Here is a 57,671-nt window from a genome sequence, read left to right on the forward strand (position 1 = left end):
CCTGCCCACCGGCCAAGGCGCCGGCACCGCCGAGGACGCTCTCGACACCGCCTGCGGCCTCTACCTCGCAGACCCGACCGCGTGGGGCTGAACCCCCGACGAACTAACGCCGACGACCACTAGTCCTCGAGGTCGTCGAACAGTGACGGCTGGATGGGCTCCTGGACGGGCCGTGGCGGTTCGGCGATCGGTGTGTCCGAGGCTTGCACAGCCGGAGTGACCGCCGGTGCCGGTGCCGGTGCGGCGCCTTCGGCGGTGTCGGGTGCGGGCGGGAAGTGCAGGTATCCGCCGAAGTGGGAGGCGAATTCTTCGTCGACGCCGCCGAGGAATTCGCCGAGGTGTTCGACGAGGTCGGCGAGGTGTTGCGGCACGAAGGGGTCGGCGAGCAGGTCGATCATGACGCGCAGGCGGTCTTCGTACAGGGCGAATCGCAGGTGCGGCCAGCGCCGGTTGAGGTCGCCGATCAGTTCGGAAGCACGGGTGCGTCCGGCGATGTCGCGGACCAGGGGTGCCCACAGTTGGATCTCGGGGGCGGCCTCGTTCGCGATGACGAGGGCGAGTGCGGACCCGAATCGCAGCACGATGTCGCCGTCGGCGTCGCGTTCGGGTTCCTGCCCGTACATGTCGGTGAGGGTGTGTGCGATCACCTGCCGCAGGTGGTCGGTGTCGCGGGGGCGGATCGCGACGTACCGGTCCAGCGGTGTGGGTGTCGGGGTGCTCGCGGCGGCATCGGGGTCGGTCGCCCCGTCTTCCCCGAGGTGCTGGGACGACAGGAAACTCGGGTGCGGCACCGCCCACGTCTCCCGGAACACCGACAGGATCATCGAGGCGAGTTGGTCCGCCCAGCGCGGCGACTTCTCCACGACGAAGGAGAACTCGGCGGCGGTGTCGTCGTCGGCCGGCTGCGTCCAGCCCTGCGCGTGCAGGCGGGCGCAGTCGGTGTCGGACAGGCGCCGCCACGGCGGCAGATGCAGGTCGGTGGGGATGCCGCAGCGCACGAGCGGCCCGTCGGGGCCGTCGATGATGTGGCACTGCACGAACGGCATGCGGCCGTCGGCGTCGTCCGTCTCGCACACCGTTTCGACGATCACCTGGTCGTCGACGGTTGCGGATGCGATCCGGTCGGCGAGACGGACCCGACACGTTCCCCACGCGTCACCGATCGTGCGATCGAAATCGCCACCGGCGAATCTGTTCGAGAACTCGGACACGGCGTCTACGGTATCGTGCCAGGTTTCGCCACCTCACGGTCGGGCGGCGGCCCTCACCCGGTCACGGCCTGCACGGACAACTGGTCGATGCTGTCGCCGGTCGCCGAACAGCCTGTCGTCGCATACGGCACGAACACCGGATCGGTGTCGTTCGGCGGGTAGACGCGTAGTCCCGCGACGGGTGTCGACGCGCACGCCTCCGCCGGGTAGTTCGCGACGTTCACGGCCCGCACCTGCGCGGTCGCGGCCGCGTCCGGGGCCAGGGTCACCGTCCCGTGGGAGGGGCCTTCGCGGGTCGCGGCGGCCCCGACCTGGGTGCCGTCGGGTCCGCCCTGGACGTAGGAGACGCCGGGGAATCCGTCGAGCACGCACGTGCGGGTGCCGGTGTTGGTGAACACGAGCGGCAGGAGCGACGAGCCGGCCGCACCCTGCGCCTGGCCGAGCGTCACCTGCAACTCGCCCGTGGCGCAGCCGTCCGTGCCGACGGTGGCCGCGAGTGCTCCGGCCGCTGCCTGCACCGTGGTGGTCTCGGGGGCCGGGTGTGCCGCGGTGGAGTCCTGGTCGGCACTGCATCCGGTGGCGGTCAGGGCCGCAGCGATCCCCAGAGTTCCCAGCACGAGTGTTCTCCGGCCGCGCACGCCGCGTCCGTGTGGCCACCGGTCGCGACCGGTGTTCGTCTTCTCGGGCATGGTCCGAGCCTCCTCACCTGAATCGGCGGCAGCTTCCCCGGTGAATATCCCACGTGTGACGCGCCACCGCTGGTCATCGGGCACTCGACGGCGAACGTTCGGGGCGAACCCGGCGGGCGTACAGTTGCACCGTGCAACACGAACCGGTGGTCGATCCGACGTCCGCAGTGCACGCGGAGCTGGTGCAGTTGGCGCGGGCGCTCGTCGCCGGAGGACGCGACACCGCGGGCGGTCCGTCGTTCGCGCAGCACTCGCTGCTCGCGTACATCGCCCGGCATCCGGGATGCCGGGCCACCGACATCTCCGAGGCGTTCGGGCTCAACCGCTCGACGGTGTCCCGGCAGTTGCGCGGATGCGTCGACTCCGGGTGGGCGCTCGCCGAGCCCGGATCGTTGCGCACCGGCTACCCGCTGCGGCTGACCACGCACGGTGTCGAGGTGCTCGCGGTCGCCGACACCCGGCGGCTCGACGAGGTCCGCGCCCGGTTGCGCGGCTGGTCCCCGGACGAGATCGCCCAGTTCGCGAACATTCTGCGGCGTTTCCGGAACGCGGAGGACCCCGTCGACCTGCCCGCCACCCCCCGACTTGGAGATGACGCCCATGCGTGAATACGGCACCGCCGCCGACTTCGCTGTCGCCCAGGACGACGCGCTCGTCCATACCGTGTTCGAGCACGCTCGCCGCCGAGCCGACCTGGTGGTGTTCTCCCGCCCCGACGGCGTCGATTGGGTGGACGTCACCGCCGCCGAGTTCGCGGCGCAGGTCACTGCGGTCGCCAAGGGGCTCGTCGCCGCCGGTGTCGGTGCGGGGGACCGGGTCGCGCTGCTGTCGCCCACCCGGTACGAGTGGTCGCTGTTCGACTTCGCGATCTGGGCGGCCGGCGCGGTGTCGGTGCCGATCTATGATTCGTCGTCGCCCGACCAGATCGACTGGATCGTTCGAGATTCCGGCGCGGTTCTCGCGATCGTCGAAACCGATGCGCATGCAGCAGGATTCGACGACACCGGGATCGGGCGGGTGCTGCGGATCGAGGCCGGCGCCGTCGACACGCTGATCGCCGAGGGTGCCGGCGTCGACGACGCGGTGATCGCCGACCGGCTGGCCGGGATCCGTGCCGACGACCTGGCGTCGCTGGTGTACACATCCGGCACCACGGGCCGCCCCAAGGGCTGCATCCTCACCCACCGCAACCTGCTGTCGGAGGTGCGCGGCATCCTCAATGCGTCGATCGGTGAGGTGGCGCGCCCCGGCAATCGGATGCTCACGTTCCTACCGCTCGCGCACGTCCTGGCCCGTGCGGTGTCCCTCGCGATGTTCGAAGCCGGTGGGATGCAGGCACACTGGTCGAACTTCGGGACCGTCGCCGGGCAGTTCGAACGCTTCCGCCCGCACGTGATCCTCGGGGTGCCGCGGGTGTTCGAGAAGGTGCGTGACGCGGCCGCCGCGTCCGCGGACCGGGGCGGCCGCATCCCGCGGGAGATCTTCCGGTTCGCCGAGGACACCGCCGTCGCCTACAGCGAGGCCCTCGACGCGGGCGGCCCGTCCCGTCGGCTGAAGGCCCTCCACGCCGTCGCGGACCGACTCGTCTACCGCAAGCTGCGGGCCGCGATCGGCGACGAATGCTGGTGGGCGATCTCCGGTGGTGGCGCGCTGATGCCGCGGCTCGGGCACTTCTTCCGCGGCGCCGGCATCCCCGTCTACGAGGGTTACGGCCTCACCGAATCGACGGCGGCGCACTGCGTCAACGTGCCCCGGCAGCAGAAGATCGGCACTGTCGGCCGGCCCCTGTCGGGCAACACCGTCCGCATCGCTGCCGACGGCGAGATCGAACTGCGCGGCGGGGTCGTGTTCGACGGCTACTGGCGTAACGAGCAGGCCACCGCCGACGCGCTGCACGACGGCTGGCTGCGCACCGGTGATCTCGGTGAACTCGATGCCGACGGCTATCTCGTGCTCACCGGGCGCAAGAAGGATCTTCTGGTCACCGCGGGCGGCAAGAACGTCTCACCCGGCCCGCTCGAGGACCGACTGCGCTCGCACGTGCTGATCTCGCAGGCCGTCGTCGTCGGTGACGGGCGCCCGTTCGTCGGCGCCCTGCTCACCGTCGACGCGGAACCGTTCGAGCACTGGAAGACGTCGAACGCCAAACCGGCGACGGCGACCGTCGCGGACCTGATCGACGACGCCGACCTGCGCGCCGCCCTGCAGGCGGTGATCGACGACGCCAACACCACCGTCTCGCACGCCGAGGCGATCAAACGGTTCGAGATCCTGCCCCGCGACCTCACCGAGGAAGCCGGGGAACTCACCGCCACTCTCAAGATCAAGCGGAACGTGGTCTCCGACCGCTTCGCCGGGCACATCGAGGCGATCTACGAGCGCTGAGCGGCGTCCACGACGCGTGGATGTGATGATTGACCGGTTGACTTGACGGGTTGACCGGGTCACGATGGTGGCATGAGCATGCCGTTGAAGCAGGTCGTGGACGATCAGCTCGAAGCCAGCGGAATGGCCGCCGAGCAACTCGACGATGCCGACGCCCAGTACGTCAAGGCCGGCGTTGCGAAGGTGCTGTCGAACCTCCGTGCGCGTCGTGTCTGGGAAGCGCACATCGGGCCGATCCTGACCCCGCGGCAGATGCTCGACATCACCGGTTGGTCGAAGCAGGCGCTCAGCCAGGCCGTGCAGGCGCACCGTGTTCTGCGCCTCGAAGCCGAGGACGGCACGTTCGGGTACTGGTCCGGCGGCGTCACCGAGACGACACCGCACCGCCCGCACCGAGGAGTGAAAGAGACCCTGACGGCATGGGCGACGGCCGAGATGGACAGCTGGACGATTGCGTCGTGGCTGTCGACGACACAGCCGGAACTCGGTGACAGAACCCCACATCAGGCGCTGGTGGACGGTGACTGGGACGCTGTGGTGACTCTCGCTCAGCAGGCTGCGGGACGACTCGCATCGTGACTGCACCGCGAGCGAGTCAGCATCTGGCCGTCCCGCCGTCGCCGAGTGCACCCCGCGGTAAGTTCCCCCATCTGGTGGTTCCCGCAGGAACAGTTGTGTACCGGACGCACGCGGCGAAACTGAATCCCTGGTGGTTCGGTAGTTCACTCGACAACCGTTTCGACCTACCCGACCCGTCCGGTACCTGCTATCTCGCGGAGTCGGAGATCGTCGGACTGCTCGAAGCATGGGCCGGCGTCCGGATGATCTCGCATACGACTGTCGCCACACGCGCGATCTCCACGCTCGACATCGGCCGGGACCTGGTTCTGGCAGATGTCACAGCGAATGCTGCGATCAAGTTCGGTGTCACCGCCGAAATCTCCACGACGATCGACTATCCGCTCACGCAAGCGTGGGCGCAGGCGCTGCACGCGGCCGGATTCGACGGGATCCGGTACTGGGCGCGCCACGACCTCACGCACACGCACGCGTGCATCGCAGTGTTCGATTCGGCTGGTGACCAGACGAACTCGCACACGCTCACCAGTGAGTACGTGGTGCAGTCCTCGGACCGCCTTCTCGATCGGGGCGACCTGCTCGCAGAGATGGAGCAGAGCGCGGGCATTACGGTCCTGATGCCGCCGTCGTCACTCGGTCCGGTCTGACCGGCCCCGCTGAGCGGCGTCCACGAGCGCGGGTAGTCCGACGGCGGCGGTCGTCCGCCACGAATACTGGACGTGGTCGCTGAGATCGGTTGCCTGCGGGTTGATTTCGACGACGGTGGCGCCGGAGTCGAGGGCGCGCAGCGGCAGTGCGGCGGCCGGGTACACCACCGCGGACGTGCCGACGACGAGCAGTAGGTCGCAGGCGGCGGCGGCCTTCTCGGCGCGGTCCCAGGCGTCGGAGGGCAGGTTCTCCCCGAACCACACCGCGCCCGGGCGGATGTCACCACCGCACGCCGGGCAGGACGGCGGCGGCACCGGCCCGGTGGGTTCGACGTCGAGTCCGCCGTCCGACGGGAACGGGGCTGCGCAGCGGCTGCAGCGCGGGGCGAACAGGCTGCCGTGCAGGTGCGCGGCCACGGCGCTGCCGGCGCGTTCGTGCAGGTCGTCGACGTTCTGGGTGACGATCGTCAGGTCGGTGCCGCGGGCCCAGTCGGCCAGCGCCCGGTGCCCGGCGTTCGGGTGCACCCGGCGCACCAGTCCGGTCCGCCACTGGTACCACGCCCACACCAGTCCGGGGTCACGGTCCCAGCCGTCGGGGCTCGCCAACTGTTCGGGGGCGAACCGTTCCCACAGCCCGGTCTGCGCGTCCCGGAACGTCGGGACGCCGGATTCGGCGGACATGCCGGCACCGGTGAACACCACCACGTTCCGGGCGCAGCGGACGGTGTCGGCGAGGGCGGGATCGGGGGCGTCGGTGTGCATGGCGTCGATTGTGCCGAGTCCGGGCGGACCGCGGCGATCCGATCGGGTTGAATCGAGGCATGTTCAGGCGTGTGCTCCGATGACCGGCCCGTTGCTGCCCCACCCCGGCACCGGCGCGGTGTTCCCGTCTCCGGTGCCGCCGGGCACCGGGTGGCCGGAGGATCCCGCCGCCGCGGACACCCCCGTCGCCCGGTCGGCCGCCGACGTCGCCGACCTGGCGGCCGGTGCGGGCAGCCTCGCCGAGATCGACGCCCGGGTCAGCGTGTGCCGGGCCTGCCCGCGACTCGTGCAGTGGCGGGAGGACGTCGCCGAGACCAAACGCCGGTCGTTCGCCGGCCAGCCGTACTGGGGGCGCCCGGTCACCGGCTACGGCGACACGTTCCCGAAGCTGCTGATCATGGGGTTGGCGCCGGCCGCGAACGGCGGTAACCGGACCGGCCGGATGTTCACCGGCGACCGGTCGGGGGACTGGCTGTTCCGGTCGCTGCACCGGGTCGGTATCGCCAACAAGCCGACCGCCGAGTTCACCGGGGACGGGCAGAAACTGTTCGGGGCCCGGATGATCTCGACGGTCCGCTGTGCGCCGCCGGACAACAAGCCGACGGTCACCGAACGGGACTGCTGCGCAGGCTGGTTGGACGCCGAACTCGCCGACATCCTGCCGTTCGTGCGGGCCGTCGTCGCGCTCGGCACGTACGGCTGGGATGCGACGCTGCGCGCGATCCGGCACTCCGGCGGCAGCGTCCCACGCCCGAAACCGAAGTTCGGGCACGGCGCCACCACCGTCGTCCACACCGCGAACGGTAAGGCGCTCACCGTGATCGGCTGCTACCACCCGAGCCAGCAGAACACGTTCACCGGACGGCTCACCGAACAGATGCTCGACGACGTCCTCTCCCGTGCCCGCGATCTGGCCGGACTCGGTTGGGGCTGCGGCGGTTCCGGACGCTGAACCGGGTGTCCTCTCAGCGGGACGAACCCTGGAGGCGGGCCGCCGCCCTGTGCCTACCATCACACCCGGGCCGACGGTTGTCGGCGACGCACGCGGAAAGGGTGGACGATGGTCGACTGGAACGAAGAATGTGACGTGCTGGTGGTGGGCTCGGGTGCGGGCGGTGTCACCGGCGCCTACACCGCGGCTCGTGAGGGACTCGACGTGATCCTGGTCGAGGCGACCGACAAGTTCGGCGGCACCACCGCCTACTCCGGTGGCGGCGGATTCTGGTTCCCGGCCAACCCGGTCCTGAAGCGGGCCGGCACCGACGACACGATCGAGGACGCGCTCGAGTACTACCACGCCGTCGTCGGCGACCGGACCCCGCGCGAGTTGCAGGACACCTACGTCCGCGGCGGCGCGCCGCTCGTCGAGTACCTCGAGCAGGACGAGAACCTGAAGTTCGAGATGCTGCCGTGGCCCGACTACTACGGCAAGGCACCCAAGGCGCGCAACGACGGCCAGCGGCACACCATGCCGACCCCGATGCCGGTGTCCGAGATCGGGGACCTGCACGAACTGATCCGTGGCCCGCTCGACTTCGACCGGATCGGCACGCCGCTGCCGGACATGCTCGTCGGTGGCCGGGCCCTGGTCGGTCGGTTCCTCAAGTCGATCCGTACCTACCCCAACGCGGCACTCCATTTGAACAGTCCGCTGGTCGAACTCGTCACCGAGGACGGGGCCGTCGTCGGCGGCATCGTCGAACGTGACGGCGGACGGGTCGCGATCCGCGCCCGCAAGGGCGTCGTCATGGCCGCCGGCGGTTTCGAGGGCAACGACGAACTGCGCCAGAAGTACGGTGTCCCCGGTGTCGCCCGCGACACGATGGGCCCGTGGGGCAACCTCGGTCAGGCGCACCAGGCGGGCATCGCCGTCGGCGCCGACACCGACCTGATGGATCAGGCGTGGTGGTCGCCGGGCCTGACACATCCGGACGGGCGCTCGGCGTTCGCGCTGTGCTTCACCGGCGGCATCTTCGTGTCCCAGGACGGCAAGCGGTTCGTCAACGAGTCCGCGCCGTACGACCGGCTCGGCCGCGACGTCATCGCAGCGATGGAGGCCGGTTCGGTCACGTTGCCGTACTGGATGATCTACGACGACAAGCAGGGGCCGCGTCCGCCGATCGCGGCGACCAACCTGTCGATGGTCGAAACCGAGAAGTACGTCGACGCCGGCCTGTGGCACTCGGCGGACACCCTCGACGAGCTCGCCGCGAAGATCGGGGTCCCGGCCGACGCGCTGGCCGCCACGGTCGCCCGGTTCAACGAACTGGCCGCCACCGGCGTCGACAGGGACTTCGGTCGCGGCGACGAAGCCTACGATCGGGCGTTCACCGGTGGGGCGTCGCCGCTGGTGCCCATCGAGCAGGGCCCGTTCCACGCGGCCGCGTTCGGCATCTCCGACCTCGGCACCAAGGGCGGCCTGCGCACCGACACCGCCGCACGCGTCCTCGACACGTCCGGCACCCCCATCCCCGGCCTGTACGCGGCCGGCAACACGATGGCCGCACCCAGCGGCTACGTCTACCCCGGCGGCGGCAACCCGATCGGCACGTCGATGCTGTTCAGCCACCTCGCGGTGATGGACATGGTGTAGGCGCTCCGCACCCGTGCGCCTTTTTGGTAGCCCCGACTACCAAAAAGGCGCACAGCGGTCAGGGGGTGACGGTGAATCCCTGGCCGATCGGATTCGGCTGGGCGGCGATGCTCGCGAGGACGGCGGCGAAGTCGATGAACTCGAACGGGCCGCGGACCATGCCGACCAGTCGGCCGCCGTCGATGTAGGCGGGTCCTCCGCTGTCGCCGCCGTTCGCGGCGACAGCGGAGGCGATCCGGGTGGCGGCCTGCGCGAGGATCGGACCGCACGTGACGCCGGTGCGGGCGCCGGCCTTGCACAGGGTGCCGTCGAGGGTGGGTGTCCCGATGCCGTCGAGTCGCACGTCCGGGCCGGTTGCGGACAGGACAGCGTTCGGGTTCAGGGTGATGACGACGTAGTCGACGTGCGGGTCCCGGTAGGCGATCGTGCCGATCGGATCTTCGGTCCCGGACGCCCCGAACCGGTAGACGGTGGCCCCGTCGGGGTATTCGGTGGCGCCGCCGGCCACCGCCGACACGCAGTGCCCGGCGGAGATGGCGATCTTGTTGCCGAGCGTGTCGGTGCCGACGGCGCCGAGCGTGCAGTAGTCCGGCATCGACAGCGGATTCGCCGGTCCCGCGTCGGGGTGCGCGGTCCAGGCGATCCCGTTCGACACGATCCCGGTGCCGGCGGGTGCCGCCGATGCGACCTGGGTGACGGTGAGTGCCGGTGCGAGCGTGGCGGCCGCGGCGACCGTCGCCGCCAGGACGGACGTCGTCACGGTGCTCACCAGGTGACCGCCACACCGTTGTTGCGCAGCCAGGCCTGCGGATCGACCTGGGCGCCGCTGGGATCCCAGACCTCGAAGTGCAGGTGCGGGCCGGTGGACTGGCCGCGGTTGCCGACCGTTGCGATCTGCTGACCGGCCGCGACACGCTGTCCGACGCCGACGATGTAGGTGTCGACGTGGCCGTACACCGTGATGGTGCCGTCGGTGTGCCGCACCCGCACCCACTGTCCGAATCCGTCGGCGGGGCCGGCGTTGATCACGGTGCCGGCGGCGGCCGAGTAGATCGGGGTGCCGAGTCCGGCACCGATGTCGACTCCGTTGTGGTGGGTTCCCCAGCGCGGGCCGTAGCTCGAGGTGAGGACGCCGGACACCGGTTGCACGGCGCCGCCGACCGACCCGAACATGTGGACCGATCCGGTGGACGGAGCCGCGGTGGCGACGGTTGCGGTGCCGAGGAGGGTGCCGGCGGCCAGGATCGTGCCGACGATGACGGAGAGAGCGCGGTGCTGACGCATGAGAGTTTTCCTTGCTTTCAACTTCTGATCGGCGCCCGGGGCGAATTCGCCTCTCCGGAAGTGCCGTAACAAAAGCGTAACGAGGAAGTCTCGATCCGTCGAGTGTTTATCGAATATTTATTTCATCGACTTTTCTACCGACTGGTTTCTATTTGTCGGGAATTTAATCGGATTTTTTCCGGTGGGATACCGACCGGAATTATCGGGGGCGGGCCGATTCCTGTTCGGTCAGGGCGCGACGCGATTCGTCGTGCAGCACCGCGATCAGCTCGCGTTCGATCGCCGCGAACTCCGGGGCAGTGACGAGCGGCAACGCGCGTGGCCTCGGCAGATCCACGACCATCTCGCACCGTACCGTGGCCGGCCGCGCCGACAACACGACCACCCGGTCGGACAGGAACACTGCCTCACGCACGTCGTGCGTGATCATCAGAACCGTCCACCGGTATTGCTGCCACACGTCCTGCAGCCACGTCTGCATTTCGGTGCGGGTGAGCGAATCGAGCGCACCGAACGGTTCGTCGAGCAGCAGCACCGGCCGATCCTGCACGACGGTCCGCAGCAGCGCCGCACGCTGCCGCATTCCGCCGGACAACTCGTGCGGCCGGGCATGTTCGAAACCGGTGAGACCGAATCGGGGGAACAGTTCCGCGGCGCGGTCCCGGGCCGCGGCGCGCGGCACCCGCTGCACCTCGAGGCCGAGGGTGGTGTTGTCGAGGATCGACCGCCACGGCAGCAGTAGATCCTTCTGCGGCATGTGCGCGCACGTCGGGGCGACCGCGGTGCCGGTGTCCGGTGCCGCGAGTCCGGCCACGATCGAGAAGAGTGTGCTCTTGCCGCAGCCGCTCGGCCCGATCACCGACACGAACTCGCCGGGTCGGACGGTCAGGTCGACGCCGTCGAGGACGCGGCGGGAACCGAACGATTTGGTGACGGACGACAGTGCGACGATCGGCTCAGTCATGGCGACTCTCCTCGTGCGTCTGCCTGATCCACGGGGCGACGGCCCGTTCGATCGCGAACGTGCACAGGTACAGTGCGACGCTGATCGTCGCGGTCACGAGCACCGCGGCCAGCACCAGATCGGTGCGGAACGAGTTCTTCTGCACACTCATGTAGATGCCGAGCCCCGCACTGGCCCCGACGTATTCGGCGAACACCGCGCCGACGACCGCGTAGGTGACACCGATCCGCAGGGCCGTGAAGAACCGGGGGAGCGCCGACGGCAGCCGCACGTACCGGAACTGCTGCCACCGCGACGCCCCCATCCCGCGCAGCAGGGCTCCGGCGTCCCGGTCGGCCGACGCGAACCCCTCGATCAGCCCGATCGCCATCGGGAAGAACGTGGCCAGCGCGATCACCAGGATCTTCGGCAGCAGCCCGAACCCGAACCAGATGATCATCAACGGGGCGATCGCGATGATCGGCAGCGTCTGCGACACCACGAACAGCGGAACCAGCGCCCGCCGCAGCCACGGCGAGAAGTCGACGAGCACCGCGAGCGCCCACGCCACCACGAGGGACACGGCGAACCCGAGCAGCGTCACCTGCAGCGTCGCCCACGCGTGGACGGCGATGTCGTCGCGGTGCGACCAGCCCTGGCCGGCGACCCGGGCCGGTGACGGCAGCACCTGCGGGCGGATGCCGCTGACACTCACGTAGATCTGCCACGCGGCGACCAGCAGGGCCGCGACGACGACCGCCGGCAGCAACCGGCGCACGGCGCTACGCGCTGTACTCATCGGTGAAGTACGTCGACCAGTCCGGTTCGACGGTCAGCGGCGCCCCGTCCGGTCCGGCGAGCAGACCGTGCCGGAACAGGAACCCGGAGTAGCCGGCCCACTGTTCGAGCGTCTGCGTGCCGACCCGTCCGTCCACGTCTTTCATGTAGTCGGCCGCGAGCATCCGCTGACTCTCGTGGACGAGTGCCTCGTCGGTGAAGACGCCCGGGTTGGCGTCGATCAGCGCCTGCGCGCCGCGATCGGGGTCGTCGGCGGCCACCTGGTAGCCGCGCTGCAGCGCCTGCACGAACCTGCGGGCCTGCTCGGGATGCTCGGCGAGCCAGCCCTGGTTGCCGCTCACGACGATCGCGTACGCGTCCGGGAACCCGAAGTCGGTGTAGTGGAAGTAGCGCATCGGGGTGCCGCGGCGGGCGGCCTCGATGCCCTCCCACGCGAAGTACGACGCGGTGAAGTCGGCCTGGCCGCCGTACACTGCCTCGTACGCCGACGTGCCGAGTACGACGGTGTCGAATGTGCCTGTGCCGCCGTCGTTCCGGATGACCTGGCGCAGCGTCTCCCTCTCACCGGGATCGCCGAACCCGGCATAGACCTTGCCGTCGAGAGCCTTCGGGCTCGCGAGGTCGGTGCGGTCGGCCTGGACGCCGATCCCCGTCGCCCAGTGCTGCAGCGGTGCCAGCACCGACACCGTCTGCGCGCCCGCGGCCCGCGCGAACGTCGCCGCATCCTGGAAGCTGACCCCGAATTCGGCGTTGCCGGCGTCGACGAGCGTGTCCGGGGAGGTGTTGTTGTAGGGCAGCACTTCGACGTCGAGTCCGGCGTCCGCGAACCACCCCTCCTGCAACGCCACGAACAGGCCGGTGTGGTTGGTGTTCGGGGTCCAGTCGAGGGCGAAGCGGATCGTGTCTCCGGAATCGCCGGAGCTGCATGCGGTGACCGTGCCCAGCGCCGTCGCCACGATCGCCGACACGGTCAGCAGGCGGCGCGGCCGCGACACCCGGGTCACGACGCGGGCCACGGCTGCGGGTGCAGCGTGGTGTCCCAGAACAGGAACTCGTAGCGGGTCGCGACGACGAACGCGCGGACCATCGCGTCCCGCTGCGCGGGCGTCGCGGCGTCGGCGGCCGCGTCGACGAGTCGTCGTGCGGTGGAGACGGATTCGTGGAACGCCGGGTCGTCGTAGGTGGTGACCCACTGCGCGTACGGGTGCGACGGGTCGGCGGCCAGCACGTCGTGTGCGCTCGCGGCCAGACGACGCCCCACCTCGGCGTAGATCCAGAAACAGGGCAGCACCGCGGCCGCGGCCACCGGGTACGGTTCGGTGGCCGCGGTTGCCGTCAGATACGACACGTACCCGAGGCAGGCCGGTGAATGTTCCGGTGCCCCGGCGCTTTCCGGGAGCAGACCGTTCGACAGCAGGTCCTCGTGCAGCCCGGATTCGACGACCGCGGCGGTCGCCGCCGACGTCGCCCAGAACGCGGCGGTCTGCGGATCGGGTGACGTGGCGGCCACCAGGGCGAGGGCCTTGGCGTACTCGGTGAGGTACAGCGAGTCCTGCTCGATGTAGGTGCGGAACACGTCCAGCGGCAGGGTGCCGTCACCGAGACGGCGCAGGAACTCCATGTCGTCGATCGCGGCCCGCAGGTCCGCGGTGTGCTCCCACAACAGATCCGTGAAGCGGGCGCCGGCCGGAGCGGTGGAGCCGGATCCGGACGGATCGTGGACAGACGTCGTCATGTGTGGACATCCCTTCGTCAGCATTACCTGATGCAGGTTCTCCGGGTGTGATCTCAGCCCCGCTCTGTGCGGAGCACCCCGTGTCGGTGAACGACCATAACACCGCCGGATTGGTACGTTGGCATGCGGCGGCACACGGCGCATACAGCGCACGGAGGGCAGGAGGTCGATCCGTGGAACCTGTGGACGTACTGGACGCCGGACTGTCCGAGCAGCCGGAGACGATCGTCACCGCCACGGTGGCCGGCCCGGTCCGCGGGCACGCCGACGGCACCGTCTTCGCCTGGAAGGGCATTCCGTACGCGGCATCCCCGACCGGTGACCTGCGGTTTCGTAGCCCGATGCCGCCGGAGTCGTGGAGCGACGTCCTCGACTGCGCGGCGTTCGGGGCGATGGCCCCGCAGGGCCACGACACGTCGGTGCCGCTCGACCCGTCGATGCGGATCGACGAGGACTGCCTGACGGTCAACGTGTGGGCGCCGCGCCCCGACGGGGTGGCGCGTCCGGTGATGGTGTGGATCCACGGCGGCGCCTACTGTCTGGGCTCGTCCGCGCAGCCCGTCTACGACGGCCGGTTGCTCGTCGAACGCGGTGACGTCGTGCTCGTCACGTTCAACTACCGGCTGGGTGCGCTCGGTTTCCTGGACCTGTCGTCGCTGTCGACGGCGGACCGGATGTTCGAGTCGAATCTGGGTCTGCGGGACCAGATCGCGGCCCTGGAGTGGGTGCGCGACAACATCGCGGCGTTCGGCGGCGACCCCGGCGAGGTGACCCTGTTCGGGGAGTCGTCGGGTGGCGGGTCGATCACCACGTTGATGACGGTGCCGCGAGCCGAGGGCCTGTTCCATCGGGCCATCGCGCAGAGTCCGCCCGCGACGTCGGTGTACGGCGCGCAGCGGGCCGCGACCGTCGCCCGCCGCTATCTCGAGATCCTGGATCTGCCGGCCGGGCGGGTCGGGGACCTGCTGGATCTGCCGGTCGAACAGCTGGTGAAGGCCGGTGACCTGCTCGTCGACGAGATCCCCACCCGGGTGCCGGGGACACTGGCGATGGCGCCGGTCGTCGACCGGGATCTGGTGCCGCACTACCCGGTGGCGGCGTTCCAGAAGGGGTACTCGCACCGGATCCCGCTCATCATCGGATCCAACAAGGACGAGGCGTCGATCTTCAAGTTCATGCGCTCACCGCTGCTGCCGGTCAGTTCCGAGGCCGTGCAGCAGATGTTCGCCGGCCTGGCCGACGACAACCCGGACATGCCGCCGACCCGGCTCGCCGAGATCGCCGCCGCCTACCCGGACGCCGCGAAACCCCGTGGGGTGCTGGCACTGTCGCGGGATGCGGCGTTCCGGATGCCGGCGCTGTGGGTGGCCGACGCGCACAGCCGGCACTCGCCGACGTGGATGTACCGGTTCGACCACGCCACCCCGATGCTCAAGGCGGCCCGGGTCGGGGCGGGGCACGCCACCGAACTGCCGTACGTGTTCGGCAATTTCGGCACCCTCAGCCCCGACCCGTCGTTCTGGCTCGGGGGCCGCCGGAGCGCCCTCGAGGTGTCGGGACGGGTGCAGCGCCGCTGGCTCGCGTTCGCGCGGCACGCCGTCCCGGCCGCCCTCGACGGATCCAAACACTGGGCCCCCTACACCGAGGCGACGCGGTCGACACTGCTCATCGACAACCACGACAGCCTCGTCGTCGACCCCGAACACGACATGCGCATCGCGTGGGGCGACCGGGTGATGGGGTTCAGCTGAACCGGAACCGGCTCAGTGCTCGGTCGGCTCGATCCCCAGACGCTCGTACGCGGCCTGACACAGGGCGACGACCTCGACGCGGATCGACGGCCGGTCGGTGACCTGCCCGATCCACGGCACCCGCACGGTCTTCTCGGCGCCGTCGACGGTGATCGTCCACTCGCCGGCCTCGCTGTCGAGACCCGTCATGCGGGCGGCGGTGGCGGTCGGTTCCGCGAACGCGCGGACGATGTGCAGGTTGTCGCCGGTGTGATCGTCGTTCATGTGGCGGGCCACGGCGGCGACGACGGCGGGATCGAAGGAAGTCATGACGGCGAGCCTAACCGTCTACTCGCGGGTGCCGATCGCGGCGACCGGATCGGCGCGCATCGCGGTCCGGGTGGGGATCGCGATCGCGATCAGGCCCAGCAGCACGGTGCCGGCGACGAGCAGCCCGTAGACGGTGGGGGACACCGTGGGGATCGGGCGCCCGGACACCGCGACCGCGATCCCCGCGAGCGGGGGTGCCGCGATCACCGTGCCCAGGATCGCGGCGACCGTCACGACGATCACCGATTCGGTGCGCATCATCGCCCGCACCTGCCGGGTACTCGCCCCGACGAGGCGGAGCAGCGCGAATTCGCGGCCGCGTTCGGCGGTGGCCAGCACGAGCGTGTTGACGACGGCCACCGCGAGGTAGCCGAGCAGCACGACGAGCGCCACCAGATTCACGCCGGACTGCATGCGCCGCTGGTCCTGGCCGGCGGCCGCGAACTCGCCCCGGTCGGCGACGGCGACACCACCGAGCGCGGTGATCGCGGCGTGCGCCTCGTCGATGCGTCCGGGGTGCGCGGACACCAGCAGGGTGTCGCCCAGGCCGGATGTGGTGTGCGCGAGCACCTGCGACACGGGCAGGGTCACGTCACCGAAGCCGAGACCGCGCCCGTACGTCGCGACCACCTCGGGGGTGACGAGGGTGCCGTCGCCGAGTCGCAGCGTGACGGTGCCGCCGACGCGGGTGCTCATCGCGAACGCCGCGTCGGTGGACAGCGCGACGGCGCCGTCCCGCAGCCGTCCCAGGTCGCCGTCGCGGACGTCGAGGTCGAGGGTGGATGCGGTCGTGGCCGGGTCGATGCCCTGGACCGGGTACGTCTCGGTGGTCGGCGTTTCTCCACCGGTGGTGAACAGGGCGGTGGTCCGGGCAATCGGATTCGCCTCGCGGACAGCGCCGTTCGCGGAGATGTCGTCGATCAGTGCCGGGGACAACCCGGCCGGTGCGGTGACGACGAGGTCCGCGGTGATGCCGTTGCGGGACTGGTCGTCGGCGGCCGCGGACACGGTGTCCTGCGTGAACAGTTGGACGGCGCCGATCGCGATCGCCAACGCCAGCGGGGTGATCGCGGACGCCAGACGCCGCGACCGGGCGCCCGCGTTCGCGGCGGCGAGGACGAACGCCGGGGACGCACTGCGGCGCAGCGGGCCACCGAACCAGCGGACCGCACCGCCGACGAGGACCGGGCCCAGCAGTGCCACCGCGATCACCAGCAGCATTGCCGACGCACCGGCACCGGCGATCGCCGCCGGACCCGGCAGCACCATCGGCAACAGCGACGTCGCGATGCCGCCGGCGCCGAACACGACCCCGGTGACGAGACGACCCCAGCCGACGGTGGTCGGTTCGACCGCGGATTCCCGCAGCGCCTCGGTGGGATCGAGTCGGGCCGGACGCCGGGCGGCGACCGCGCCCGCGATCCGGGCCGTCACGAGCGCGAGAACGGCGCCGACGACGGCGGGGATCGGACCCACCGCGAGCGCGAAGTCCGACGGCAGCACCCCCGCGTCGACGAACCGGGAGTGCAGGAGTCGGGCGAGCGCGTAGCCGGGTGCGGTACCCAGCAGTGCGGCGGCGCCCGCGACGAGCAGCACCTCGGTGCCGACCAGTCGGTGGACCTGGCCGGGGGTCGCGCCCGTCGCCCGCAGCAGCGCGAACTCGCGGCGCCGCTGCTGGATCGACAGCGACAGGGTGCTCGACACCACGAACATCGCGATGAGGATCGCCACGCCCGCGAACGCCGCAGCCAGCGCCATCAACTCGCTGCGGGCGGCGCCGGCATCGAGGAACTCGACGTCGCCGCGCGCGTCACCGGTGTAGGTGACCACGTCGAGTCCCGGCAGTGCATCCCGTGCGCGGACGGCGAGCGACGACGCGTCGACCCCGTCCGCGGCGAGCAGACCGACCGCGGCGACCCCGTCTCCGTGCGGCCACAGGTCACCGATCCGGGCGTCGGACAGGAAGACCGTCGCCGGCCGGTCGACGGGCTCGGGCTGCGGGGCCGACACGACCCCGACGACGGTGTACTCGTCACCGATACCACCGTGGCGCAACGTGATCCGGTCACCGACCGTGTCGTTGCCGGTCACCACGACCTCGTCGGACGCCACGGGGGCGCGGCCGTCGGTGAGCGTGTACGGCGCCAGGACCGTCGACGACCACGGATGTGCGCCGAGCAGACGGCCGTCGTCGGTGGACAGCGGCACCGTGCGGTCGGCGACCGCGGCCCGCACCCCCGGTATCCGGGACAGGTCGTCGACCGCCGAGGCGGGGAGCAGTGCGCGTTCGACGAACGGCTGGTCGACGTCCTCGCGCACGTCCAGGGCCTGGGGTGCCCCGACGACGACGTCGGCCCCCGCGTACCGGTGCGGGGTGACGCCGCCGCGGATCCCGGACTCGAACAGCACGGCCAGCCCGCATGTGAGGGCCGCCGCGCAGAACACGGCGACGAACACGGCCGCGAAACTGCCCCGCCGCTGCCGCACGTTCGCGAGCGCCAGACGCGGCAGACGGGAACGACGCATGCTCACCACTCCCCGAGACGGGTCATGTGGTCGGCGACCGCCGCGGCACTGGGCGAATCCATCCGCCCGACGAGACGGCCGTCGGCGAGGAACAGCACCCGGTCGGCGTGGGCGGCGGCCACCGGATCGTGGGTGACCATGACGATCGTCTGGCCGAGGTCGGTGGTGGTGTGGCGCAACAGGTCCAGCACCTGGCGTCCGGTGCGGGAATCGAGTGCGCCGGTCGGCTCGTCGGCGAACACCGCGTGCGGCCGGGTGATCAACGCCCGCGCGATCGCGACCCGCTGCTGCTGACCCCCGGACATCTCGGCGGGGCGCCGGCCGCGCTTGTCGGCCAGGCCGACCGCGTCCAGCACGTGGTCGAGGTGCGCGCGGTCCGCGCGGCGGCCGGCCAGCAGCAGCGGCAGCGTCACGTTCTGTTCGACGGTGAGCGCGGCCATGAGGTTGTACGCCTGGAAGACGAAGCCGATGTGATCGCGACGGAAGAGTGTGCGGGCCTTGGGCTTCAGGGCGCTGATCTCGGTGTCGCCGAGCCACACCGACCCGCGGGTGGGCCGGTCGAGGCCGGCGGCGCAGTGCAGGAACGTGCTCTTGCCCGAGCCCGACGGCCCCATGATCGCGGTGAAACTGCCCGGGGCGAGGGACAGGCTGACGGCGTCGAGCGCGGTGACCTGCGTGCGCCCGGAACCGTACGTCCTGCTCACGTCGGCGAGGCGGACCGCCGACTGCGGGGGACTCTGCACCGGGGGCAGGGGAGAGGTGAAGGAGGTCATGGCGACAACGCTAGGAATCGGCGACGCCGCAGAACATCCCGTGCGGTACCCGATCGATGGTGTAGCCGGCTCTACCGACAGCGCCGCTGTCGTGCGGCATGCTGGGGTGGTGCAGTGGACCGAACGCCTGAACGAGCGGTGGCGCGCCGTCCGCTTCCTCGTGGTCGAGGCCGGTGCCGCCGTCGTGTCGCTCTGCTTCCTCGTGGTCGGGCTGGTGGTCGGGTCGATGCTGATCCTGATCGTCGGCTGGCTCGCGGTGCCCGCCTACGTGCAGGCACTCCGATGGTGGGCGGGCCGGGCGCGGCGACGATCGTCCGCCTACTCGGGCCGGGACGTGGCCGAACGGTATCCGACCGTCCCCGACAGCCCCGGTTTCGGCGACCTGCGCCGACTGCTCACCGCGCCGTCGACGCGCCGCGACTTCGGGTGGGTCGCGGTCCACTCCGTCGCGGCGCTCACGTCCGGGCTTCTCGCGATCGTTCTCCCGCTCGCGGCCGTGAACTCCTTCGCGATCCTGTTCTACTGGCAGGCGCTGCCGCCGGACGAGCCGGTGAGCAACATCTACCCGGTCACCTCGTGGTGGGGTGCGGCAGGGATGCCGCTGGTAGGGGTCGGGTACGTGATGCTGGCGTGGTGGGGGATCCCGGCCCTCGCCCGCGGTATCGCCGGGCTGGCCGGGACGCTCCTCGCGCCGGGGCGGGAAACCGAACTGTCCGAACGGATCTCGGCGCTGACGGTGAGCCGGGCCGCCGCCCTCGACGCGCATGCCGCGGAACTGCGCCGCATCGAACGCGACCTGCACGACGGCGCCCAGAACCGGCTCGTCGCCGTCGTCATGATGCTGGGGCTGGCGGAACGCTCGCTGCGGGTCGCACCCGACCAGGCACTGCCGCAACTGTTGCGGGCGCAGGACGCGGCGTCGGACGCGCTGTCGGAGCTGCGGACCCTCGTCCACGACATCTACCCGCCGATCCTCGACGAACTCGGTCTCGGCGGGGCCGTCTCCGCGCTCGCCGGCCGCAGCAGCGTGCCGTGCATCCTCGACACCGGTGGGCTGCGGCGCGCACCGGCCGCGGTGGAGGCGGCGGCTTACTTCGTGATCGCGGAGGCGCTCACCAACGTCGCCAAACACAGTGGCGCCGGGCAGGTCCGGGTGACCCTGTCCACGCGCGACGACGAGCTGGGTGCGGCGCTGGTCATCGATGTCCGGGACGACGGTATCGGCGGGGCCGTCGACGCGGCGGGCGGCGGAGTGGCGGGGATCCGGCGCCGCGTGGCAGCGTTCGAGGGGACGATGACGCTGGACAGCCCGCTCGGCGGGCCGACGAGACTCGAGGTGGAACTGCCGTGCGGATTCTGATCGCGGAGGACGACGCGCTGCTGCGGGAAGGCCTCGCCCTGCTGCTCGGCAGTGTGGGTATCGAGGTGACCGCCGCCGTCGACGACGCCGACAAGTTCCTCGCCGCGTTCGAGGCCGACCCGCCGGACGGCGCGGTGCTCGACGTGCGGATGCCGCCGACGCACACCAACGAGGGGCTGAAGGCCGCGATCGAGGCGCGCCGGCGGCACCCCGGGTTCCCGGTGCTGGTGCTGTCCGCGTACGTCGAGGACCGGTACGCGGGGGAGCTGCTGTCCGGCGGCGCGTCCGGGGTCGGTTACCTCCTCAAGGAGCGGGTCGGCAAGGTCGAGGAGTTCGTCGACGCCCTCCACCGGGTGGTCGACGGCGGCACCGTGATGGATCCGGAGGTGATCTCGCAGCTGATGAGCCGGCGCCGCGCCGACGACCCGATCCGCACCCTCACCCCGCGGGAATCCGAGGTGCTCGGTCTCATGGCCGAGGGGCTCGGAAACACCGACATCGCCCGCAAACTCGTCGTGAGCGACACCGCGGTGAGCAAGCACATCGGCAACATCTTCGCCAAGCTCGGGCTGTCGGCGTCCGACAGCGGGCACCGCCGGGTGCTCGCGGTCCTCGCGCACCTGCGGTCCTGACCGCAGCGGGTCACACGGTTTCGAGCGCCTCGCCCACCTCGCGCAGCGCCCGGTGCCGTTGGTCCTCGGCGAGGGTGTGGCCGACGGCGATCGCGAGAGCGACGGGCCAGTCGATCACCTCGAGCGCGGCGAGCAGGCCGAGGGCGGCGAAGTAGGCCAGCTGGTCGGGGCGGGGGACGCCGACGTCCCCGATCAGGGGCAGCCGGATCGCGAACCGGGAGCCGTGGGTGATCCGGTCGAGGGCCGCTCGGTGCGAGTCCGGGGCCGGGGGTCGTTCGACGGTGGTGTCGGTCCGGATGGTATCGGTCACTGTTCGCCTCGCCTGTTCGAGTCGTTCACCTGCTGTACACCTACACCGGTCATCGTGGTGGTCGTGACCGTTTCGTTATCAGCGCTCTCGACCGCCTCGGCGGTGTCGTCGTTCGCCTCCGCCGTCCGGTCGGCCGCCCCGGACCCGGTGACCGGTGCCGTGACCTCGGTGCTCACCCCGCCGTTGCGGCACGCGTACGCGGTGCTGCTGCGTGCCGGTGTGCTCGTCGTCGACTGACCGAGCCGCCGCTCGGCCCACCAGGTGAGCACCCGCGGTGCGACCGCCGCCGCCGCGGTGGCCGCCGCCGCCGAGCCGAGTGCCTGCGTCCAGGCGATCGGGCCGAGCGGGGTGCAGCCGAGGAACTGGCTCACCCCGGGAGTGCTCACCACCGCCCCCAGCGCGACCAGCGAGCCGAACGCGGTGGCCACCACCAGGGGGCTGCGCGAATCGATCAGCGTCTGCCCCAACTGCGTCCCGACGAGCGCGACCAGCCCCACCGTCGATGCGCGGCGCGGCCGCCCCGTCACCGAGGCCAGCGCCCACGCGACACTCGCCCCCGCCGCCGTCGCGGCCCCGCGCACCGTGACCGTCCGCCACAGGGCGGCGGTGTCCGGTCCGCGTCCGCTCCCGGCCCGGTCGTGCCGCGGCGGGCTGACCGCCACGGCCGCCGCCGGCAGCGCATCGGTGAGCAGGTTGACCAGCAGCAGCTGCCGGGCACCGAGCGGGGACCGGCCGGTCGCGGCGCTACCGATCAGCGCGAACGCCACCTCCCCGGCATTGCCGCCGAGCAGCACCGACACCGCCGACTGCACCCGTTGCCACAGCTGCCGGCCCTCGTCGATCGCGTCGACGATCGCGTCCACCCGCCCGTCGAGCAGCAGCAGATCCGCGGCGCTGCGGGCGGGATGGTTGCCGCGGGACGCCACCCCGATCCCGATGCTCGCCGCACGGATCGCGGCCGCGTCGTTCGCACCGTCCCCGACCATCGCACACACGTGACCGACCCGCTCGAGGGTCTGCACGATCTGCACCTTCTGTTCGGGTGTCATCCGCGCGAACACCTGCCGTTCGGCGACCGCGGTCTCCTGCGCGTGCTGCGACAGCGCCTCCCACGCGGTGCCGCTCATCACCGTGGACGCGTCGACGTCGAGCCCGAGGTCGCGGGCGATGGCGGCGGCGGTGACCGGGTGGTCGCCGGTGATCAGCCGCACCGCCACCCCACGCTGTTCGAGCGCCGGCAGCAGACCCGCGGCCTCCGGGCGGAGCGTGTCGGACAGGCCGAGCAGGCCGAGCGGTTCGAGGCCGTCGCCGCACAGAGCCGCGAGGGTGTCGGTGTCCCGGGTCGCCCGTTCCGCATCGTCCGCGGAAAGGGTGCGGCGGGCCACCGCGATGACCCGCATCCCCGCCTCCGCCATGGAACGGACCTCGTCGTGGATGTCCTCGATCGACGCCCGGTCGGCGGCCGTGCACGCGGCCAGCACCACCTCGGGCGCACCCTTGACGACCAGTTCGGTGCCGGTGAGGGCGGCAGCGTACGGGCGTCCCGCCCGGAACGGCAGCACGAGGTCCGGGACCGGGTCGGGGAGGCCACCGGCCTCGACGACGGCCCGGTCGGTGGCGTGCGGGGCCGTGCACCCGTCGGACGTGACGGAGGTGCGGGCCGCCGCGGTCAGGACGGTGTCGCGATCGACTCCGGCGGCGGGGCGGACGTCGGTCACCCGCAACCGGTCCGCGCTCAGTGTGCCGGTCTTGTCGAAGCAGGCGACGTCGACGCGGCCGAGCGCCTCCACCGAGCGGGGGGCCCGCACCAGCACGGCCGAATGGGTCAGCCGTCGCGCCGCGGCCTGCTGCGCGAGGGTCGCGACCAGCGGCAGACCCTCCGGGACGGCGGCGACCGCGACCGCGACACCGCTGGTGATCGCCGACTGCAGGCCGCCGCCGCGAAGCATCGACGTCAATGTCACCAGGGCGCCGCCCGCGACGCTGACGGGCAGCACCTTGCCGGTGAGTTCACGCAGTTGGGATTGCAGGCCGACCCGCCCGACGGGGGTGGGGGACAGTGCGGTCGCGCGGCCGGTCTCGGTGTAGGGGCCGACGGCGGTGACGACCGCGGTCGCGGTGCCGGTGAGGACGGTGGTGCCCGCGTAGAGCATGCAGTCGCGGTCCGCGAGCGGCACCCCCGGTGTGGCGCCGGTCTGCTTGTCGACGGGCAGCGACTCCCCGGTCAGCGACGACTCGTCGACCTCCACCCCGGACACGGTGAGCAGGCGCCCGTCGGCGGGCACGACCTCACCGGGCCGCACCTCGATCACGTCCCCGGGCCGCAGCGATCCGGCGGCCACCGAGCGGTGGGAGCCCGACGCGCGGACGGTGCGGGCGGACGGATCCTGCACGGCGAGCAGACGGTGCAGGAGATGTTCGGCGTGCAGTCGCTGCGCCGCGGACAGGGCCGCGTTGCCGACGAGGACCGAGCCGACCAGCACCGCGTCGACGGGGGAGCCGAGGATCGCGCTGGCCGCCGACCCGGTCGCGAGGATCGGGGTCAGCGGGTCGGACAGTTCGGTGCGCAGCGAGCGTCCGAAGTCCCACACGACGTCGACGGGACGACGGACCCGCACCGCCGCCGACCGGATCCGGGACGGTCCGTCGGAGTCGACGACCGGTCCCGGGGTGCCCAGCAACTCCCGCACCCGATCCGCGGACATCGCATGCCAGTCGTGTTGCGGATTCGGCACCGGATCGTCGGCCTGCAGGACGCCGCGCGCGAGACCACGCCCGGTCCACAGCGCGGCCCCCGATCCGGCACTGACCGGTCCCGGTCCCCGGCCGTGGGTGCCGGGCAACATCAGCAGTGACCCGAGGAGGGACGCGCCGGTGGCGATCTCGATGCCGCGGCGACTCGCGGTCCGGGCGGCGGGCAGGGCCCGCAGCACCCGCCAGGTGGCCGCGAGATCGGGCACCAGCAGATCGCACACGACGGGACCCGCGGCCGACGCGATCGCGATACCGAGGTCGGCGTCCGCCGCCGCGGACGGGCAGTCGATCGCCAGGACCGCCACACACCCGCCGTCACCGTGCAGGTCGCGGACGATCGCGGACAGGCCGGAATCGAGTGTGCCACTCGGGGTTCGGAGGTCGTCGAACGCCGAGCGCAGCGACCCGAGCGCCTCGTCGTCGACGGAGTGGACCGTCACCCCGGCCCGGCGGGCCTGCTCGAGGACGGCCCCGGCGAGGGGATCGCGGACCCGCGACACCAGCACGGCCGCATCGACACCGTCCGGGACGTCCACCGGGACCGGGAGCCGGTCGAGCGGCCACCACCCTTCGGGGAGCGCACCGGATTCGACGGCCTCACGGGCGGCGTCCCACACTTGCGTCCGGTGCTCGTCCGGCACCCCGCGGATGCGGCTGACCCGCAGTTCGTCGGTGAGCAGGGCCCGCGGGTCGACGACCAGCGCGGTGATCGCGTCGAGTCGGCGCAGTGCGCGCGGACTCCGGGCGACGACACCGTACCGGTCGGCGAGGTCGCGGCCGAGGGTCGCGGCGAACGACTCCCGGGCCGTGCGTGCGGCCTTCGGGGCGGTCACCAGGGCGGCGGTTCCGGCGGTGCGGAGGCTGCCGGCGGCGACCCCGACCGCGGCGGCGGCGCCCGCCTGCACCCCCGCGGCCCGCTCCAGGTGCCGCTCGACCGGACCCGGCCGGGACGCCCCCGCATCGCCGGTGGCCGGGTGCCCGGTGGAGGGATGGGAGGTGGCGCGTCGCCACGCCGACCGTTGGGCGACCACCTCGCCGACGAGCGTGGCCCGCAGCAGTGCGTCGACGGCCAGGGGGAGCGGCGCCTGCGCGAGCGTGAGACCGGTCGCGGAGGCGGCGGAGAGCAGCACGTCGGTGGGGCGTCGGCCGATGCTCGACTCGAGCAGTCCCCGCATCCGCGGTTGATAGTCGACGACGGTCGCGGGCACCGCCGCCAGCGGAAGCCGCGGCACCCGCAGCACCCGGGCGGTGAGCGCGAGTCCCAGCCCGGACGTGTGGGCGGCGAGTTCGACGACCCGGGAGGCCAACGCCGTGTCGGACCAGTCCGGTGGGGGCGACGGCGGCCGGGGCGCGGATACGGCGGGCGGGCGCCGACCCGGCGAGACGAGCGCGGTGACCACCCCGGCGGCCCCGGCGGTACTCACCGTCGCCACCGTGACGGCCCCCCACAGCACTCGCCCGGGCAGGACCCGCGCCTGTCCGAACAGCGTCCCCACCCTCGTGGTCGTCACCGAGTGGTACGCCCCCGCGGACGGGAGGACGTGGACTTCTTCGCCGGCGCCTTCGCAGGGGGTTCCTTCTGCGTGGCAGTTTTCTGTGCGCCGGCCTTCTTCGGGGCGGGCGCCGGTTGTGCGGGCGCGCCGCGCTCGTGGAGTTGCCTCAGCACGAGCGCGGCGCCCCCGACGGTCAGGACCACCGGCCATTCGACGATGCCGACGACACCGGCGGCGGCCATCGTCGCGATCGCGGCGGGGGTGGAGTGGCTGCCCTGTTCGAGGCCGCGGCGGGTGCCGTCGGCGACTCCGCTCACGGCACCGCGGACACCACCGACGAGGCTACCGACGGCGGCCCCGCCGAGCGCACCGATCGACGAGGTGGTGACGTCGGCGATGCCGGTCACGGCACGAACTGCACCGTCGGAGAACGACATTCGGCCTCCGTTCGCGCGGTGACCGTTGTGTGCGGTGCTTGCTGCCTGTGCCATCGAACCACCCGTCCGGTCGGTGTGTGGGATCGAGCGTCACGCGTAGCCCGAGTCTAGTCCCGACGATCCGAGATCTGAACCGGTTATCGCGATAGCTGGGTGAATTGTCTTGTGTTTCAAGATCTGTGTACCCTCGGGCCGATGGGCAGGCAGCGCGGTGGGCGCAGGAGTGAGGGGCGCGTCCCCCGCGGCGACGAGGGGCCGGTCGCCGGCGTGTACGACATCGACACCGGGACGTGCGAGCTCGAGGAGGATCCGTTCGACCGGCAGAGCTGGATCCTGCGGATCAACGGGGAACCGAGCTCCCACATCGACCTGGCCGATCCGCGGACGCTGGCCTTCGACTACATGCGCTGGATCGCGGAACTGACGTGCTCCCAATGGGATTCGCAGGCGTCGTTGCGTGTCCTGCATCTCGGTGGTGGAGCGTGCACGCTCGCCCGCGCGTTCGCGTCGATGTTTCCGCAGTCGCGGCAGGTCGTCGTCGAGTTGGACGGGCGCCTGGCCGTGCTGGTGCGAGAGTGGTTCGACCTGCCGCGGGCCCCGCTGCTGCGGGTGCGGGTGGGGGAGGCGCGGGCGGTCACCGAGACCCTCACCGCCGACAGTCGGGACCTGATCGTCCGGGACGTGTTCGCCGGGCACACCACACCGCGGCCGCTGACCACCCTCGAGTTCACCCGGCACGCCCGGCGGGTCCTCGCCCCGGGCGGCGTCTACGCCGTCAACTGCGGCGACACCCAGGATCTACGACGGGCCCGGGCGGAGGCCGCCACGATCGGCGCGGTGTTCGAACACACCGCGATCATCGCCGATCCGGCGATGCTCAAGGGGCGCCGCGAGGGCAACATGATCATCGCCGGCAGCGACGTGCCGATCGGGCGGTCACCGGCCCTGGCCGGTCGGGTTCTCGTCGGCGGCACCCAGGCCCACGTGTGGACCGACGATCAGGTGCGCCGGTTCGCCGAGTCCGCGACAGTGCTCCACGACCTCGGCGGGTGAGGTGGTGGCGTCGTCAGTCCGGGAGCAGATCCGGGGTGGCGACACCGAGATCGGAGGAGCCGATGGAGCTGATGAAGCTGCCCGGGAGCAGGAGTTGGACCAGTTCGGTGAGGAAAAGCACGATAGATCTCCATGAGTGGTGCGGGTGAATCGCGGTCGAGTCTAGGCGTCCGGGTTGCCCGCTTCGTCGCCCGGTAGAGCGCGTGCCGCGCGGATCCCCACCCACGCTCCGGCGCCGGTGAATCCGCCCAGAGCCACCACACCGGCGACGGTGACCGTGGTCAGGGCCGACTCCGGCATCGGGACCAGCGCGGCGAGACCCGCGACGATCATGAGCCACCCGCCGGTCTCCGTCAGCGGCCGGCCCGCCCGGTGTGCGACGGTCCACGCCTCGTCGCTGGCCATCGTGGTGGCGGTGCGGATACCGACGTAGTGGTTGCGGCGCAGCCGGCCGCTCGCCGCGGAGCGCAGCGCCCACACGATCAGTGCCCCACCGATCGTGAACGTCAGGCACAGGACAATCCGCAAGCCGATCGACTCCATGCGGTCACGGTAGAGGACCGGCGGGTGATCCGGGCGATCCGGGCGATTGTCGGTGCGTCGGGACGGTCAGGCCCCGGCCGGCAGGTTGCCGAAGTCGGGGGCGCGGCCCTCCGCGAACGCCGCGAGCGCCTCGGTGTTGGCCGGTCCGCCCAGCAGGTCGGCGAAGCAGGCGTTCTCCCGGGCGCGGGCGTCGGCGATCGCGGCGCGCAGCGGTTCGGTCATCGTCTTCTTCACCGCCATCAGGCTCGACAACGGTTTGGCGGCAAGCAGTTCCGCGTGTGCCCGGGCGGTGTCGAGCAGTTCGTCGGGCGGGCACACCCGCCACACCAGACCCATCTCCTTTGCCTGTTGCGCGTCGATCCACTCCGAGCTCATCAGGATCCAGGCCGCGTTCTGGTGCCCGACCAGGCGCGGCAACAGGATGCTCGACGCCGCCTCGGGGGCCACCCCGAGATCGGTGAACGGGCACTTGAGCCGGGCCTCGCTGGACATGAACGTCAGGTCGGCGAATCCGAGCAGGGTGGCGCCCGCGCCGAGGCCGACACCGTTGACCGCGCAGATCAGCGGTTTGGGGAAGTCGGCGAACGCGTCGATCATCCCGGTGAAACCGTGTGCGGCGCGCGGCGGATTCGGGTCGGTGGTCAGCGCCCGCATCTCGCGCAGATCGGTGCCGGCGCTGAACGCGCGACCGGCGCCGGTGAGCAGCACGACCGACACCGTCGGAGCGGCGGCGGCGTCGCGCAGCGCCTCGGTGGTCGCGTCGTAGAGCGCGGTGTCGAACGCGTTGAGGGCCTCGGGCCGGTCCAGGGTCAGGGTGCGGACGCGGGCACGGTCCTCGATACGAATGCTCATTCCTGCACGGTAGAGCCCGTGGCGGTCCGGCGTCGGACATTGCGGACACCCGCTTGCCGGTAAAGTGATATCACTTTAATATCTGTTTCGTGCGGCTCGCTGCGGGCCGCACCGACGAGGAGGGACGCCATGACAACCACTGCACCCGAGCACGGCACCGCGGGAGCCACCGGAATCGAGGAGCGGGTCGGCTGGTCCGTCAACGGTTGGCCCGTCGCGATCGGCGGACTCGTCGGCATCCTCGCCGCCGCCGGCGTCATCGCCCTCGCGGTCCTGACGCTCGACGTGAACATCCCCCTCATCGTCGTCGGCGCGCTGATCGCCGTCGCTGCACTGATCGCGCTGGCCGGACTCGTGCTCGTCGAACCCGGTCAGGCCCGCGTCCTGCAGTTGCTGCACGGCTCGTACGCCGGGACACTGCGCCACGACGGGCTGCGCTGGATCAACCCGCTCGACACGCGCGAGGCGATCTCCACCCGGATCCGCAACCACGACACCGGCAAGGCGAAGGTCAACGACGCCGACGGCAACCCGATCGAGATCTCCGCGATCATCGTGTGGCAGGTGCGCGACACTGCCCGCGCCACGTTCGACGTCGACGACTTCGAGGAGTTCGTGGCCGTACAGACCGAGGCGGCGGTGCGGCACATCGCGAGCAGCTACCCGTACGACGGCCCGGAAGACGGAGACTCGCAGGTGATTTCGTTGCGGCAGAACGCCGACGAGATCACCTCGAAGCTGTCCGCGGAGGTGGCCGAGCGGGTGCGGTCCGCGGGCGTCGAGGTCATCGAATCGCGCATCAACCAGTTGGCGTACGCCCCGGAGATCGCGCAGGCGATGCTGCGCCGCCAGCAGGCCGGTGCCGTGATCGCGGCCCGTGAGCAGATCGTGCACGGCGCCGTCGGCATGGTGGCCACCGCCCTCGAGCGCCTCGAACGCGAGCACACCGTCGAACTCGACGAGGAACGCAAGGCGGCGATGGTGTCGAACCTGCTGGTGGTCCTGTGCGGCGATCAGAGCGCGCAGCCGATCGTCAACACCGGAACCCTGTACCAGTAGGCTGCGCCGTCATGGTCGAACGCAAGAAGGTGCTGCTGCGCCTCGATCCCGCGGTGCACGACGCGCTGACGCGGTGGGCCGGGGCGGAACTGCGCAGCACCAACGCGCAGATCGAGTTCGTGTTGCGGCGGGCCCTCGCGGACGCGGGCCGGCTCCCGAAGGATGCCGGCGAGATGCGGCGGCCGGGCCGCCCCCGCAGGGACGACGCGGCCGACACAGCCGCCGAGGACTAGACGCGGGCGAAGCGGGCAGGCTCGCTGCCGGGCACCTCGGCGACCTGGCCGCGTGCGACCAGGTGCCGCAGGTGCGCGGCGGCCTCGGACAGGGCCATGCCCTTGGCCATCGGGTGGAACTTGTCCCACGGCCGGTACCACTGCATGCGGGACGCCACCTCCCACACGGTGATCTCGTCGTCGCCGAACGCGGCGAGCAGGTGGGCGAGTCGTTCCTCGTGGTGGTCGACGAGTTCGCCGGCACGGCCCGCGACGTCGGTGATGGGCAGGCCGTGCGCGCCGAGTCCGCGGGTGACGTCCATCTTCTGCACGCGCCGCAGCGATCCCATGAATTCGGCGAGCGCGTCGCGTTCCTCGAGTGGGTAGGCGAAGTTGCCGACGTGCGGGGTGGTCTTCTGCAGCACGTGGTCGCCGGTGAACATGACGTTCGCGTCCTCGAGGTAGAAGCACACGTGGCCGGGGGTGTGGCCGGGCGTGTACACGGCGCGCAGGTCCCGTCCGGTCAGGGCGATCAGTTCGTCGTCGACGAGGACCCGGTCGGGTGCGGACTCGGGGCCGACGGGGGCGTCCGCGCCGGACGCCTGCGTGAACGCCTCCCGGTCGGCGAGCGGGGCGCCGGCTCGGGTGAGGTTCTCGAGCTGGTAGTCCATCCACTCCGGGCCGCGGCTCGACGACATCTTCTCGAACATGTCGTGGTCGGCCTCGTGCATCGCGATCCACGCCCCGGACGCCTCCCGGACCCGCCCGCACAGCCCGGTGTGGTCGGGGTGGAAGTGGGTGACGACGACACCCTCGACGTCGGTGATCGCATGCCCGACGGAGGCGAGGCCCGCGGTCAGCGCGTCCCAGCCCTCGTCGCCGTCCCAGCCGGCGTCGACGAGGACGACACCACCCGGCGACTCCATCGCGTACACGAGCGTGCTGCCCAGCGGGTTGTGGGACATGGGGACGGTGATCTGGACGATGCCGTCACCGATCTCGGACGCATCACTCATGGTGCACAACCTCTCCCGGACCTACTGCTGACGAGAACTCGTTCTACTTTTCGATTCCATAGTTACTCCCCGCCGCGTCGCCGCGGACGGGGAGATCCCACTGGGCAAGAAGAATCAGGACACCAGGTCCGCGTACTCGGGGTGCGTCTCGATGTACTTCGCGACGTACGAGCACGACGGCACGACGGTGAAGCCCTGCTCGCGGGTGGTGTCGAGGGCCGCCTTCACGATCTGTCCGGCCAGGCCCTGCCCGCGGAAGTCGGGTTCGGTGACGGTGTGCCCGAAGTCGCGGACCGTGCCCGTCTCGACGTAGTCGGCGTAGCCGGCGAGGGTGTCGTCGACGTAGACCTCGAAGCGGTTCTGACCGGTGTTGTGTTCGATCCTGTTCGCCACGATCGGGCTCCTTTCGTTGTGCTTACGATCGCACGTTACCGCCCGGCCGGGCGGTGAGGCGTTCGGCGACGCGCGCCCCGACCGCGACCACGGCACCGGCTGCGGCGGCGACGAGCATGCTCGTGCGCAGCGGCCCGAGCAGCGCATCGACGAACGCCGACGCGATCACCGGGTCCACGGTTACCGGCAGCACGTCGGCGAGGTAGCGGTCCCGGACGATCCACACGGTGAGCGCGAGCAGTCCCGCCCCGGCGACGACGGCGATCCCGGTCCGCGACACGGTCCGCAGCCGCCGGCCAGCGGGGGCGGCCCCGATCGCACCGGCCGCCGCGGCCAGGGCCAGCCACGGCAGCACCGTCGCCGCGACGTCGATCCCGTGGACGGCCCGTCGTGCCGTCGCGAGTTCGGGAGATTCGAACAGCACCAGGCGCGCATCGACATCGGGGACGCGGTCGACGAACGGCACCCCGCGCTCGACCAGGACGGTGCGGGCGCCGGCGACGATCGGTCCCAGCGCGATCGCGACGGTGCCGGCATCGTCGACGTCGACGGCGTCCACCCCGTGGTCGCCGGTGACGACGGCGATCGACGCGGCGTGTGCCCCGCGGTTCGCCTGCGACCACAACGACGCGAACCGGTCGGAGCGCACGAACGCCCCGACACCCTCGCGGACCGCCCGCGACGTCGGTGCGGTGAGTATCCCCGGATCCGTGCGGGTGAGGATCTCGTCGGTGACCCGGGCGGTGACCGCGTCCTGCACCGCCGGATCCTGCGCCACCGGGGCGACCGACGCGACGTAGTGGTCGGTGTCGGTGAGCTGCCGGTCCACGAACCGGGCCGCGATCGACGCCCCCGACAGCAGGGTCACCGCCACGAGCAGGACGGCGACGGCGACGGTCCGCAGCTGCGACATGCCGCGGAGCCTAGTGCGCGCCCCGCCGATGTCAGCGGGACACGCGGGCGGTGACGCGCGCGAGCACGGTCAGCGCGGCGAGTACCACCGACGCGGCCAGTACCGCCCGCAGTGCGGAGGCGGCCCCGCCGGCTTCGGCGAGCGCACCCGCGAGCGGGGCGCCGATCGCGTTCCCGGAGATCAGGGCGCTCGACAGAAGTGCCATGTGCAGGGTGCCGCGGCCGTCGGGGGTGTGGGTGGTGGCGATCTCGTAGACGGTGACGATGACCGGTCCGATACCGAGGCCGAGGACCGCGAGCACCACCGACAGCAGGGGGCCGCTCGTGACGAGCGGCAGGACCGCGCACGCCGCGACGGACCACGCGGCGGCGGCGATCAGCCGCACGTGCAGGCTCACCCGGCCGCTCGCCAGGCCCACCGCGATCGACGCGACACCCGAGCCGATCCCGAATCCGGCGTAGATCAGGCCCGCGTCGGCGATGTCGCCGTGCTCGCCGGCGAACGCCACCACCGAGTTCATCAGCGCACCGAACAGGGTGCCGATGGCGACCATGATTGCGACGAGTGTGACCCGGTCGGGGCGCAGGAACGCGCGCAGCGGGGCACTCGCGGCGGTGGCCGCCGCTGCGGTGCGGGTGACGAGGTCGACGGTGCGGTGCCGGGCGAACAGCAGGCCGAACACCAGCACGATCGCGGTGCACGCGACCAGTGGGGTGCCCGCCCAGTAGCGGGCGAGGATACCGACGAGCGCCGGGCCGAACACGAACGTCATCTCGTCGGCGAGGGTTTCGTACCCGAACGCCGCACCCTGGACGCGGGACCGCTGCGGCGGGTCGACCTCGGTGCGGACGAGCGCCGACCAGCGGACCCGCGCGAACGGACCGACCGGCACGATCGTCAGCCCGCACAGCGCGGCCGCCGCGATCAGCAGCGGCAGCGGTCCGTCTGCGGCGAACAGGGTGGCGGCGATGAAGATCGAATTCGCCACCGCGAGAATCGGAATGACGATGCGCTGACCGAACCGGTCGGCGCACGTGCCGGCGAGGATGCCGCCGATCGCGGCGCCGATCGCGTACGCGCCGGCGGCGAGACCGCCCTCGGTGTACGAGTCGCGGACGATCGCCACATAACTGCTGATGCCGAGGGTGAGCATCGCGAACGGCAGCCGCGCCAGGATGCCGATCGGGAAGATCAGCGCGCCGGCGTGCCGGTAGAGGTGACCGAACGGCGGTGTGGGGCGGTCGGGTTCGGTGTCGACGGATGCCGGAGAAGGGGAGGACGAAGCGGGGGATGACACAGTGTTCCTTGTCGAGGTACGCCGAAGCGGCGTGTCGCCGTCCCACCAACACCGGCGACACCGTGATCCCAATGACTAGGGCCGAAACGCCCCGACATAACTGTGTGCAGCTGCAGGGTAGTGCGGGCCGTCAGCGGGCGTCAAAACGGTCGGGATCGCTCGCCGGACGGTCCGGAAGGGTGATCACCCGCAGTGCGCCGCGCAGCGACTCGTGGGTCCGGGCCCACGCCCGGGCCTCGGCCTCGCACGCGGCGGCCACCTCGTCGTCGCCGTCGTGGAGGGCGTCGTCCGCGAACCGGTTCCAGACGGTTTCCTGCCCCGTCGCGAGCCGCAGATAGTCGAGGACCGCATCGCGGTCGTACGCGCACACCGCGGCGACCTCGTGCGGATCGAGCGCACCCGCACCGTCGGGGTCGAGGTGTAACAGTGTCGACAGGGGCTGCGGCAGATCGACGTCGGCGATCGGACGGTCGTCGGAGATGGTGTCGTCGGAATCACAGACCGGGCCGTCGATGTACAGGGTGCCGCCGAACCGGGCGGCGAAGTCGACGTCGATCCTGGGTGCCAGGAGCCGCAACTGGTCGAGGGCGTCGACGAGGTGCCGGGGCACGAACGGGCTGCCGAAGATGTCGATGGACGCGCTGAGTCGATCCTCGTCGAGCGTGAACCGCATACCCGGCCACCGTTTGGTGAGATCGCATGCGTTCTCGGCGGCACGGGTGCGGCCCGCGATCCCCAACAGCAGCGGCATCCACAGCCGCACCAGCGGCTTGTCCGGATGCACGATGATGAACACCCGCTGGTCGCCGAGACGCAGTGCGACGTCCCCGTCGTCGTCCCGATCGGGCATGTGCCCGATCGCCTGTTCGACGGTGCGGGCCACCAGGTCGCGCAGTTCGTGCGGGTCGCGGGCGTCGAACGCGGCCCGCTCGTCGAGACCCGATGCCGCTGCAGGCTCCGGTTCGGGTGCCGCGTCGACCAGGATCGTGTCGGCGAGGGTGCCGCTGATCTCGGTGCGCAGGAACGCCGGATGCGGCACACTCCAGACCTCCCGCAGCGTGGTGACCGTCATGGCCGCGACCCGGTCGGCGTCCCACTGCTTCCGGTCGACGAAGAACGCGGGGGAGCCGCCGTCGGGATCACCGTCGGGCCGGCGGGTCGGGCGTTCCCACCCGAGGTCGCACAACCGGTTCTCGGCGGCCGCGGTGAGCACGTACCGCGGTGCGAGATACGGGTTCGACGACACCTCGGCGCGCACGTACTCGTCGTCCCACACCAGGAACTGGATCCACGGCGCGAACCCGTCGACGGTGGACTCGTCGGCCCAGTCCAGAACCAGGGTGTCGTCGGTGCTCATCCCGGACAGATGGTCGGCGAGCCGGTCCCGGAAGGTGCCCCACGCACTGTCGACGGATGCATCGAATTCTGCAGTCTCGAACATCGTTTCCCCTCCTCGTCCCGACGTCGCGATCAACGTAACCCGACGGTCCGACAAGTGCCGTGACGCCGGGCCGGAGCGCCGCCGGCGCATTCGACATCGTCACGAAGCGGAGAGTGGATGTGTGACCGTCATCGAGATCGTCCGGTTCGCCTGACCAGCTGAAGGGACCCTTCGTGCGCTGTGAGCGAACGAAGGGTCCCTTCAGCTGCTTGGCCCGGGGACAGGCGGACGTCAGTTCCCGCGGACGCCCTCGTAGTACCCGCGGATGTGGTCGACGATCCGCTGTCGGGCGAGTCCGGTGTCGTGGTGGGTGACGGCGTCGACGAGGCCGCGGTGTTCGTGACGCAGGCGGGTGCAGGTGTGCGGCCAGGCGACGGCGTCGACGCCGTCGATGACGTACGACTCGATGGAGGCGCGCAGGCCGGCCATCATGGCGGCGATGACCTGGTTGCCGGCGGCGTCGGCCATGGCGACGTGGAATTGGGCGTCGAGGACGAGGAATTCGTCGGCGGTGAGGGTGGGCTCGTCCATGGAGTCGAGGAGTTCGACGGCGGCGGCGAGGTCGGGGGCCGGGAGTGCGGCGAGGGTCCGCATGACCTCGGTTTCGAGGACGAGTCGGGTCTGGACGACGTCGGTGACGGGGAAGCCCTGGGCGGCGACCTGCATGCGCATGAGCATGGTCATGCCGCCGGTGGGGCGGGAGACGATCATGGCGCCGGCGGTGGGGCCGGAGCCGGTCTGGGTCTTGAGGAGGCCGAGGGCTTCCATGACCCGTAGGGCCTCCCGGACGGACGACCGTCCGACGCCGAGGTCGGCGGCGAGGGTGCGTTCGCCCGGGAGGCGCTGTCCGGGGAGCAGGTTCCCGGCGACCATCATCTCCTCGACGCTGCTGAGCACGTGTTCCCATGCGCGTGGGAGCGGTGCGGTCGACAGGTCGGGGGACGGGGTCGGGGTAGTGGGCATGAGACGTCAGCCTAGGTGGTTCGTCCGGTTCACTGTCACGGCAGCATCCAGCCGAGGATCGGCGTGGACTGCAGGTAGACCAGGGTGCACAGGATCAGCAGCATGCCGAGGCTGTAGCCGATGACCTTGCGTAGCAGGATCGGTTCGCTGCCGGGCTGTCCGACGGCGGTCGCGGCGATGGTCAGGTTCTGCGGGCTGACGAGTTTGCCGACGACGCCACCGGAGGTGTTGGCGGCGACCAGCAGGGTCGGGTCGATGCCGGCGCCCTGGGCGGCGGTCTGCTGCAGCTTCGCGAACAGGGCGTTCGCGGAGGTGTCGGAGCCGGTGACGGCGGTGCCGAGCCAGCCGAGGATGGGGGAGAAGAACGCGAAGATCGCGCCGGTCCCGGCGAGCCAGGTGCCGATGGAGACGGTCTGCCCGGACTGGTTCATCACGTAGCTCAGGCCGAGGACGGTCGCGACGGTCGCGATCGCCAACCGCATCTTGACGACGGTGACGCCGAACGTGACGACGGCGTCGCGGGCGGTGATGGGGAAGCGGCCGCCGGACGTCCAGACGCCGTAGACGATCGTGACGATGACACCGCAGATCAGCAGCAGGGTGCCGGGGTTCGACAGCCACGAGAACGAGTAGACGGCGCTGGATGCCGGGTCGCCGCTACCGGTGAGCAGGTTGCCGTACAGGCCGGGCCATTCGATGCGGCGGTCGGTGCCGGACAGCCACTTCGGGATGTCGACGCCGAGGGTCCACAGCTTGGCGATGCCGAACACGACGACGACCAGCAGGTACGGGAACAGAGCCAGGAACACCCGTGAACCGGGCAGCGGTTCGGGTTCGACGTGGGAGCGCTGGTCGTCGGGGGTGGCGGGCGCCCAGAAGCGCAGCATGATCACGGCGGCGGCGAGGCCGGCGAGGGAGGCGACGACGTCGGTGAGCTCGTACGAGAAGTGCGCCGAGCACCAGAACTGGGCGATCGCGAACACGACACCGGTGACGAGAGCGATGGGCCAGACCTGTTTGAAGCCGCGCCGGCCGTCGACGAGGAACAGCAGCAGCAGCGGCACGAACAGTGCGAGCACCGGGGTCTGGCGGCCGATGACGGCGGCGATGTCGGTGGCCGGGATGCCGGTGAGGTTGCCGGCGGTGGTGATCGGAATGGCCATGGCACCGAACGCGACCGGCGCGGTGTTGGCGACCAGGACGGTGACGGCGGCGCGGATCGGGGGCATGCCGATCGCGATGAGCATCGCGCCGGTGATTGCGACGGGGGCACCGAATCCGGCGAGGGCCTCGAGCATGCCGCCGAAGCAGAACGCGATGAGCATCGCCTGGACGCGCATGTCGCCGCGGCCGACGGAACTGAACACCCGTCGTAGGTCCTCGAATCGTCCGCTGACGACGGTCAGTTCGTAGAACCAGATCGCGGTGACGACGATCCACATCACCGGGAACAGGCCGAAGGCGATGCCCTGTAGTGCGGACAGTCCGGTCAGCGACACCGGCATGGCGAACCCGACGATCGCGACGGCGATCGCGACGGCGAGGGCGCCGAGCCCGGCGTACCAGGCCTTGAGCTTGACGCCGGCCAGCAGCACGAAGAACGTGACGAGCGGGGCCAGCGCGACGAGCGCCGTGACGGTGAGGTTGCCGCCGATGGCGTCTGTCGCGGGGGTGAAGGTCACCGCGAGGGTCTCGGTTTCCACATGTAACTCCTGGTTTCGCGCCGGGGGTGGGGCGGTGCGGAACGGGCCGCACTGTGGTCAGACCACAGGACCGTACACCATGACTCCGATCACAATCGAGGTCTGCACAAAAGTCGGTGCGAAACCGTTCGATTCTTGCGTCGGCGCGCTGACCATGCGTTACTGTGGTCTGACCACACTGCCGACCCCCCCCGGAGATCCGCATGCGAATCGCGCTGTTCGCGACGTGCATGGGGGACACGATGTTCCCGAATGCCGTCAAGTCCACCGCACTGTTGCTCACCCGACTCGGGCACGATGTCGTCTTCCCTCCGGGGCAGACGTGCTGCGGCCAGATGCACGTCAACACCGGCTACCAGCCCGACGCGCTGCCGCTGGTCGAGAACTACGCCGACACGTTCGGTGACGGGGCGATCGATGCCGTCGTCGCACCGTCCGGGTCGTGTGTCGGGTCGGTGCGGCACCAGCACGAGATCGTCGCGTCCCGCTACGGGTCGGCGTCGCTGTGCGGGCAGGTCGAGACCGTCGCGGCCAAGACGTACGAGCTGTCGGAACTGCTCGTCGACGTGCTCGGCGTGACCGATGTCGGCGCGTACTTCCCGCACCGCGTCACCTACCACCCGACGTGCCATTCGCTGCGCATGCTGCGGGTCGGCGACAAGCCGCTGCAACTGCTGCGCGCGGTCCGCGACATCGATCTGGTCGAGCTGCCCGATGCCGACTCGTGCTGCGGGTTCGGCGGCACGTTCGCGCTCAAGAACGCGGAGACGTCGACGGCGATGCTGGCCGACAAGATCCGCAACGTCGCCGCGACCGGCGCCGAATCCCTGTGCGCCAGTGACTCGTCCTGCCTGATGCACATCGGCGGCGGCATGTCCCGGCTGAAGACGGGCACCCGCACGATCCACCTGGCGGAGATCCTGGCGTCGACGGAACAGAGCATCGAGCAGAACGTGGAGGTGACCGCATGACCGCGGTGGGTCTGGGACTGCCGGCGATGCCGCCGCGCGCCCCGCAGGGGGTCGGCTTCCTCCGCGGCACCGAGACGTTCCCGAAGGCCGCGCACCACGAGCTCGCGAACGGGCAGCTGCGCCGCAACATCGGCAAGGCCACCGGAACGATCCGCGCCAAGCGGATCGCGGTCACCGAGGAACTGCCGGACTGGGAGGCGCTGCGCGACGCCGGTGCCGCGATCAAGACCGATGTGATGGGCCGGCTGCCGGAACTGCTCGAACAGCTCGAGGCGGCCGTCACCGCGCGCGGCGGTGTCGTGCACTGGGCGGCCGACGCGAACGAGGCCAACGCGATCGTCACCGAGCTGGTCAAGGCCACCGGCTCCGACGAGGTCATCAAGGTCAAGTCGATGGCCACGCAGGAGATCGAGCTCAACGAGCATCTCGAGGCGAACGGCATCCACGCCTACGAGACGGATCTGGCGGAGCTGATCGTGCAGCTCGGCCACGACAAGCCGTCGCACATCCTGGTGCCGGCGATCCACCGCAACCGGGCGGAGATCCGGGAGATCTTCCTGCGAGAGATGACGGACGTCGACCCGAAGCTCGACGACGATCCCGCGCATCTCGCGGGGGCGGCCCGGAAGTTCCTGCGCCACAAGTTCATGACCGTGCCGGTCGCGATCTCGGGCGCCAACTTCGGTATCGCCGAGACCGGCACCCTCGGCGTCGTCGAATCCGAGGGCAACGGCCGCATGTGCCTGACGATGCCGAAGACGCTCATCACCGTGATGGGCATCGAGAAGGTCGTTCCCGGCTACCGCGACCTCGAGGTGTTCCTGCAGCTGCTGCCGCGCTCGTCGACCGGTGAGCGGATGAACCCGTACACGTCGATGTGGACCGGGGTCACCGACGGCGACGGCCCGCAGGAGTTCCATCTGGTGCTGCTCGACAACGGCCGCACCGCAGCCCTCGCCGACAGTGTGGGACGGCAGGCGCTCAATTGCATCCGCTGCTCGGCGTGCCTGAACGTGTGCCCCGTCTACGAGCGCACCGGCGGCCACGCCTACGGGTCCACCTATCCGGGTCCGATCGGTGCGGTCCTCACCCCGCAGCTCGCCGGCATGGACGCCGAGAACGATCCGAACGCGACGCTGCCGTTCGCGTCGAGCCTGTGCGGCGCGTGTTTCGACGCGTGCCCCGTCAAGATCGACATTCCGTCGCTGCTGGTGGAGTTGCGGCACCAGAAGGTGGAGAAGTCCGGCATGTCGGCGGAGAAGCTGGCGATGAAGGCGGCGTCGATCGCGATGTCGTCCGCCAAGCGGTTCACGTTGGCGCAGAAGGCCGCCGGGCTCGGACGCCTCGTCGCCGGCAAGAAGGGCGTCATCTCGACGCTGCCGGCACCGCTGAACGGGTGGACCGAGGCCCGCGACATTCCGGCGCCGCCGAAGCAGACGTTCCGCCAGTGGTGGGATTCCGACGAGGGCCGGGACGCGATCGCCGACGCACGAAAGGACGCACCGAAGTGAGTTCACGAGACGTGATCCTGGGCCGCATCCGGGATGCGCTGACGATCGCTCCGCCTGTCGCGCAGGACATTCCGCGCGAGTACCGGACCGGACGCGCCCTGCCCGACGCCGAACGCGTCGAGCTGCTGATCGACCGTCTGGTCGACTACAAGGCCGTCGTGCACCGCAGCGGCGCCGCCGAGGTACCCGCGGTGCTCGCGAAGGTCCTCGGTGATCTCGGGGCGCAGCGGGTGGGTGTGCCTGCGGGACTGGACGCGTCGTGGCTGACGCAGTTCGACGGCGAGACCGTCGTCGATGCCGCGGACGTGCCGGCCCCGGACCTGTCCGGACTCGACGGTGTGGTCACCGCGTCCGCCGTGTCGTGCGCGGAGACCGGCACCATCTTCCTCGACGGCAGCCCCGACCAGGGCCGCCGCGCGCTGACCCTGGTCCCGGACCTGCACGTGTGCGTCGTGACCGTCGACAGCATCGAGGTCGGTGTCCCCGAGGCGCTGGCCCGACTCGTCCCGGAACGGCCCACCACCATGATCAGTGGACCGTCCGCGACCTCCGACATCGAACTCGAACGCGTCGAAGGCGTCCACGGGCCGCGGAACCTGCACGTGGTGATCGTGGGCTGAACCGGCCCGCGTCGTCCCGGCCCCGGAGCGTGAACTCCGGGGCCGGAACGTTTTGTACACGACCTCAGGGTCTGTGCAAATATCTCAGGCGATCTGGATGCGATCGTCGCCGAGTTCGACCTCGACGCGCAGGGATCCGCCGACCGCCTCGACGTAGCGTCGCAGGGTGTCGAGTCGAATGCGGTTCAAGTCGCCGCGTTCGATGTCCGAGACCCGGTTCTGCCGGACACCGAGACGGTCTGCGACCTGGGTTTGCGTCAGATCGAGGGATTCCCGCAGTTCCTGCAGTCGGTAGGCGCGTACCTGGTCGAGCATCCGGGCCTTGTGCGCGTCGACGTTGCTCTGGTCGACCGGACGCTTGGCCAGCATCTCGTTGAGATTCGTTGCCATTGCCGTCACTTCCCTTCCATGCGTTGCAGGTGCTGATCGAACAGATCGTCGGCGATAGGAATGTTCGTTTTGTACCACTTTTGCCACTTTCCGGCCTTGTCGCCGGCGACGAGCATGATCGCTTGACGTTCCGGGTCGAACGCGAACAGCGCACGCAGTTCGGTGCGGCCACTCGACCCTGGTCGCAGTTCCTTCATGTTCTTGTGCCGTGATGCTTTCACGGTGTCGACCAGAGGGCGGCCCAGGTGCGGCCCCCGCTCGGCGAGTAGCTGTAATGCGGCGATGACCTGTTCGTAGGAGTCTTGGTCGAGTTCATCGAGCCATGTCTCGATCAGTTCGACGTCGACGTCCCAATTCATCACACTGACATGATATCACCCTAGTGTGATATTTATGATCTGCCGGACTGCCCCCAGCCCGGTGACCATGTCCGACCTGCAGCTTCTTGGTCAGAGTGTCTGGACTGCCCCCACAGTCTCCCGCAACTTCTTCTTGTCGACTTTCCCGAGCGCGGTGAGCGGCAGCTGCTCGGCGAACACGATGCGTTTCGGGGTCTGCAGGCTGCCCTTGGTGGCGCGGACGTGCGCGGTCAGATCGTCGGCCGTCACCGTCGTCTCCGGTTTGAGGACGACGGTGGCGGTGACGGATTCACCCCAGCGCGGGTCGGGGGTGCCGTACACGGCGGCCGACGCGACCGCCGGATGCGTCGTCAGCGCGTCCTCGACGCCGCGCGAGTAGACGTTGAACCCGCCGGTGATGATCATGTCCTTCTTGCGGTCCACGATGTACAGGTAGCCGCGGTCGTCGACGCGGGCGACGTCGCCGGTGTGCAGCCAGCCGCCGGCCAGGGTCTCCGCCGTCAGCTCCGGCTGGTTCCGGTAGCCGTCCATCACCGTCGCCGACCGCACCCACAGCTCGCCCGGCTGCCCGGCCGGCACCTCGGCGCCGTCGTCGCCGCGGATCGTCACGTCCACACCGGCCGTCGGAATCCCGCACGACGCCAACAGGTCCGGCTCGTCGACCCGGTGATCGGCGGTGCGCAGGAACGAGATCGGATAGCACTCGGTCTGACCGAACATCTGCGCGAACACCGGCCCGAACCGGTCCAGACCCTCCGCGAGCCGGGTCGGGGAGATCGGGGACGCCCCGTACAGGATCAGCTCCAGCGACGACAGGTCCGCGCGAGCCGACGCCGGATGGTCCAGCAGCGTGTAGATCATCGACGGCACCAGCAGCGTGCAGTTGATGCGTTCCCGTTCGACCGTCGACAGCACCCGCTCTGGATCGAACCCGGTCACCAGATGCACCGTGCCACCGCGGATCAGCGTCGGCAGCACCTTGCTGCCCGCGACATGGCTGATCGGGGCGACCGCCAGCATCTGCGGCACCCGCGGCAGCTCGAACTCCGACAGGATCGTCTGCGTCAGAGCAATGTTCGACGGATGCCGCCTCACCGCACCCTTCGGCCGGCCCGTCGTGCCGCCGGTGTAGCCGATGTTCGCGACATCACCCGGGTCGGCGAGATCGGTGAAACTCGCGGCCCCGGCACCGTCGAGCAGGGCCGGCGCGAACCTGCACCGCTCGAGTGCGAACACCGGAATACCCAGGGCCGCGCACCGGCTGGCGAGTTCCTCGCCGCGCGCGGCGAACGTGCGTTCGTCGACGACCACCCCGGCCGCGTCGGAGTCGGTCAGCTGGAACAACTGGTCGTCGATCGAGCCGAGCGGGTGCAGCCACGTCGACGCCATCCCCAGCGCGGTGGCCGCCGCACCGGCGCACCAGATTTCGGCGCGATTGCCGCCGAGCAGGGCGAGGGTGCGTCCGCGCTGCATCCCGGCCGTGGCCAGCGCGCCCTGCAGCCGTCCGATCAGATCCAGGGTGCCGCGGTAGGTGAGTTGCCCGCCGTCCCACGAGAACGCGACCCGGTCCGGGAAGCGGCGCAGCGCGCGTGCGGTGACCGCGCCCAGCGTGGGGCCGGATCGGGGGTGTGAGGTGGTCATCGGTCCACTCCTTCGAGGTCGTGGGACAGCAGATCGAACGTGGCGCGGCGGGCCTGCTCGTACTCGGCGGCGGTCTGCGCGACGATCCCCGCCGCCGGTTCGATCCGCTTCACCCCGGACACCGAATGCCCGGCACTCCAGATGTCCTTCCAGCGCTGCGGACCCGGTGTCTTGTCGCCGTAGATCTGCGCCGAATCGGACGGGGTGATCACCTCCTCGAGCCGGTCCGGGTCGAGTCCGTTCGCGCGGATCGACGGCGCCAGCATCGACGACCGCAGCCCGGTGAACGCGCGGGTGAGGACGATGTCGTCGAGGGTGCTGTCGCACAGCATGTTCCGGTAGTTGTCGTCGGCGAGGCTCTCGCGCGCGGCGATGAACCGGGTGCCCATGTAGCCGAGGTCGAAACCGGCCACCTGCGCCGCCCACAGGGCGTGGCCGTCGGAGATGCCGCCCGCGACCACGAGGGGGCCGTCGAAGAACTCGCGGACCGCCCGCACGAACGCGAGGGGGTTCTGCCAGCCGGTCTGCCCGCCCGCCCCGGCGGTGAGCAGAATCAGCCCGTCCGCGCCGACGGCCGCGGCCCGTTCGGCGTGTGCGAGGGTCCCGACGTCCGCGAACACCAGGGTGCCGTGGTCGTGCAGCGGGCCGATCACCGGTGCGGGGGAGCCGACACTGGTGATCACCATCTCCACCCGGTGCCGCAGCAGGCACGCCAGGTGCTCCTCGAGTTTCGGCTGCCGGATGATGAGGTTCGGGCAGTACGGGGCGAGGGCGCCGCCGCTGTCGGCGACCTCCGCATCCAACCGGGTGAGCCACTCGTCCAGGCGGTCCACGCCCCGCGCGTTCGCGGTGGGGAACGCGCCGATCACCCCGGCCCGGCACGCCGCGAGGGTCAGTTCGAGTCCCGACACCCGCAGCATCGGGGCGGCGATCAGCGGGACCGTCAGCCGGTCGGCGATGTGGGGAGGCAGGGCGGTCATCCAATAGTCCGTTCGGTATGTGAATTTCCGTGAATGTAACGCCGGTCACATCGACGGGCAACGACCGTTCCATCCAGCGGGCCGTCGGGCAAGCCCTATCGTTCGAGCGGGCTTGTCTGTTACTTCAAGATCGACAATGCTGTACGCCGGTAACGGAACAAGTGGTCTCGAAAGGTCCCGATGTCTGGCACAGCAGTCGTCCCCGTCGAATCGCCCACCACGACGGAGGTGTCGAACGAGACGCTGCTGTCGGCGCGGTCGCGGCCGGTCATCGAGGCGACACTGCCGGTGGTGGGGGAGCATCTCGGCCGGATCAGCGAGGTGTTCTACCGCGACCTGTTCGACGCGTTGCCGTCGCTGCGGACGGACCTGTTCAACAAGACCAACCAGGAGAACGGTGAGCAGCAGAAGGCGCTCGCCGGATCGATCGCCGCGTTCGCGACACTGCTGATCACCGAGGACGCCCCGCCGATCGACCAGGTGATGTCGCGGATCGCGGCCAAGCATGCGTCGCTCGGCATCGTGCGCATGTACTACCACCTGGTGCACCGGGCGCTGTTCCGGGCGATCGAAGAGGTCCTCGGCGATGCGGTGACGCCGGAGGTGGCCGCCGCGTGGGACGAGGTGTACTGGCTGATGGCCGACTCGCTCATCGCGCAGGAATCCGACATGTACGCCCGGGCCGGGGTGGCCCCCGGTCAGGTGTGGTACCCGCTCACCGTGATCGACCGTCGCCGCATCGCCCCCGACGTGTGGACGTTCACCCTCGCCGGATTCGAGCGGTGCCCGATGCGGAACTTCGAGTCGGGACAGTACATCTCGGTGTCGATGATCTTCGAGGACGGCAGCCGGCAGATCCGCCAGTACACGGTGATGGCCGGTGCGGCCCCGGACACGTGGGAGATCAGCGTCGAACGTGTCCCGGGCGGACTGGTGTCGAACAAACTGATCGACGAGGCCGGGATCGGCTACCCGCTCATCGTGTCCATTCCCGCCGGCACCCCGTGCCCGGTCCCCGACGATCGACCGGTCGTGCTCGGCTCGTCCGGCGTCGGATCGTCGCTCACCGTCGCGATCCTGCAGCAGATGATCGCCGACCAGGACACCCGACCGGTCCACGTCATCCACGTCGACGACACCGTCGAGGCGTTCGGGCATCGTGACACCATCGCCGCCCTGCTCGCCGGCTACCCGGGCAGGACGTCCCTCGACATGTACGTCGTCACCGGCGTCGACGACGCGGCCCGCCAACTGCAGGAGCAGGACTGGGACCGCGAATCCGAGGTCTACCTGTGCGGCTCACCACGATTCATGCGCCGTGTGCGCAAGCTCGCCGTCCTCGGCGGCGTCGCCCCCGACCGCGTCCACTACGAGGTGTTCACCCCAGATTCGTGGCTCGGGTTCGACTGAGCGCCCGCCCCGGCCTGTCGGAGGCTGTCGGTACGGTGTGACGGGTCGGGCGCACCGCTCGATCCACCGATCCGATCGCCACCGCAGGGGGACCATCCGTGCTGACGCTGCACCGCGCCGAGAGCGCCGGCACGCTCGCTTCCCAGCTCGCGCACGTGCTGGCCACGCCCGTGGACGACCCGTTCGCGCGGGAAGTGGTGGCGGTGCCCGCGCGGGGCGTCGAACGGTGGCTGACGCAGCAGCTGTCGCGGACGCTCGGGGCGCGGGCCGGCTGCGGTGACGGGGTTGCCGCCAACATCGACTTCCCGTCCCCGGCGCGTCTGGTCGGCGGGGTCCTCGCCGCCGCCACCGGGTACGCCGTCGACGCCGACCCGTGGCAGCCGTCGCGGATGCTGTGGACGCTGCTGCAGGTGATCGACGACCATCTCGGGGAGCCGTGGTGCGCGGTCCTGGCCCGGCATCTCGGACACGGCGCGACGGATCCGGCGGACCATCGGGCCGGACGCCGCTACGCCACCGCCGCCCACCTGGCCGAGTTGTTCCGCACCTACGGGTCGCAGCGGCCGGAGATGCTCGTCGCCTGGGCCGCCGGAGACGACACCGACGGCACCGCCCCGCTGCCCGACGACCTGTGCTGGCAGCCGGAGCTGTGGCGGCGGCTGCGGGCCCGCCTCGACTGCCCCAGCCCCGCCGAACGCCTCGCCGGCGCGTGCACCCGACTGCGTGCCGAACCCGACCTGCTCGACCTCCCGCCGCGGCTGTCGCTGTTCGGCCCCACCCGCCTCGGCGCCGACGAGATCGCGGTCCTGTCCGCGCTCGGCGCCCACCGCGACGTGCACCTGTGGATCCCGCATCCGAGCATCGAGATGTGGGGGTCGCGTGCCGATCACGCGGCGTCGCGGCTGCGGGCCGACGACCGCGACACGCTCACCGTCACCCACCCGCTGCTCGCCAGCCTGGCCCGCGACGTCCGCGAGATGCAGTCCCGGCTGGCGCCGGTGGATCTCGTCGACGTCCACCATCCGGGTCCGGGCCGCCCGCCGACGCTGCTGGGGCGGTTGCAGTCCGACATCGCCGCCGACCGGCAGCCGTCGCCCGGCCCCGACGACGGCACCGTCGAAATCCATGCCTGCCACGGCCCGGCCCGGCAGGTGGAGGTGCTGCGGGAGCGGCTGCTGCACCTGTTCCAGGGTGATCCGACGCTCGAACCGCGGGACGTGCTCGTGCTGTGCCCCGACGTCGACACGTATGCGCCGCTGGTGCGGGCCGCGTTCGGGCAGGCGGCGTCCGGTGGCCTCGCCCACCCCGGGCACCGGCTGCGGGTGCGGATGGCCGATCGGGCACTGCACCAGAGCAACCCGGTCCTCGCGGTGGTGTCGACCCTGCTCGACCTCGCCGATTCCCGGGTCACCGCCGGACACGTGATCGACCTGGCCGCCACCGGCCCGGTGCGGCGACGTTTCGGGTTCGACGACGACGGCATCGAACGCATCCGGGAATGGACGGCGACGGCCGGGGCCCGCTGGGGGATCGGCCGCAGGGAGCGGCGGGCGTTCGGGCTCGACGGTTTCGAGCAGAACACCCTCAAGACGGCCCTCGACCGGATCCTGCTCGGCGCCGCCGCCGACGACGCGGACGCCGAATGGCTGGCGTTGGCGCTGCCGCTCGACGACGTCGAGAGCAACGACATCGAACTCACCGGGCGGCTCGCCGAGTACGTCGACCGGCTCGACGCCGTCCTGTACCGGCTCACCGGCCCGCAGCCGGCCGCGCAGTGGGCGGCCGCGTTCGAGTTCGCACTCGAGCTGATGGTGGCGACGTCACGCACCGACGAATGGCAGCTCACGCAGGCCCGCCGGGAACTCGCCGAGGCCCTCGAACATGCCGGGGACACGACGCTCCGGCTCGCCGACGTGCGCGCCATGCTCCGCGCCCGGCTCGCCGGACGGCCCTCCCGGATCAACTTCCGCACCGGTGATCTCACGGTGTGCACGATGACGCCGATGCGGTCGGTCCCGCACCGGGTGGTGGTTCTCCTCGGTCTCGACGACGACGTGTTCCCCCGCGGCTCCGGTCTCGACGGCGACGACGTCCTCGCCCGCGAACCGCGTGTGGGGGAACTGGATCCGCGCAGCGAGGACCGGCAGCTGCTGCTCGACGCGATCATGTCGGCCACCGAGAGTCTGCTGCTGTTCTACACCGGCAACGACCCGGTAGGCGGCCGGCCGTGCCCGCCCGCCGTCCCGCTTGCCGAACTGTGCGACGTCCTCACCGCGATGACGGGCGACGGCGTCGTGCGGCGACACACGTTGCAGCCGTTCGATGCCCGCAACTTCGACCGCCTCGACCCGTTCAGCTTCGACACCGCGGCCCTCGCCGGTGCGCGGGTCGCGCAGCAGCCACCCGTGCCGGCGCAGCCGTTCCTGCCGCAGCCGTTGCCGCCGCGCGACGTCGGCACCGACCCGGTTGTCGCCCTCGCAGACCTCGTCGCGTTCCTCGAACAGCCGATCGCGGGATTCCTCAAGCAGCGCCTCGGTTTCCGGGTGCCCGAGCTCGACAAGGGCGTCGCCGACACCCTCGATCTCGACCTCGATCCGCTCGCGAAGTGGGGGATCGGAGACCGCATGCTCGCGGCTCGCCTCGCCGGCGCCGACCCGACGATGTTCCGCAGCGCCGAATGGCGGCGCGGCACCTTGCCACCGGCGCGGCTCGGCGAGGCCACCCTGCACGACATCGAGTGGACCGTCGACGCCCTCGCCCGGGCGGCGGCGCCGTTGCACACCGGCCCGCCCGCGACCGTCGACATCGCCGTCGACCTCTCCGGGATCCGCCTCGTCGGTACCGTCGACGGCATCCACGACGGGGTGATCGCGCGCACCACCTTCTCGCGGCTCGCACCGAAGCACCGGATCGGCGCGTGGGTGCGTCTGCTTGCGCTCGCGGCCGACGGGCGGGTCGCGAATCCCACCGCCGTCACCACAGGCCGCGGCGAGGGCCGCGCTCCTGTCGCGCAGTCGCGACTGGTCGCGCCCGCGGATCCGGCGGCGATCCTGCGTCGCCTCGTCGACCTGCGGGAACGGGGACTCGATCGTCCGCTCCCGATGGCGGTCAAGACCACGGCTGCCTACGCGACCGCCCGGTTCCGGGGCCGGTCGTTCGAGCAGGCCGACGTGGTCGCGGAGAAGACATGGGGCGACAAGTTCGGTGACGCCGTCGACCGGGATGTCGCGTTCGTGCACGGCCCGGGCGCGGGGCTGACGGTGCTCACCGCGGAGCAGTCGCCGCCGGGTGCGACCGAGCCCACCACCTTCGGTACCGAGGCCGCGGTGCTGTGGGGTCCGCTGCTGGCGGCCGAGACCTGGGGGAACGAAGCATGACCGCCGATACCGCGACGACCGTGACCGCGTCCGCGTTCGACCTGTTCGCGCCGCTGCCGACCGGGACCACCGTCCTTGAGGCGAGCGCCGGCACCGGCAAGACGTACGCCATCGTCGGGTTGGCCGCCCGGTTCGTCGCCGAGGAGGGCGTCGACCTCGCGCAGTTGCTGCTGGTCACGTTCAGCCGGGCCGCGACGAAGGAACTGCGGGGACGCACCCGGGAGCGGTTCGCTTCGGCCGCTGCCGGATTGGCCGATCCGGTGGCCGCCCGTACCGGCGGGGACCTGCTGGTCGCGCACCTGGCCGCCGCCGACGACGCCGAGGTGGCGGTGCGCCGGACTCGGCTGCTGCGGGCGCTGTCGGACTTCGATGCCGGCACCATCGTCACCACCCACAGCTTCTGCCAGCGGATGCTCGACGGTCTCGGTTTCGCGGGCGAACGCGACCCCGACACGGTCCTGGTCGAGCGGGCCGACGACCTCATCGAGGACACCGTCGCCGACCTGTATGTCCGGCACTTCGGGCGCGCCGACACCCGCACCCTGACACCCGTCGCCGCCCGCGCCGCGGCCCGCGCCGCGATCTTCGATCCGCTGGCGGTGCTCGCCCCCGAGGGCGCCGACGGGAGCCGAGCCGGGGACGCCGTCGCGTTCGCGGCCGCGGCCCGCGCGGAGACCGCCCGCCGTAAACGCCTCGCCGGGATCCGCGACTTCGACGACCTGCCCGCTCTGCTGCACGGGGTGCTCACCGACCGCGAGCACGGACAGGCCGCGTGCCGGCGGATCCGGGACCGCTACCGGGTGGTGCTCGTCGACGAGTTTCAGGACACCGACCCGCAGCAGTGGGACATCCTCGCGTCGACGTTCCACGGGCACACGACGCTCGTCCTCGTCGGCGACCCCAAGCAGGCCATCTATGGGTTCCGGGGCGCCGAGGTGCTCAGCTATCTCACCGCCGTCGACGCCGCCGACCGCCGCCTCGAACTGACCTGCAACTGGCGCAGCGACGCAGATCTCCTTGCCGCCCTGCATCATCTGCACGGTGGTGCCGCGCTCGGACATCGAGGCATCGTCGTGCACGGCGTCGACGCGGCCCAGCCGGGGTCCCGGCTGGACGGCCCGCCGCTGCGGGTGCGGTACCTGCCGCGCACCGGGGCGGGCCCGACCGGCAAGTCCGGTTTCCCTGTCGTGGGGCGTCAGCGCGAGCGGGTCGCCGCCGACGTGGCCGCCGACATCGTCCGGCTCCTCGACAGCGGCACCACCGTCGACCTCGGCGGGGTCCGGCGCCCGGTCGAACCGGGTGACGTCGCGGTCCTCGCCGGCACGAACACGCAGATCGAGCTGGTGAAGACGGCCCTGGATCGGGCGGGTGTGCCATCGGTGCTCGCGAGCGGGTCCAGCGTGTTCGAGACCGGTGCCGCGCTGCACTGGCTGCGGGTGCTGCAGGCACTCGAGCAGCCGCACCGCGGCGACCGGGTGCGGCTGGCCGCGCTCACCCCGCTGTTCGGGTGGACGGCGCAGCGGGTCGGCATCGCCGGGGACGCGCTCGTCGCCGAGGTGGGTGGACGGTTGCGGGAGCTGTCTGCGCTGTTCGACCAGGAGGGGTTCGCGGCCCTGTCCGAGCGGCTCGCTGCCGGCACCGGCCTCGACACCCGGCTCCTCGCGTCGGCGTCTGGTGAACGCGACCTCACCGACCTGCGGCACGTTGCCCAGCTCCTCGGCACCGTCGCGGCCCGCGAGTCCCTGGGGCTGTCCGCGCTCGCCGGGTGGCTCACCGACCGCATCACCGACCCGAAGTCCGGGGGCGACGGCCGCATCCGGCGCCTAGACCGGGACGCCGCCGCCGTCCAGTTGTCGACCGTGCACAAGAGCAAGGGCCTCGAATACCCGATCGTGTACGTGCCGTTCGCGTGGAACGTCGGCCGCTACGAGGACCCGAACGAGCTGTTGCTGCACGACGAGGACGGCCGCCGCGTCCTCGACATCGGCGGCGAGGGCAGCCTCGGCTACCGGGACCGGCTCCGGCGCCGCGACACGGAGGCGGCGAGCGAGGACCTGCGGCTGCTGTACGTGGCCCTCACCCGCGCCCAGTGCCGGCTGGTGCTGTGGTGGGCGCCCACGCGGGGCACCGACACCGGACCGCTGCACCGCATGCTGTTCGGGCGCGACCCGGGTGGGGTCGACGTGCCGCAGCGGGTGGCGGTTCCCGAGGATCCGCTTGTCGCGCAGCATCTCTCGCGGTGGGCGGGGTGCGCGTCGGTCCCGATCTCCGTCGAGGCCGTCGGCTCCGATCCGATCCCGCGACCGTCGTGGACGCCGCGGCGGTACGAGGCGGAGGAGTTGGCCGCGGCGGTGTTCGACCGGCCGATCGACACCGCGTGGCGGCGCACGTCGTACACGGCGCTCACCGCGTCCGCGCACGAACATCTGGCCGCGACCGGCGTCGACGAGGGGGCGGTGATCGGGGACGAACCCGAGCAGGACGAGGCCGTCGCCTCGGTCAGGGAGGCCGGGGGCCTCGCGTCGCCGCTGAACGGGATGCCGTACGGCGCGGTGTTCGGAACCCTCGTCCACGAGATCCTCGAACACATAGACACTGCCGCCAACCTCGACGCCGAACTGCTGCGGCACTGCCGCGAATCGGCCGCGGGCAGCGGCGTCGACCCCGAGGAACTCGCTGCCGCGCTGGCCCCGGTGCTACGGACCCCGCTCGCCGGCGGCGGTACCCTCGCCGACATCCCACCGCGGGACCGGCTGCCGGAGTTGGACTTCGAGCTGCCACTGGCCGGCGGCGACAGCCCGGCCGCGCTGACGGTGACGCTGCACGCGGTCGTCGACCTGCTGCGCCGGCACCTGCCCCCGGGCGATGTCCTCGCCCCGTACGCCGACCGGCTCGAGGCACTGGATCCGACACCGCTGCGCGGGTATCTCACCGGCAGCATCGACGCCGTCCTGCGGGTCCCCGGCCCGGACGGATCCCGGTTCGTGATCGTCGACTACAAGACCAACCGGATCGCCGCCGCCGAGGAACTGACCACCGCGCACTTCACCCGCGAGGCGATGGCCGGCGAGATGATGCGCTCGCACTACCCGCTGCAGGCACTGCTGTATGCCGTTGCGCTGCACCGGTATCTGCGGTGGCGGCTGCCCGGCTACCACCCGGAGACACACCTCGGTGGGGTGCAGTACCTGTTCGTCCGCGGCATGGTCGGCGCCGACACCCCCGCCGGGGTCGGCGTGTTCGACTGGTATCCGCCGGCGGCACTGGTGACGGAGCTGTCGGATGTGCTGGCGGCGAGCGGGGAGGAACAACAGTGATCGAGGCGCGGGTCGCGCAGCGCGGCAAGGGGTTGCTGCGCGAGTTCAACGAGGCCGGGGTGCTCGATGCCGCCGACGTGCACGTCGCGTTGCGGCTCGCCGCGCTCGGAGGGGAGACCCGCGAGTCGGTGCACCTGGCGACCGCACTCGTGGTGCGGGCCGTCCGGTCGGGGTCGGTGTGCCTGGACCTGAGCGACATCCGGAACGTGGTTCCCGAGGAGACCGGCGACGGCCACCCGATCGATCCGGCGACGCTGCCGTGGCCGGACGACGCCGTTGTCGCCGATGCCCTGCGGTCCAGTCCGCTGGTGATCGGCGGCGACGCCGGCCCGCTGCGCCCGCTGCGACTCGTCGACCATCCCGACGGCGACCTGCTCTACCTGGACCGCTACCACCGGCAGGAGGAGACGGTGCGGCGGATCCTCGACGCGCGGGCGGGCAGCGATCTGGCGGTCGACGAGAACGTGCTGCGGACCGGTCTGGCCGCGCTGTTCCGGGACCGCGACGACACGTCCCGGCCATCGGCGGCCCCGGACCGGCAGCGGGTCGCCGCGGCGGTCGCCGCGACGCACCGCACATCGGTGATCGCGGGCGGTCCGGGCACCGGCAAGACGCACACGGTGGCGCGGGTGCTGGCACTGCTCGAGCGGCTGGATCCGGGGCTGCGGATCGGGTTGGCCGCCCCCACCGGCAAGGCGGCGGCGCGCCTCGCGGAGGAGGTGCTCGGACAGGCCCAGACGATCGGCCTGCGGCAGGATCTGTCGGCATCGACGCTGCACCGGATGCTCGGGACGCGGCCGGGGACGAGTCGCTGCCGCTACAACGCGACCAACCATCTGCCGTACGACGTGGTCGTGGTGGACGAGACGTCGATGGTGCCGTTGACGATGATGTGCCGTCTGCTCGAGGCCGTCCGGCCGGACGCCCGCCTGGTGCTGGTCGGTGACCCGGACCAGTTGACGTCGGTGGACGCCGGTGCGGTGCTCGCCGACCTGGTGGCCCGCCCGGTGCCGGGTGCCGTGCATCCGGCGCTCGCGCGCGTCGTGGGGGAGGACCTGGCGGCGCCGGATACCCCGGACGAGCCCGCCGTCTCGGCGGATGACCGAAACCTGTTGGTCAAGGGGATGGTTCGCCTCAGCCGGTCCAGGCGATTCGGCGGCGGCATCGGGGATCTGGCCGCCGCGGTGCGGGAGGGGCGGGCGCAGGATGCCCTCGCGATCCTCCTCAGCGCGGACTACCCGGACGTCGAGTGGGGGGCCGCGGATGATCCGGCGGCGGTGCGCGCCGACGTGCTGTCGACCGCCGCGGCGATGACTGCCGCAGCCTGCGCCGGGAACGCGGCCGCGGCGCTGACCGCGTCGGAGGAACATCGGGTGCTGTGCGCGAACCGGGAGGGACCGCGCGGGGCGTCGTGGTGGGCGCGGGATGCGATGACGTGGATCGGGGAGGCCACCGGCACCCGACTGGACCCGCACCGCCGCTATCCGGGGCAGCCGCTGCTGGTGACCGCGAACGACTACGACACCGGAATCTTCAACGGCGACACCGCCGTCGTCGTCGCCGACGGCGCCGGTGGCCTGGTCGCGGCATTCGACCGGGGTGCGGGCCACGAACCCGAACTGGTGCACCCGAGTCGGCTGTCGTCGGTGCAGACGGTGTACGCCATGACGATCCACCGCAGCCAGGGCAGCCAGTACGGCCGGGTCTCGGTGATCCTGCCCGAGGCCGGGTCCCGACTGCTCACCCGCGAACTGCTGTACACCGCCATCACCCGTGCCCGGACGCACGTGCGGATCGTCGGCGACCCGGCCGTGTTCGCGGCCGCTGTGGGACGACAGGTCCAGCGGGCGAGTGGGCTGCGGCGGGGATAGCTCAGCCGAGCAGTTCCCGGATGTCGTCGGCGGTGAGGGCGCTGCCGAACGCGCCGTCGCCGTCGACGACGGCGTCGAACAGTGCGGACTTGCGGCCCTGGAGGGCCGTCACCTTGTCCTCGATGGTGTCGCGGGCGATGAGTCGGTACACCATGACATTGCGGGTCTGCCCGATGCGGTGGGTGCGGTCCACGGCCTGCGCCTCGGTCGCCGGATTCCACCACGGGTCGAGGAGGAAACAGTAGTCGGCTTCGGTGAGGTTGAGCCCGAACCCGCCGGATTTGAGGCTGATCAGGAACACGGGCGCACTGCCGGTCTTGAAGGCGTCGATCACGCGGGCACGGGCGCGGGTCTTGCCGTCCAGGTAGGCGTACTCGATGCCGTCGGCGTCGAGGCGGTCCCGGACCCGCGCCAGGAACCCGGTGAACTGGCTGAACACCAGTGCCCGGTGCCCGCCCGCGATCACGTCGGCGAGTTGTTCGAGCAGGGCGTCGATCTTCGCGGACGGCACCGCGGCATGCTTGTCGTCGAGCAGTGCCGCGTCCAGGGAGAGCCGGCGCAGCAGGGTCAGTGACTGCAGGATCGTGAACCGGTTGCGGTCCAGGTCGTCGACGAGGCCGAGGATCTTGCGGCGTTCCCGCTGCAGATGCGTGTCGTACAGTTTGCGGTGCTTCGGGGACAGGTCGATCTCGAGGACCTGTTCCTGCTTCGCCGGCAGATCGGACGCCACCTGTTCCTTGGTGCGACGCAACATGAGCGGTTTGATACGGCGCCGCAGACGTTCCAACATCTCGGGGGCGGAACCACTTTCGATGGGTTTGCGGTACGTGTCCGCGAACGCCTTCGGTTCCGGGAACAGGCCGGGCGCGGTGATCGACAGCATCGACCACAACTCCATCAGATTGTTCTCCATCGGGGTGCCGGTGATCGCGATCTTCACCGGCGACTCCACCCGCCGCACACACTGGTACGTCTTCGACTGGTGGTTCTTCACGAACTGGGCCTCGTCGAGCAGCAGCATCGACCACGGCCGAGCCAGATACTCGTCGGCGTCCAGGCGCAGCAGCGTGTACGACGTGACGATGACGTCCGCACCGGCGATCGACTCCGCCAGCGGGGCACCACGTTTGGTGGAGGTTTCGGTGACCGCGACGACCCGTAGCCCGGGTGCGAAGCGGGCGGCCTCGCTCACCCAGTTTCCGACCACCGACGTCGGTGCGACGATGAGAACCGGTGCCGCATCGGGATGTTCGCGGTGGGCATGGCAGATCAGGGCGAGGGACTGCAGGGTCTTACCCAGGCCCATGTCGTCGGCGAGGATGCCGCCGAGGCCGTGGGTGCGCAGGAACGCCAGCCAGCGGAAGCCGTCGACCTGGTAGGGGCGCAGGGTCGCGTCCAGATCGTCGGGCACCGCGGTGGTGGCCGACGACGCCACGTCGAGCAGGCCCTGCACCTGGGTGCGCCACTGCGCGGCCTGCCGCCGTACCACTCCGAGTCCGGTGAGTTCCTCCCACAGCCCGGCCTGGAAACGGCTGAGCTGCAACCGTTCCCCGTCCTTGTCGCGGAGGGTGCGGGCCTCGGTGAGCAGTTCCCGCAGCCGGCGGAGTTCGGGTTTGTCGAGGGCGAGGTGGGCGCCGTCGTCGAGCAACAGGTGGGTCTCGCCGGCGTCGAGGGCCGCGAAGATGTCGCGGAACGGGACGATACGGCCGTCCACGGTGACGGTGACCTCGAGATCGAACCAGTCGGTGCCGGTGGTGGCATCGGTGGCGAGCCCGATCTCCAGGGTGTCGCCGACGTCCCGGTAGTCGGCCGGCCGCCCCTCGATCACCACGTCGAGACGGTCGTCGCTCTGCAACAGCGGCAAGGTCTCGGTGGTGAACCGGAGGGTGTCGAGGCCGGTGAGCGTGCCCTGCGGGCGCTGCAGATCCAGGTCGACGAGGACGCGCTGCTCGGCGTCGAGGTCGCGGAAGTTCTCGCCGGGCTGCGGCGTCACCGGCACCGCGTGTTCGGCGTCGCCGACCCGATAGACGAACCGCCAGTCCAGGTCCACCGTGTGCGCGGGACGGTAGTGGGCGGTCAGCCGCAGGCGCGGCCCGCTCACTGCGGGCGCCTCGTACGAGTCGTCGCTCGAGACGACGGTCGCGGTGCGCCGCAGCCGCGGCAGGTACTGCGCGGAGAAACGGGGTGCGTCGTCGCGGGGGACGGGGATGCTGCCGCCGGTGAGCAGCAGGTGCTGCATCATCTCGGGCGGGGACGTGTCGAGGCGGGCGAGCCGGAACGGCAGATCGGTGAACTTCGGCTCGCCGGTGAGACCGGTGACGTCGTCGTCGGTGACGTAGACGATGCCGTGGGCGGGTGCCCCGACGAAACCGAGGAGACTCGGCCGGGACTCGTCGCCGTCGACCGTGACCTGCGGGGTGACGGTGAGGCCGTCGGCGTGGGTGCGGACGTCGGCCTCGATGCGTGCGGACCCGGGTCGCGGGATGTGCCCGAGGTTCTTCTTCGGGTAGAGCAGTTCGACGCCGGCGGCGCGGATCTCGTCGAGCAGCGGCCACAGTTGCCGCCCGAACATCGTCAGGTCGAGTGTCTTGGTGCTGTACGCGTAGGTGTACGACGAACTCGCCTGGTGCAGCAGGTACAGCTCGTGCAGGACGCGCAGGTGCCGCGGGTTCGCGCCGCGCGAATACTTCAGGTTCGACCAGGTCAGGCCGCTGTTCACCCAGCCGGTCTTGCCGGGTTCGACAAGTTTCGCGGACAGCTTCACCCCCGGCTGCCCCTGCGGGAGGAGAGCGACGGACAGTCGCAGGCCGAGTGGGACCGCATCGGCGTCGGCGGTGCCGTCCACAGCGAGCGCGGCATCGAGCAGCGCCTCCCACGGGGCCACCGACGCGGTCGCGGTGAGAGACGGGAGCTGCTCGGCGAACGTGAGCGCGAGCGCGACGACGTGCTTGCAGTTGTAGCCGACGGGGCAGTCGCAGTCGCCCTCGGCGAACATCAGTTCGTCGTCGTACTCGACGAGGTAGAGGCACGCCTCGTAGACGTGGGTACCGGCGACCCGCCCCACCACCGTGCTCAGATCGGGGGCGACCTGGAAGTCGAGGACAGCTCCGTCGGCGGCGTAGCGGCGGCCCCGCTGCAACGTCGCGCTGGTCACGGACCGGTTCAACGTGTCGATCAGTGGGTTCGGGTGGGTGGTGAGCGGCACGGTGAGCGATCCTACGGGGAGGCAGGGACGGGGAGTGTTCCTAGGTGTCGCCGACTTTTGTACAAAACCTCGGGTTTTGTACGAACTCGTCCCGGAAACGGAACCGATTCGCGGCGGCGCGCATCCAACCAGACAGACCATGTTCTGTTTCTGGGGAGGGATACGCCATGGGATACACGACGACGTTCACCGGGGAGATCCACGTCCATCCGCCGTTGAACGAGGCCGAGCGGGCCTATCTGCACAGGTTCAGCCGCTCTCGGCGGGTGGACAGCCCGCTGGGACCGTACGCGTTCGACGGTGAGACCGCCGGCGACGACAGCAACCGGGTGGTCGGCGGCCAGCCGGGCCTGTGGTGCCAGTGGGTGCCGTCGGACGACGGTTCGAGGCTGGTGTGGAACGGGCTCGAGAAGTTCTACCGGTCGTCCGCGTGGATGCGCTATCTGATCGACACGTTCCTGTGCCGCGGTGCGCTACTGCAACACGATCTCACCGATCCGAAACCCGGGTGGGCGTTCCCGGACGAGTTGCGGCAGTTCGCCTTCGACCACACGCTGCACGGCACAATTCTCGCGTCCGGCCAGGACGGGGCGACGTGGCGGA

48 protein-coding genes, 2 pseudogenes and 1 riboswitch (1 of these 51 running past the window's edge) are annotated in these 57,671 nt (G+C 71.0%); of the genes and pseudogenes, 21 read left to right on the forward strand and 29 right to left on the reverse strand.

Annotated elements, in window-relative coordinates; all coding sequences use genetic code 11:
* Nucleotides 1–119: 119 nt before the first annotated feature.
* Both E0497_RS15370 and E0497_RS15375 read right to left on the reverse strand, forming a co-directional pair.
* Nucleotides 120–1,211: a T3SS (YopN, CesT) and YbjN peptide-binding chaperone 1 gene (locus E0497_RS15370; protein ID WP_137725669.1), complete on the reverse strand. Its 1,092-nt coding sequence runs from the start codon at nucleotides 1,209–1,211 to the stop codon at nucleotides 120–122.
* Between the two features lie 53 nt (nucleotides 1,212–1,264).
* Nucleotides 1,265–1,900, reverse strand: a complete 636-nt coding sequence (locus tag E0497_RS15375; protein WP_137725670.1) for a DUF4232 domain-containing protein — start codon at nucleotides 1,898–1,900, stop codon at nucleotides 1,265–1,267.
* 131 nt (nucleotides 1,901–2,031) lie between these two features.
* On the opposite strand from E0497_RS15375, the gene E0497_RS15380 reads away from it, so the two are divergent.
* The 4 genes from E0497_RS15380 to E0497_RS15395 all read left to right on the forward strand — a co-directional run bounded on the left by E0497_RS15380 (nucleotide 2,032) and on the right by E0497_RS15395 (nucleotide 5,511).
* Entirely contained in the window at nucleotides 2,032–2,508 is a 477-nt protein-coding gene (locus E0497_RS15380; RefSeq protein ID WP_137725671.1) for a MarR family winged helix-turn-helix transcriptional regulator, read from the forward strand.
* Nucleotides 2,501–4,285, forward strand: coding sequence for an AMP-dependent synthetase/ligase (locus E0497_RS15385; RefSeq protein ID WP_137725672.1), 1,785 nt, complete (start codon nucleotides 2,501–2,503; stop codon nucleotides 4,283–4,285). Before E0497_RS15380 ends, E0497_RS15385 begins: the two co-directional genes overlap by 8 nt.
* A gap of 72 nt (nucleotides 4,286–4,357) precedes the next feature.
* Complete coding sequence (locus E0497_RS15390; RefSeq protein WP_137725673.1) at nucleotides 4,358–4,864, forward strand: hypothetical protein; 507 nt, start codon at nucleotides 4,358–4,360, stop codon at nucleotides 4,862–4,864.
* Nucleotides 4,861–5,511 (forward strand): RES family NAD+ phosphorylase, encoded by a 651-nt coding sequence (locus tag E0497_RS15395; protein ID WP_241665918.1) that lies wholly within the window; start codon nucleotides 4,861–4,863, stop codon nucleotides 5,509–5,511. Before E0497_RS15390 ends, E0497_RS15395 begins: the two co-directional genes overlap by 4 nt.
* Here the strand turns inward: E0497_RS15395 and E0497_RS15400 are convergent.
* Nucleotides 5,494–6,273 (reverse strand): NAD-dependent deacylase, encoded by a 780-nt coding sequence (locus E0497_RS15400; protein ID WP_137725674.1) that lies wholly within the window; start codon nucleotides 6,271–6,273, stop codon nucleotides 5,494–5,496. The two genes, E0497_RS15395 and E0497_RS15400, sit on opposite strands and share 18 nt — an antisense overlap.
* A 79-nt stretch (nucleotides 6,274–6,352) precedes the next feature.
* Between E0497_RS15400 and E0497_RS15405 the strand changes: the two genes are divergently transcribed.
* Nucleotides 6,353–7,225 (forward strand): uracil-DNA glycosylase, encoded by an 873-nt coding sequence (locus tag E0497_RS15405; RefSeq protein WP_137725675.1) that lies wholly within the window; start codon nucleotides 6,353–6,355, stop codon nucleotides 7,223–7,225.
* Nucleotides 7,226–7,333: 108 nt separating this feature from the next.
* Entirely contained in the window at nucleotides 7,334–8,866 is a 1,533-nt protein-coding gene (locus E0497_RS15410; protein WP_137725676.1) for an FAD-binding protein, read from the forward strand.
* A gap of 58 nt (nucleotides 8,867–8,924) precedes the next feature.
* Here the strand turns inward: E0497_RS15410 and E0497_RS15415 are convergent, their stop codons facing one another.
* From E0497_RS15415 to E0497_RS15440, 6 genes and pseudogenes are all read right to left on the reverse strand, one after another.
* A complete protein-coding gene (locus E0497_RS15415) occupies nucleotides 8,925–9,626 on the reverse strand; it encodes a S1 family peptidase (protein ID WP_241665919.1) in 702 nt (233 codons plus the stop codon).
* A 5-nt stretch (nucleotides 9,627–9,631) separates the two neighbouring features.
* A pseudogene (locus tag E0497_RS15420) lies at nucleotides 9,632–10,018 on the reverse strand (M23 family metallopeptidase); the annotation flags it as partial.
* Nucleotides 10,019–10,349: 331 nt separating this feature from the next.
* A complete protein-coding gene (locus tag E0497_RS15425) occupies nucleotides 10,350–11,114 on the reverse strand; it encodes an ABC transporter ATP-binding protein (RefSeq protein WP_137725678.1) in 765 nt (254 codons plus the stop codon).
* A complete protein-coding gene (locus E0497_RS15430) occupies nucleotides 11,107–11,892 on the reverse strand; it encodes an ABC transporter permease (protein ID WP_137725679.1) in 786 nt (261 codons plus the stop codon). Before E0497_RS15430 ends, E0497_RS15425 begins: the two co-directional genes overlap by 8 nt.
* The gene (locus E0497_RS15435; protein ID WP_421958353.1) at nucleotides 11,876–12,865 is read right to left on the reverse strand and encodes an ABC transporter substrate-binding protein; all 990 of its coding nucleotides are present in this window, start codon (nucleotides 12,863–12,865) and stop codon (nucleotides 11,876–11,878) included. The genes E0497_RS15430 and E0497_RS15435 overlap by 17 nt, the downstream gene beginning before the upstream one ends.
* A 26-nt stretch (nucleotides 12,866–12,891) precedes the next feature.
* Nucleotides 12,892–13,626, reverse strand: coding sequence for a TenA family protein (locus E0497_RS15440; protein ID WP_137725680.1), 735 nt, complete (start codon nucleotides 13,624–13,626; stop codon nucleotides 12,892–12,894).
* Nucleotides 13,619–13,717: riboswitch (TPP riboswitch) on the reverse strand. (Overlaps the previous gene by 8 nt.)
* A 112-nt stretch (nucleotides 13,718–13,829) precedes the next feature.
* Here E0497_RS15440 and E0497_RS15445 point away from each other — a divergent pair.
* A complete protein-coding gene (locus tag E0497_RS15445) occupies nucleotides 13,830–15,377 on the forward strand; it encodes a carboxylesterase/lipase family protein (protein ID WP_137725722.1) in 1,548 nt (515 codons plus the stop codon).
* Nucleotides 15,378–15,389: 12 nt separating this feature from the next.
* Here the strand turns inward: E0497_RS15445 and E0497_RS15450 are convergent, their stop codons facing one another.
* Genes E0497_RS15450 through E0497_RS15460 form a run of 3 tightly spaced genes read right to left on the reverse strand, consistent with a single transcriptional unit; the run spans nucleotide 15,390 to nucleotide 18,985 of the window.
* Nucleotides 15,390–15,686: a DUF2470 domain-containing protein gene (locus E0497_RS15450; RefSeq protein ID WP_137725681.1), complete on the reverse strand. Its 297-nt coding sequence runs from the start codon at nucleotides 15,684–15,686 to the stop codon at nucleotides 15,390–15,392.
* Nucleotides 15,687–15,704: 18 nt separating this feature from the next.
* A complete protein-coding gene (locus E0497_RS15455; protein ID WP_241665920.1) occupies nucleotides 15,705–18,212 on the reverse strand; it encodes an ABC transporter permease in 2,508 nt (835 codons plus the stop codon).
* Between the two features lie 2 nt (nucleotides 18,213–18,214).
* A complete protein-coding gene (locus E0497_RS15460; protein ID WP_137725683.1) occupies nucleotides 18,215–18,985 on the reverse strand; it encodes an ABC transporter ATP-binding protein in 771 nt (256 codons plus the stop codon).
* A 109-nt stretch (nucleotides 18,986–19,094) separates the two neighbouring features.
* Between E0497_RS15460 and E0497_RS15465 the strand changes: the two genes are divergently transcribed.
* Together E0497_RS15465 and E0497_RS15470 are read left to right on the forward strand one after the other, a co-directional pair.
* Entirely contained in the window at nucleotides 19,095–20,345 is a 1,251-nt protein-coding gene (locus tag E0497_RS15465; protein ID WP_137725684.1) for a sensor histidine kinase, read from the forward strand.
* A complete protein-coding gene (locus E0497_RS15470) occupies nucleotides 20,333–20,977 on the forward strand; it encodes a response regulator (protein WP_137725685.1) in 645 nt (214 codons plus the stop codon). The genes E0497_RS15465 and E0497_RS15470 overlap by 13 nt, the downstream gene beginning before the upstream one ends.
* 10 nt (nucleotides 20,978–20,987) lie before the next feature.
* Here the strand turns inward: E0497_RS15470 and E0497_RS15475 are convergent, their stop codons facing one another.
* Nucleotides 20,988–21,287 (reverse strand): hypothetical protein, encoded by a 300-nt coding sequence (locus E0497_RS15475; RefSeq protein WP_421958352.1) that lies wholly within the window; start codon nucleotides 21,285–21,287, stop codon nucleotides 20,988–20,990.
* A gap of 168 nt (nucleotides 21,288–21,455) precedes the next feature.
* Here E0497_RS15475 and E0497_RS21110 point away from each other — a divergent pair, with 168 nt between their 5' ends.
* On the forward strand, nucleotides 21,456–21,524 hold the full coding sequence (locus E0497_RS21110; RefSeq protein WP_370654908.1) for an Rv1535 domain-containing protein: 69 nt from the start codon (nucleotides 21,456–21,458) through the stop codon (nucleotides 21,522–21,524).
* A 56-nt stretch (nucleotides 21,525–21,580) separates the two neighbouring features.
* On the opposite strand, the pseudogene E0497_RS15480 reads toward E0497_RS21110, so the two are convergent.
* A pseudogene (locus E0497_RS15480) lies at nucleotides 21,581–25,216 on the reverse strand (cation-translocating P-type ATPase); the annotation flags it as partial.
* A gap of 332 nt (nucleotides 25,217–25,548) precedes the next feature.
* Nucleotides 25,549–25,971, reverse strand: a complete 423-nt coding sequence (locus E0497_RS15485; RefSeq protein ID WP_194150324.1) for a hypothetical protein — start codon at nucleotides 25,969–25,971, stop codon at nucleotides 25,549–25,551.
* 195 nt (nucleotides 25,972–26,166) lie between these two features.
* Here E0497_RS15485 and E0497_RS15490 point away from each other — a divergent pair, with 195 nt between their 5' ends.
* Nucleotides 26,167–27,024 carry a spermidine synthase gene (locus tag E0497_RS15490; protein WP_137725687.1) on the forward strand — a complete coding sequence of 286 codons (858 nt, stop codon included), beginning with the start codon at nucleotides 26,167–26,169 and terminating at the stop codon, nucleotides 27,022–27,024.
* Between the two features lie 162 nt (nucleotides 27,025–27,186).
* Here E0497_RS15490 and E0497_RS15495 read toward each other — a convergent pair whose 3' ends face one another.
* Together E0497_RS15495 and E0497_RS15500 are read right to left on the reverse strand one after the other, a co-directional pair.
* Nucleotides 27,187–27,567 carry an SdpI family protein gene (locus tag E0497_RS15495; protein WP_137725688.1) on the reverse strand — a complete coding sequence of 127 codons (381 nt, stop codon included), beginning with the start codon at nucleotides 27,565–27,567 and terminating at the stop codon, nucleotides 27,187–27,189.
* A 66-nt stretch (nucleotides 27,568–27,633) separates the two neighbouring features.
* Nucleotides 27,634–28,419, reverse strand: coding sequence for an enoyl-CoA hydratase/isomerase family protein (locus E0497_RS15500; protein ID WP_137725689.1), 786 nt, complete (start codon nucleotides 28,417–28,419; stop codon nucleotides 27,634–27,636).
* Between the two features lie 129 nt (nucleotides 28,420–28,548).
* Between E0497_RS15500 and E0497_RS15505 the strand changes: the two genes are divergently transcribed.
* Nucleotides 28,549–29,478: an SPFH domain-containing protein gene (locus tag E0497_RS15505; protein ID WP_137725690.1), complete on the forward strand. Its 930-nt coding sequence runs from the start codon at nucleotides 28,549–28,551 to the stop codon at nucleotides 29,476–29,478.
* 11 nt (nucleotides 29,479–29,489) lie between these two features.
* Entirely contained in the window at nucleotides 29,490–29,711 is a 222-nt protein-coding gene (locus E0497_RS15510; protein ID WP_137725691.1) for a type II toxin-antitoxin system antitoxin, read from the forward strand.
* On the opposite strand, the gene E0497_RS15515 is transcribed toward E0497_RS15510, so the two are convergent.
* The 7 genes from E0497_RS15515 to E0497_RS15540 form a co-directional block, all read right to left on the reverse strand.
* Entirely contained in the window at nucleotides 29,708–30,706 is a 999-nt protein-coding gene (locus E0497_RS15515) for an MBL fold metallo-hydrolase (RefSeq protein ID WP_137725692.1), read from the reverse strand. The genes E0497_RS15510 and E0497_RS15515 overlap by 4 nt on opposite strands.
* A gap of 114 nt (nucleotides 30,707–30,820) precedes the next feature.
* On the reverse strand, nucleotides 30,821–31,099 hold the full coding sequence (locus E0497_RS15520; protein WP_241665921.1) for a GNAT family N-acetyltransferase: 279 nt from the start codon (nucleotides 31,097–31,099) through the stop codon (nucleotides 30,821–30,823).
* Nucleotides 31,100–31,121: 22 nt separating this feature from the next.
* Nucleotides 31,122–32,012, reverse strand: a complete 891-nt coding sequence (locus E0497_RS20885; RefSeq protein ID WP_241665922.1) for a hypothetical protein — start codon at nucleotides 32,010–32,012, stop codon at nucleotides 31,122–31,124.
* Nucleotides 32,013–32,043: 31 nt separating this feature from the next.
* On the reverse strand, nucleotides 32,044–33,309 hold the full coding sequence (locus tag E0497_RS15525; RefSeq protein WP_137725694.1) for an MFS transporter: 1,266 nt from the start codon (nucleotides 33,307–33,309) through the stop codon (nucleotides 32,044–32,046).
* Between the two features lie 130 nt (nucleotides 33,310–33,439).
* Nucleotides 33,440–34,750, reverse strand: a complete 1,311-nt coding sequence (locus tag E0497_RS15530) for a T3SS (YopN, CesT) and YbjN peptide-binding chaperone 1 (protein WP_137725695.1) — start codon at nucleotides 34,748–34,750, stop codon at nucleotides 33,440–33,442.
* 231 nt (nucleotides 34,751–34,981) lie between these two features.
* On the reverse strand, nucleotides 34,982–35,713 hold the full coding sequence (locus E0497_RS15535) for a FadR/GntR family transcriptional regulator (protein WP_137725696.1): 732 nt from the start codon (nucleotides 35,711–35,713) through the stop codon (nucleotides 34,982–34,984).
* A gap of 35 nt (nucleotides 35,714–35,748) precedes the next feature.
* Nucleotides 35,749–37,416: an L-lactate permease gene (locus E0497_RS15540; RefSeq protein ID WP_137725697.1), complete on the reverse strand. Its 1,668-nt coding sequence runs from the start codon at nucleotides 37,414–37,416 to the stop codon at nucleotides 35,749–35,751.
* Nucleotides 37,417–37,619: 203 nt separating this feature from the next.
* On the opposite strand from E0497_RS15540, the gene E0497_RS15545 reads away from it, so the two are divergent.
* Genes E0497_RS15545 through E0497_RS15555 form a run of 3 tightly spaced genes read left to right on the forward strand, consistent with a single transcriptional unit; the run spans nucleotide 37,620 to nucleotide 40,518 of the window.
* Nucleotides 37,620–38,387 carry a (Fe-S)-binding protein gene (locus tag E0497_RS15545; RefSeq protein ID WP_137725698.1) on the forward strand — a complete coding sequence of 256 codons (768 nt, stop codon included), beginning with the start codon at nucleotides 37,620–37,622 and terminating at the stop codon, nucleotides 38,385–38,387.
* On the forward strand, nucleotides 38,384–39,898 hold the full coding sequence (locus E0497_RS15550) for a LutB/LldF family L-lactate oxidation iron-sulfur protein (RefSeq protein WP_137725699.1): 1,515 nt from the start codon (nucleotides 38,384–38,386) through the stop codon (nucleotides 39,896–39,898). Before E0497_RS15545 ends, E0497_RS15550 begins: the two co-directional genes overlap by 4 nt.
* Nucleotides 39,895–40,518, forward strand: a complete 624-nt coding sequence (locus E0497_RS15555; protein ID WP_137725700.1) for a LutC/YkgG family protein — start codon at nucleotides 39,895–39,897, stop codon at nucleotides 40,516–40,518. The genes E0497_RS15550 and E0497_RS15555 overlap by 4 nt, the downstream gene beginning before the upstream one ends.
* 84 nt (nucleotides 40,519–40,602) lie before the next feature.
* On the opposite strand, the gene E0497_RS15560 is transcribed toward E0497_RS15555, so the two are convergent.
* From E0497_RS15560 to E0497_RS15575, 4 genes are all read right to left on the reverse strand, one after another.
* The gene (locus tag E0497_RS15560; protein ID WP_137725701.1) at nucleotides 40,603–40,908 is read right to left on the reverse strand and encodes a helix-turn-helix domain-containing protein; all 306 of its coding nucleotides are present in this window, start codon (nucleotides 40,906–40,908) and stop codon (nucleotides 40,603–40,605) included.
* Nucleotides 40,909–40,913: 5 nt separating this feature from the next.
* Nucleotides 40,914–41,270: a type II toxin-antitoxin system RelE/ParE family toxin gene (locus tag E0497_RS15565; RefSeq protein ID WP_206663642.1), complete on the reverse strand. Its 357-nt coding sequence runs from the start codon at nucleotides 41,268–41,270 to the stop codon at nucleotides 40,914–40,916.
* Nucleotides 41,271–41,357: 87 nt separating this feature from the next.
* Entirely contained in the window at nucleotides 41,358–42,908 is a 1,551-nt protein-coding gene (locus E0497_RS15570) for an AMP-binding protein (protein ID WP_137725702.1), read from the reverse strand.
* Nucleotides 42,905–43,888: an NAD(P)H-dependent flavin oxidoreductase gene (locus E0497_RS15575; protein WP_137725703.1), complete on the reverse strand. Its 984-nt coding sequence runs from the start codon at nucleotides 43,886–43,888 to the stop codon at nucleotides 42,905–42,907. Before E0497_RS15575 ends, E0497_RS15570 begins: the two co-directional genes overlap by 4 nt.
* 180 nt (nucleotides 43,889–44,068) lie before the next feature.
* Here E0497_RS15575 and E0497_RS15580 point away from each other — a divergent pair, with 180 nt between their 5' ends.
* From E0497_RS15580 to recD, 4 genes are all read left to right on the forward strand, one after another.
* Nucleotides 44,069–45,298, forward strand: coding sequence for a globin domain-containing protein (locus E0497_RS15580; RefSeq protein WP_137725704.1), 1,230 nt, complete (start codon nucleotides 44,069–44,071; stop codon nucleotides 45,296–45,298).
* Nucleotides 45,299–45,396: 98 nt separating this feature from the next.
* Nucleotides 45,397–48,675, forward strand: coding sequence for an exodeoxyribonuclease V subunit gamma (gene recC / locus E0497_RS15585; RefSeq protein ID WP_137725705.1), 3,279 nt, complete (start codon nucleotides 45,397–45,399; stop codon nucleotides 48,673–48,675).
* A complete protein-coding gene (locus tag E0497_RS15590; protein WP_137725706.1) occupies nucleotides 48,672–51,992 on the forward strand; it encodes a UvrD-helicase domain-containing protein in 3,321 nt (1,106 codons plus the stop codon). Before recC ends, E0497_RS15590 begins: the two co-directional genes overlap by 4 nt.
* The gene (gene recD / locus E0497_RS15595; protein WP_137725707.1) at nucleotides 51,989–53,863 is read left to right on the forward strand and encodes an exodeoxyribonuclease V subunit alpha; all 1,875 of its coding nucleotides are present in this window, start codon (nucleotides 51,989–51,991) and stop codon (nucleotides 53,861–53,863) included. Before E0497_RS15590 ends, recD begins: the two co-directional genes overlap by 4 nt.
* Before the next feature lies 1 nt (nucleotide 53,864).
* Here the strand turns inward: recD and E0497_RS15600 are convergent, their stop codons facing one another.
* Nucleotides 53,865–57,068, reverse strand: a complete 3,204-nt coding sequence (locus tag E0497_RS15600; protein WP_241665923.1) for a DEAD/DEAH box helicase — start codon at nucleotides 57,066–57,068, stop codon at nucleotides 53,865–53,867.
* A gap of 167 nt (nucleotides 57,069–57,235) precedes the next feature.
* Between E0497_RS15600 and E0497_RS20665 the strand changes: the two genes are divergently transcribed.
* Nucleotides 57,236–57,671, forward strand: partial view of a hypothetical protein gene (locus E0497_RS20665; RefSeq protein WP_194150325.1) — the 5' portion only. It continues 539 nt past the right edge of the window; only the first 436 of its 975 coding nucleotides appear in the window; its start codon is at nucleotides 57,236–57,238; its stop codon lies off the right edge, out of view.

The sequence above is a fragment of the Prescottella subtropica genome (assembly GCF_005434945.1).
Lineage (GTDB): Bacteria > Actinomycetota > Actinomycetes > Mycobacteriales > Mycobacteriaceae > Prescottella > Prescottella subtropica.

Bases quoted from the DNA above. Each gene is read 5' to 3' on its own strand.
- E0497_RS15375 (WP_137725670.1), bottom strand. From the start codon at position 1,900: ATGCCCGAGAAGACGAACACCGGTCGCGACCGGTGGCCACACGGACGC.
- E0497_RS15385 (WP_137725672.1), top strand. From the start codon at position 2,501: ATGCGTGAATACGGCACCGCCGCCGACTTCGCTGTCGCCCAGGACGAC.
- E0497_RS15390 (WP_137725673.1), top strand. From the start codon at position 4,358: ATGAGCATGCCGTTGAAGCAGGTCGTGGACGATCAGCTCGAAGCCAGC.
- E0497_RS15400 (WP_137725674.1), bottom strand. From the start codon at position 6,273: ATGCACACCGACGCCCCCGATCCCGCCCTCGCCGACACCGTCCGCTGC.
- E0497_RS15405 (WP_137725675.1), top strand. From the start codon at position 6,353: ATGACCGGCCCGTTGCTGCCCCACCCCGGCACCGGCGCGGTGTTCCCG.
- E0497_RS15410 (WP_137725676.1), top strand. From the start codon at position 7,334: ATGGTCGACTGGAACGAAGAATGTGACGTGCTGGTGGTGGGCTCGGGT.
- E0497_RS15425 (WP_137725678.1), bottom strand. From the start codon at position 11,114: ATGACTGAGCCGATCGTCGCACTGTCGTCCGTCACCAAATCGTTCGGT.
- E0497_RS15430 (WP_137725679.1), bottom strand. From the start codon at position 11,892: ATGAGTACAGCGCGTAGCGCCGTGCGCCGGTTGCTGCCGGCGGTCGTC.
- E0497_RS15440 (WP_137725680.1), bottom strand. From the start codon at position 13,626: ATGACGACGTCTGTCCACGATCCGTCCGGATCCGGCTCCACCGCTCCG.
- E0497_RS15450 (WP_137725681.1), bottom strand. From the start codon at position 15,686: ATGACTTCCTTCGATCCCGCCGTCGTCGCCGCCGTGGCCCGCCACATG.
- E0497_RS15455 (WP_241665920.1), bottom strand. From the start codon at position 18,212: ATGCGTCGTTCCCGTCTGCCGCGTCTGGCGCTCGCGAACGTGCGGCAG.
- E0497_RS15460 (WP_137725683.1), bottom strand. From the start codon at position 18,985: ATGACCTCCTTCACCTCTCCCCTGCCCCCGGTGCAGAGTCCCCCGCAG.
- E0497_RS15485 (WP_194150324.1), bottom strand. From the start codon at position 25,971: ATGTCGTTCTCCGACGGTGCAGTTCGTGCCGTGACCGGCATCGCCGAC.
- E0497_RS15490 (WP_137725687.1), top strand. From the start codon at position 26,167: ATGGGCAGGCAGCGCGGTGGGCGCAGGAGTGAGGGGCGCGTCCCCCGC.
- E0497_RS15495 (WP_137725688.1), bottom strand. From the start codon at position 27,567: ATGGAGTCGATCGGCTTGCGGATTGTCCTGTGCCTGACGTTCACGATC.
- E0497_RS15500 (WP_137725689.1), bottom strand. From the start codon at position 28,419: ATGAGCATTCGTATCGAGGACCGTGCCCGCGTCCGCACCCTGACCCTG.
- E0497_RS15505 (WP_137725690.1), top strand. From the start codon at position 28,549: ATGACAACCACTGCACCCGAGCACGGCACCGCGGGAGCCACCGGAATC.
- E0497_RS15510 (WP_137725691.1), top strand. From the start codon at position 29,490: ATGGTCGAACGCAAGAAGGTGCTGCTGCGCCTCGATCCCGCGGTGCAC.
- E0497_RS15515 (WP_137725692.1), bottom strand. From the start codon at position 30,706: ATGAGTGATGCGTCCGAGATCGGTGACGGCATCGTCCAGATCACCGTC.
- E0497_RS20885 (WP_241665922.1), bottom strand. From the start codon at position 32,012: ATGTCGCAGCTGCGGACCGTCGCCGTCGCCGTCCTGCTCGTGGCGGTG.
- E0497_RS15530 (WP_137725695.1), bottom strand. From the start codon at position 34,750: ATGTTCGAGACTGCAGAATTCGATGCATCCGTCGACAGTGCGTGGGGC.
- E0497_RS15535 (WP_137725696.1), bottom strand. From the start codon at position 35,713: ATGCCCACTACCCCGACCCCGTCCCCCGACCTGTCGACCGCACCGCTC.
- E0497_RS15545 (WP_137725698.1), top strand. From the start codon at position 37,620: ATGCGAATCGCGCTGTTCGCGACGTGCATGGGGGACACGATGTTCCCG.
- E0497_RS15550 (WP_137725699.1), top strand. From the start codon at position 38,384: ATGACCGCGGTGGGTCTGGGACTGCCGGCGATGCCGCCGCGCGCCCCG.
- E0497_RS15560 (WP_137725701.1), bottom strand. From the start codon at position 40,908: ATGGCAACGAATCTCAACGAGATGCTGGCCAAGCGTCCGGTCGACCAG.
- E0497_RS15570 (WP_137725702.1), bottom strand. From the start codon at position 42,908: ATGACCACCTCACACCCCCGATCCGGCCCCACGCTGGGCGCGGTCACC.
- E0497_RS15575 (WP_137725703.1), bottom strand. From the start codon at position 43,888: ATGACCGCCCTGCCTCCCCACATCGCCGACCGGCTGACGGTCCCGCTG.
- E0497_RS15580 (WP_137725704.1), top strand. From the start codon at position 44,069: ATGTCTGGCACAGCAGTCGTCCCCGTCGAATCGCCCACCACGACGGAG.
- E0497_RS15590 (WP_137725706.1), top strand. From the start codon at position 48,672: ATGACCGCCGATACCGCGACGACCGTGACCGCGTCCGCGTTCGACCTG.